This window comes from Flavobacterium sp. NKUCC04_CG (assembly GCF_019345525.1).
Lineage (GTDB): Bacteria > Bacteroidota > Bacteroidia > Flavobacteriales > Flavobacteriaceae > Flavobacterium.
In genome coordinates this window covers 1-57,671 of record NZ_JAHKRA010000022.1, presented here as the reverse complement: position 1 = coordinate 57,671, position 57,671 = coordinate 1, and the positions used below count along the sequence as shown (strand labels likewise).

The 57,671-nt window shown below is 37.1% G+C and carries 57 protein-coding genes and 3 tRNA genes (1 of these 60 running past the window's edge); 36 read left to right on the top strand and 24 right to left on the bottom strand.

Features of this window, described 5'->3' with window-relative positions; genetic code table 11:
- Positions 1–278, bottom strand: partial view of a glycerophosphodiester phosphodiesterase family protein gene (locus KO524_RS13955; RefSeq protein WP_255555272.1) — the 5' portion only. 439 nt of this gene lie to the left of the window's left edge; 278 of the gene's 717 nt are visible here — the first part of the coding sequence; it begins with the start codon at positions 276–278; the stop codon falls past the left edge of the window.
- Between the two features lie 300 nt (positions 279–578).
- Here KO524_RS13955 and KO524_RS13950 point away from each other — a divergent pair, with 300 nt between their 5' ends.
- From KO524_RS13950 to KO524_RS13915, 8 genes are all read left to right on the top strand, one after another.
- Positions 579–3,773 (top strand): TonB-dependent receptor, encoded by a 3,195-nt coding sequence (locus KO524_RS13950; RefSeq protein WP_219294847.1) that lies wholly within the window; start codon positions 579–581, stop codon positions 3,771–3,773.
- A 734-nt stretch (positions 3,774–4,507) separates the two neighbouring features.
- A complete protein-coding gene (locus KO524_RS13945; RefSeq protein ID WP_219294846.1) occupies positions 4,508–5,314 on the top strand; it encodes a hypothetical protein in 807 nt (268 codons plus the stop codon).
- Between the two features lie 51 nt (positions 5,315–5,365).
- Entirely contained in the window at positions 5,366–5,800 is a 435-nt protein-coding gene (locus KO524_RS13940; RefSeq protein WP_219294845.1) for a hypothetical protein, read from the top strand.
- 110 nt (positions 5,801–5,910) lie between these two features.
- Positions 5,911–6,390 (top strand): protease complex subunit PrcB family protein, encoded by a 480-nt coding sequence (locus KO524_RS13935; RefSeq protein WP_219294844.1) that lies wholly within the window; start codon positions 5,911–5,913, stop codon positions 6,388–6,390.
- A gap of 60 nt (positions 6,391–6,450) precedes the next feature.
- On the top strand, positions 6,451–6,963 hold the full coding sequence (locus KO524_RS13930) for a hypothetical protein (RefSeq protein ID WP_219294843.1): 513 nt from the start codon (positions 6,451–6,453) through the stop codon (positions 6,961–6,963).
- A gap of 18 nt (positions 6,964–6,981) precedes the next feature.
- Positions 6,982–7,410 carry a hypothetical protein gene (locus KO524_RS13925; protein WP_219294842.1) on the top strand — a complete coding sequence of 143 codons (429 nt, stop codon included), beginning with the start codon at positions 6,982–6,984 and terminating at the stop codon, positions 7,408–7,410.
- 106 nt (positions 7,411–7,516) lie between these two features.
- Positions 7,517–7,945, top strand: coding sequence for a hypothetical protein (locus KO524_RS13920; RefSeq protein WP_219294841.1), 429 nt, complete (start codon positions 7,517–7,519; stop codon positions 7,943–7,945).
- Positions 7,942–10,965 (top strand): S8 family serine peptidase, encoded by a 3,024-nt coding sequence (locus KO524_RS13915; protein WP_219294840.1) that lies wholly within the window; start codon positions 7,942–7,944, stop codon positions 10,963–10,965. Before KO524_RS13920 ends, KO524_RS13915 begins: the two co-directional genes overlap by 4 nt.
- Positions 10,966–11,130: 165 nt before the next feature.
- Here KO524_RS13915 and rimO read toward each other — a convergent pair whose 3' ends face one another.
- The 4 genes from rimO to KO524_RS13895 form a co-directional block, all read right to left on the bottom strand.
- The gene (gene rimO, locus KO524_RS13910) at positions 11,131–12,444 is read right to left on the bottom strand and encodes a 30S ribosomal protein S12 methylthiotransferase RimO (protein WP_219294839.1); all 1,314 of its coding nucleotides are present in this window, start codon (positions 12,442–12,444) and stop codon (positions 11,131–11,133) included.
- Positions 12,445–12,657: 213 nt separating this feature from the next.
- A complete protein-coding gene (locus tag KO524_RS13905) occupies positions 12,658–13,566 on the bottom strand; it encodes a hypothetical protein (RefSeq protein ID WP_219294838.1) in 909 nt (302 codons plus the stop codon).
- Between the two features lie 112 nt (positions 13,567–13,678).
- Entirely contained in the window at positions 13,679–15,217 is a 1,539-nt protein-coding gene (locus KO524_RS13900; RefSeq protein ID WP_219294837.1) for an OmpP1/FadL family transporter, read from the bottom strand.
- Between the two features lie 86 nt (positions 15,218–15,303).
- On the bottom strand, positions 15,304–16,257 hold the full coding sequence (locus KO524_RS13895; RefSeq protein ID WP_219294836.1) for a hypothetical protein: 954 nt from the start codon (positions 16,255–16,257) through the stop codon (positions 15,304–15,306).
- A 101-nt stretch (positions 16,258–16,358) separates the two neighbouring features.
- On the opposite strand from KO524_RS13895, the gene proS reads away from it, so the two are divergent.
- The 11 genes from proS to KO524_RS13840 all read left to right on the top strand — a co-directional run bounded on the left by proS (position 16,359) and on the right by KO524_RS13840 (position 25,826).
- Complete coding sequence (gene proS / locus KO524_RS13890; RefSeq protein ID WP_219294835.1) at positions 16,359–17,834, top strand: proline--tRNA ligase; 1,476 nt, start codon at positions 16,359–16,361, stop codon at positions 17,832–17,834.
- Between the two features lie 79 nt (positions 17,835–17,913).
- Positions 17,914–17,985, top strand: a tRNA-Glu gene (locus KO524_RS13885).
- A gap of 33 nt (positions 17,986–18,018) precedes the next feature.
- Positions 18,019–18,090: transfer RNA gene (locus KO524_RS13880), tRNA-Glu, on the top strand.
- Between the two features lie 31 nt (positions 18,091–18,121).
- Positions 18,122–18,193: transfer RNA gene (locus tag KO524_RS13875), tRNA-Glu, on the top strand.
- 42 nt (positions 18,194–18,235) lie between these two features.
- Entirely contained in the window at positions 18,236–18,487 is a 252-nt protein-coding gene (rpsT, locus tag KO524_RS13870; protein WP_219294834.1) for a 30S ribosomal protein S20, read from the top strand.
- Positions 18,488–18,610: 123 nt separating this feature from the next.
- Positions 18,611–20,407: a translational GTPase TypA gene (typA, locus tag KO524_RS13865; protein ID WP_219294833.1), complete on the top strand. Its 1,797-nt coding sequence runs from the start codon at positions 18,611–18,613 to the stop codon at positions 20,405–20,407.
- A 107-nt stretch (positions 20,408–20,514) separates the two neighbouring features.
- Positions 20,515–21,669 (top strand): glycosyltransferase family 2 protein, encoded by a 1,155-nt coding sequence (locus KO524_RS13860; RefSeq protein ID WP_219294832.1) that lies wholly within the window; start codon positions 20,515–20,517, stop codon positions 21,667–21,669.
- Positions 21,670–21,758: 89 nt separating this feature from the next.
- Complete coding sequence (locus KO524_RS13855; RefSeq protein ID WP_219294831.1) at positions 21,759–23,057, top strand: dihydrolipoamide acetyltransferase family protein; 1,299 nt, start codon at positions 21,759–21,761, stop codon at positions 23,055–23,057.
- Positions 23,058–23,168: 111 nt separating this feature from the next.
- Complete coding sequence (locus KO524_RS13850; RefSeq protein ID WP_219294830.1) at positions 23,169–23,876, top strand: adenine nucleotide alpha hydrolase; 708 nt, start codon at positions 23,169–23,171, stop codon at positions 23,874–23,876.
- Between the two features lie 69 nt (positions 23,877–23,945).
- A complete protein-coding gene (locus tag KO524_RS13845) occupies positions 23,946–24,641 on the top strand; it encodes a pseudouridine synthase (RefSeq protein ID WP_219294829.1) in 696 nt (231 codons plus the stop codon).
- Between the two features lie 735 nt (positions 24,642–25,376).
- On the top strand, positions 25,377–25,826 hold the full coding sequence (locus KO524_RS13840; protein ID WP_219294828.1) for a thioesterase family protein: 450 nt from the start codon (positions 25,377–25,379) through the stop codon (positions 25,824–25,826).
- Positions 25,827–26,010: 184 nt separating this feature from the next.
- Here KO524_RS13840 and KO524_RS13835 read toward each other — a convergent pair whose 3' ends face one another.
- The 3 genes from KO524_RS13835 to KO524_RS13825 form a co-directional block, all read right to left on the bottom strand.
- Entirely contained in the window at positions 26,011–28,008 is a 1,998-nt protein-coding gene (locus KO524_RS13835; protein ID WP_219294827.1) for a TonB-dependent siderophore receptor, read from the bottom strand.
- A 53-nt stretch (positions 28,009–28,061) separates the two neighbouring features.
- Complete coding sequence (locus tag KO524_RS13830) at positions 28,062–28,913, bottom strand: hypothetical protein (RefSeq protein ID WP_219294826.1); 852 nt, start codon at positions 28,911–28,913, stop codon at positions 28,062–28,064.
- Positions 28,914–28,982: 69 nt separating this feature from the next.
- Positions 28,983–29,357, bottom strand: coding sequence for a hypothetical protein (locus KO524_RS13825; RefSeq protein WP_219294825.1), 375 nt, complete (start codon positions 29,355–29,357; stop codon positions 28,983–28,985).
- 421 nt (positions 29,358–29,778) lie between these two features.
- On the opposite strand from KO524_RS13825, the gene KO524_RS13820 reads away from it, so the two are divergent.
- From KO524_RS13820 to KO524_RS13770, 11 genes are all read left to right on the top strand, one after another.
- The gene (locus KO524_RS13820) at positions 29,779–30,819 is read left to right on the top strand and encodes a DUF4421 family protein (protein WP_219294824.1); all 1,041 of its coding nucleotides are present in this window, start codon (positions 29,779–29,781) and stop codon (positions 30,817–30,819) included.
- Positions 30,820–31,031: 212 nt separating this feature from the next.
- Positions 31,032–31,808, top strand: a complete 777-nt coding sequence (locus KO524_RS13815; RefSeq protein WP_219294823.1) for a 3'-5' exonuclease — start codon at positions 31,032–31,034, stop codon at positions 31,806–31,808.
- An 81-nt stretch (positions 31,809–31,889) separates the two neighbouring features.
- Positions 31,890–32,501, top strand: coding sequence for a fumarylacetoacetate hydrolase family protein (locus KO524_RS13810; protein WP_219294822.1), 612 nt, complete (start codon positions 31,890–31,892; stop codon positions 32,499–32,501).
- A 3-nt stretch (positions 32,502–32,504) separates the two neighbouring features.
- Positions 32,505–32,864, top strand: a complete 360-nt coding sequence (locus KO524_RS13805; RefSeq protein WP_219294821.1) for a hypothetical protein — start codon at positions 32,505–32,507, stop codon at positions 32,862–32,864.
- Positions 32,864–34,111, top strand: coding sequence for a CinA family nicotinamide mononucleotide deamidase-related protein (locus tag KO524_RS13800; protein ID WP_219294820.1), 1,248 nt, complete (start codon positions 32,864–32,866; stop codon positions 34,109–34,111). Before KO524_RS13805 ends, KO524_RS13800 begins: the two co-directional genes overlap by 1 nt.
- A gap of 76 nt (positions 34,112–34,187) precedes the next feature.
- Positions 34,188–34,424: a 50S ribosomal protein L28 gene (gene rpmB / locus KO524_RS13795; protein ID WP_219294819.1), complete on the top strand. Its 237-nt coding sequence runs from the start codon at positions 34,188–34,190 to the stop codon at positions 34,422–34,424.
- A gap of 32 nt (positions 34,425–34,456) precedes the next feature.
- Positions 34,457–34,639 carry a 50S ribosomal protein L33 gene (gene rpmG, locus KO524_RS13790; RefSeq protein WP_219294818.1) on the top strand — a complete coding sequence of 61 codons (183 nt, stop codon included), beginning with the start codon at positions 34,457–34,459 and terminating at the stop codon, positions 34,637–34,639.
- 9 nt (positions 34,640–34,648) lie between these two features.
- Positions 34,649–34,801 carry a DUF4295 domain-containing protein gene (locus KO524_RS13785; RefSeq protein ID WP_219294817.1) on the top strand — a complete coding sequence of 51 codons (153 nt, stop codon included), beginning with the start codon at positions 34,649–34,651 and terminating at the stop codon, positions 34,799–34,801.
- 205 nt (positions 34,802–35,006) lie between these two features.
- Positions 35,007–35,960: a signal recognition particle-docking protein FtsY gene (ftsY, locus tag KO524_RS13780; RefSeq protein ID WP_219294816.1), complete on the top strand. Its 954-nt coding sequence runs from the start codon at positions 35,007–35,009 to the stop codon at positions 35,958–35,960.
- 70 nt (positions 35,961–36,030) lie between these two features.
- Positions 36,031–36,453, top strand: a complete 423-nt coding sequence (locus KO524_RS13775) for a hypothetical protein (protein WP_219294815.1) — start codon at positions 36,031–36,033, stop codon at positions 36,451–36,453.
- Positions 36,453–36,767 carry a DUF721 domain-containing protein gene (locus KO524_RS13770; protein WP_219294814.1) on the top strand — a complete coding sequence of 105 codons (315 nt, stop codon included), beginning with the start codon at positions 36,453–36,455 and terminating at the stop codon, positions 36,765–36,767. The genes KO524_RS13775 and KO524_RS13770 overlap by 1 nt, the downstream gene beginning before the upstream one ends.
- A 47-nt stretch (positions 36,768–36,814) precedes the next feature.
- Here KO524_RS13770 and KO524_RS13765 read toward each other — a convergent pair whose 3' ends face one another.
- The 7 genes from KO524_RS13765 to KO524_RS13735 all read right to left on the bottom strand — a co-directional run bounded on the left by KO524_RS13765 (position 36,815) and on the right by KO524_RS13735 (position 44,501).
- Positions 36,815–37,234: a nucleoside-diphosphate kinase gene (locus KO524_RS13765; RefSeq protein WP_219294813.1), complete on the bottom strand. Its 420-nt coding sequence runs from the start codon at positions 37,232–37,234 to the stop codon at positions 36,815–36,817.
- Between the two features lie 213 nt (positions 37,235–37,447).
- Positions 37,448–38,632 (bottom strand): nicotinate phosphoribosyltransferase, encoded by a 1,185-nt coding sequence (gene pncB / locus KO524_RS13760; RefSeq protein ID WP_219294812.1) that lies wholly within the window; start codon positions 38,630–38,632, stop codon positions 37,448–37,450.
- 61 nt (positions 38,633–38,693) lie between these two features.
- Complete coding sequence (locus KO524_RS13755; RefSeq protein ID WP_219294811.1) at positions 38,694–39,395, bottom strand: hypothetical protein; 702 nt, start codon at positions 39,393–39,395, stop codon at positions 38,694–38,696.
- Positions 39,396–39,397: 2 nt separating this feature from the next.
- Positions 39,398–41,236 carry an ABC transporter ATP-binding protein gene (locus KO524_RS13750; RefSeq protein WP_219294810.1) on the bottom strand — a complete coding sequence of 613 codons (1,839 nt, stop codon included), beginning with the start codon at positions 41,234–41,236 and terminating at the stop codon, positions 39,398–39,400.
- A gap of 28 nt (positions 41,237–41,264) precedes the next feature.
- Positions 41,265–42,992, bottom strand: coding sequence for a phospho-sugar mutase (locus KO524_RS13745; protein ID WP_219294809.1), 1,728 nt, complete (start codon positions 42,990–42,992; stop codon positions 41,265–41,267).
- An 18-nt stretch (positions 42,993–43,010) separates the two neighbouring features.
- Positions 43,011–43,967: a glycosyltransferase family 2 protein gene (locus tag KO524_RS13740; protein ID WP_219294808.1), complete on the bottom strand. Its 957-nt coding sequence runs from the start codon at positions 43,965–43,967 to the stop codon at positions 43,011–43,013.
- A 3-nt stretch (positions 43,968–43,970) separates the two neighbouring features.
- On the bottom strand, positions 43,971–44,501 hold the full coding sequence (locus KO524_RS13735) for a DUF4199 domain-containing protein (RefSeq protein ID WP_219294807.1): 531 nt from the start codon (positions 44,499–44,501) through the stop codon (positions 43,971–43,973).
- Between the two features lie 242 nt (positions 44,502–44,743).
- On the opposite strand from KO524_RS13735, the gene KO524_RS13730 reads away from it, so the two are divergent.
- Positions 44,744–44,995, top strand: a complete 252-nt coding sequence (locus KO524_RS13730; RefSeq protein WP_219294806.1) for a type B 50S ribosomal protein L31 — start codon at positions 44,744–44,746, stop codon at positions 44,993–44,995.
- A 241-nt stretch (positions 44,996–45,236) separates the two neighbouring features.
- Positions 45,237–46,400: a GlmU family protein gene (locus KO524_RS13725; protein WP_219294805.1), complete on the top strand. Its 1,164-nt coding sequence runs from the start codon at positions 45,237–45,239 to the stop codon at positions 46,398–46,400.
- A gap of 145 nt (positions 46,401–46,545) precedes the next feature.
- Here the strand turns inward: KO524_RS13725 and KO524_RS13720 are convergent, their stop codons facing one another.
- Positions 46,546–48,276, bottom strand: a complete 1,731-nt coding sequence (locus tag KO524_RS13720) for a hypothetical protein (protein ID WP_255555271.1) — start codon at positions 48,274–48,276, stop codon at positions 46,546–46,548.
- Positions 48,277–48,494: 218 nt separating this feature from the next.
- Positions 48,495–48,938 (bottom strand): DUF4268 domain-containing protein, encoded by a 444-nt coding sequence (locus KO524_RS13715; protein WP_219294803.1) that lies wholly within the window; start codon positions 48,936–48,938, stop codon positions 48,495–48,497.
- A gap of 60 nt (positions 48,939–48,998) precedes the next feature.
- On the opposite strand from KO524_RS13715, the gene KO524_RS13710 reads away from it, so the two are divergent.
- Both KO524_RS13710 and KO524_RS13705 read left to right on the top strand, forming a co-directional pair.
- Entirely contained in the window at positions 48,999–49,640 is a 642-nt protein-coding gene (locus tag KO524_RS13710; protein WP_219294802.1) for a CoA pyrophosphatase, read from the top strand.
- A 40-nt stretch (positions 49,641–49,680) separates the two neighbouring features.
- On the top strand, positions 49,681–50,493 hold the full coding sequence (locus KO524_RS13705; RefSeq protein ID WP_219294801.1) for a 1-acyl-sn-glycerol-3-phosphate acyltransferase: 813 nt from the start codon (positions 49,681–49,683) through the stop codon (positions 50,491–50,493).
- A gap of 87 nt (positions 50,494–50,580) precedes the next feature.
- On the opposite strand, the gene tpiA is transcribed toward KO524_RS13705, so the two are convergent.
- The 5 genes from tpiA to KO524_RS13680 form a co-directional block, all read right to left on the bottom strand.
- Positions 50,581–51,333, bottom strand: a complete 753-nt coding sequence (gene tpiA, locus KO524_RS13700) for a triose-phosphate isomerase (protein WP_219294800.1) — start codon at positions 51,331–51,333, stop codon at positions 50,581–50,583.
- Position 51,334: 1 nt separating this feature from the next.
- Positions 51,335–51,835: a TlpA disulfide reductase family protein gene (locus KO524_RS13695; RefSeq protein WP_219294799.1), complete on the bottom strand. Its 501-nt coding sequence runs from the start codon at positions 51,833–51,835 to the stop codon at positions 51,335–51,337.
- Positions 51,836–51,846: 11 nt separating this feature from the next.
- On the bottom strand, positions 51,847–52,926 hold the full coding sequence (locus KO524_RS13690; protein ID WP_219294798.1) for an ABC transporter permease: 1,080 nt from the start codon (positions 52,924–52,926) through the stop codon (positions 51,847–51,849).
- A 9-nt stretch (positions 52,927–52,935) separates the two neighbouring features.
- Positions 52,936–54,036, bottom strand: a complete 1,101-nt coding sequence (locus KO524_RS13685; RefSeq protein WP_219294797.1) for a BT_3928 family protein — start codon at positions 54,034–54,036, stop codon at positions 52,936–52,938.
- 73 nt (positions 54,037–54,109) lie between these two features.
- Positions 54,110–54,658, bottom strand: coding sequence for a DUF1599 domain-containing protein (locus KO524_RS13680; protein WP_219294796.1), 549 nt, complete (start codon positions 54,656–54,658; stop codon positions 54,110–54,112).
- 114 nt (positions 54,659–54,772) lie between these two features.
- On the opposite strand from KO524_RS13680, the gene folP reads away from it, so the two are divergent.
- Both folP and KO524_RS13670 read left to right on the top strand, forming a co-directional pair.
- Positions 54,773–55,594: a dihydropteroate synthase gene (folP, locus tag KO524_RS13675; RefSeq protein WP_219294795.1), complete on the top strand. Its 822-nt coding sequence runs from the start codon at positions 54,773–54,775 to the stop codon at positions 55,592–55,594.
- A gap of 79 nt (positions 55,595–55,673) precedes the next feature.
- Positions 55,674–56,285: a hypothetical protein gene (locus KO524_RS13670; RefSeq protein ID WP_219294794.1), complete on the top strand. Its 612-nt coding sequence runs from the start codon at positions 55,674–55,676 to the stop codon at positions 56,283–56,285.
- Here KO524_RS13670 and rlmH read toward each other — a convergent pair.
- Positions 56,279–56,752 carry a 23S rRNA (pseudouridine(1915)-N(3))-methyltransferase RlmH gene (rlmH, locus tag KO524_RS13665; protein WP_219294849.1) on the bottom strand — a complete coding sequence of 158 codons (474 nt, stop codon included), beginning with the start codon at positions 56,750–56,752 and terminating at the stop codon, positions 56,279–56,281. The two genes, KO524_RS13670 and rlmH, sit on opposite strands and share 7 nt — an antisense overlap.
- 356 nt (positions 56,753–57,108) lie before the next feature.
- A complete protein-coding gene (locus tag KO524_RS13660) occupies positions 57,109–57,282 on the bottom strand; it encodes a hypothetical protein (RefSeq protein ID WP_219294793.1) in 174 nt (57 codons plus the stop codon).
- Between the last annotated feature and the right edge of the window lie 389 nt (positions 57,283–57,671).

Genomic DNA, 57,671 nt, shown 5'->3' with positions numbered 1-57,671 from the left:
GTAGGGATTTTGTATTTCCCTTCTACTTTGAATTTCATTAATTCGTCATAAGTAAAATCCTCGATTTTGCCTGTTCCATTGGTAACTCGGTCTAAGGTTTCGTCGTGAAACACCATCAGTTCACCACTTTTTATTTTATAGACATCGATTTCAATCATATCGACTTGAAGTTCTATAGCTTTATCGATAGACTCCAAGGTGTTTTCTGCCACATGACCTTTCGCGCCACGATGGCCGATAACGAGAATTTTTTGAGCCTGCATAGTTGATGTAATCATAGTAAAAAGCAATAGGCTAGTAAAAATAAGTTTTATTCGCATAACAAGATAAAATTTAGTGATTATAAAGAGCAAAGGAAGCGAATGTATGTGTTTTAGAGCTTAAGTTCTTGTTAGACTTTCGTTAAGTATCTGCAATTGTTTTTGGTGTTATCTAGTTGCGTTTATGTTGTAATTTACACGTTTATAGGGGTTAAGTAAAAATGGAGTACTAAATATTATTTAAACGTTTCATCATTTTAAAAGCATCTTGTGGTAATGTTGCGACAGTAGTTTTGTCAAAACTTTAACAACTACAAAATGAAAACAAAATTACAACTCCTAGTTCTTGGATGGTGTTTATTGGGGTCTTTAGCGGTATTTGCTCAGACAACTCAGGCCTCTATCTACGGAATCGTGTTGGATCAAAATGCCATTCAACAAGGGATAGAGGTGGTGTTGAAAAATGAATCAACGGGATTTACTACTCGGACAAAAACCAACAACAATGGAGAATATCTTTTTAAGGAGCTTCCTTTAGGAGGCCCATATGTGATAACGGTATTAAATAAAGAAGGCAATGAGGTTAAGAAATCGGGTTATACCTTAAATCAGGGAGATTCGTCTTTTGTGGATATCGATCTTAACCCGAATGAAACCGAATTAGACGCTATAGTAATAGAGGGGACGAGTTTAAAAAACAAAAGAGAATTTTTGGGTGCTGCTACGGCAATTTCGGAGCGTTCTATTCAGAGATTACCTGTTAATGGTAGGAATTTTGCTACTTTAACCGATTTATCTCCTTTGTCAAAAGGCGGTTCTATAGGAGGGCAATTGGGTTCATCAACGAATTTTACGATTGATGGTATGTCTGCAAAGAATCCGACTTCGGCCGGATCAACTACGAGTAGAAGTGGAGCGCCTTATTCGATATCGATGGAAGCCGTTAGAGAGTTTAAAGTAATTACCAATCAATATGATGTTACTTTGGGTAGAAGTGGTGGAGGAACGGTAAGTGCTGTAACCAAATCGGGTACTAATCAATTTTCTGCGTCGGCTTTTACCTATGCTAGAGCCGATTGGTTGTCTAGTCCGTATGATATTCGCGGAAATAAAAGAACGGCGGATTATTCCACTTATCAATATGGACTGTCCTTAAGCGGACCAATTATCAAAGATAAGTTACATTACTTTTTTGCTTGGGATCATCAATTGGATTCGCGTTCCTTGGTTATTGCAGATATTCAATCGCCGGCAGATGAAGACCGATTTAATATTACCAAAAGCACTTTAGACCAATTTGTGTCTATTGCTCGAAATAAATATGGCGTTTCGAATAAACCTCAATATGGAACCTTTGATAAAAAGCGTAACTCTGATGCGGCTTTTTTAAGGTTGGATTGGCAGATTAATGAAAACAACTTATTGACGGTAAGGAATAACTTTACCTATGATAACAACCCATTGGGACTAGCAGATAATACGACGATTAATCTTTATGAGTCTTATGGTAATGATAAAAATAAAGACAACAGTTTCTTAGCTACCTTAAGAAGTACTTTAAATCCGAAAATGACCAACGAATTAAAAGTACAACACTTGTATGTTTACCAAGAGAGTAGTCCTGGTGATGATTTACCGTCCAACAACATACCAAGAGCTATAGTTGAAAATATTGTATCTAATATTGATGGGTCGAATCGCTCGACAAATATTCAAATTGGGGGACATCGTTTTGCTCAAGAGGGGTTTAGGAATAATGTGTTTCAGATTGTAGATAATCTATATTACAATACGGACAAGATAAAATATACTTTTGGGGTGGATTTGATGAATACGGGTTCCAAGTCGGTTTATGGTAGTGAAGTAAATGGACGTTTCCACTTTAGAGAAGATACGACAACAGGTAAAACAGCTATGGAGAACTTTGAGTCGTTTATTCCATACCGTTATTATAGAGAGGTTCCCTTAAAGGATGATTTAACGGTAAATGGAAACATTTTGAATGTGGGTGTCTATGGGCAAATGCAATTTAAAGTGGGTAAGGGTATGGATATGACGGCTGGACTGCGTATGGATTATGCGCATTATCCAACGGCCGAATTCAACCAACTGGTGTACGACGAATTGGGCTTGCGTACCGATAACAAATTTAAGTCGTTTATCGTTCAACCGCGTTTGCAATTCAATTGGGATATCAATGAAAACAAAACGGATTTTATCCGAATTGGTGCGGGAATTTTTGGATCGGACATCAACAACTATGCTTTGATTAATAATTTGACTTTTGACGGTAATCACTTGGCTACAGTTGACGTAAGGGGAGCCGATGTGCCAACGCCTGATTTTTTAGGATACCGTTCGGGTGATGTTTCGGCACCGAGTTTAGAGAAAAACCAATTGGTCACCATTAACATGACGGGTAAAGATGCGAAAGTTCCGGTAGTGTATAAAGCGAATTTATCCTACACGCATTTTTTCAACAGTCAGTTTCGAATAGGTATTGCGGGATACGCCACCTTAACTAGAAATAACTATACCTATTTAGACCGAAATATGGTGAATGATCCTTTTTTTACTTTAAAAAACGAAGATAACAGAGGGGTATTTGTACCGTTAAATAGCATGCCGGCCAACGGTGCTGGTGATTGGCAAAAAGGGCGTATCAGCGATAAGTTGGGGCGTGTATTGGAATTGACAAGCGACGGGAAAATCAATCAATTTGCCTTTGTGGTCGATGCCAATTACAATTATTTTAAAGACGGTGAAATCTCGGCTAGTTATACTTGGAACAGCACCAAAGACAACACTTCTTATAATGGAAACGTGGCAAACACAGCTACTTTGGTACAAACGGTTAAGGACGATCCTAGAGACTTGTCGAACATGACCTATTCCGACAATCACTTTAGACATAAAGTAGTGGTTTATGGAACCTTGCCAACCTTCTATGGAGTACAAGTTGGTTTCCGTTTTTCTGGTATTGCAGGTACGCGATACAGCCTACTTTCGGGCGGAAATACCAATGCTGATTTTGTTTCGGGATCAAATGACTTAGCTTTTATCTTTGACCGTAATGATCCGAATGTACCTCAAAATGTACGTGACGGTTTACAAGCGATTATGGATAATCCGGAAGTGAGCCAAAGTATGAAGGATTATATCAATAAATACAGTGGTAAAATGGCTGAGCGTAACGGTGGAATTAATAAGTTCTACAGCATAATCGATTTGCGAATCAGTAAAAAAATAAAATTATACGGCAAGCATAATTTCGAAATTTCAGCTGACATCTTTAATTTTGCGAACTTATTGAATAAAGAATGGGGAACCAATGAAACATTGGGAAGCCAAGCGTTATATGCATTGGGGATTCCTGCGGCTAATGGGCAAGCAGCTAAGCCTGCTTTTGATGCGGCCAAACAAGAATTCAACTACCGTGTTAATACTAAGGGAACTCCGGTACCTACTGGAAACCCATACCAAATACAAGTGGGAATGCGATACAGTTTTTAATCGTAATAAGATAACAAGAGCAAGAGGCTGTCCCAAAAGGACAGCCTCTTTTTGTTTTATCAAAACGCCTTGTTGTAGGGGAGGCTTAATTGGGTTTAATCATTTCGTCCTAGGTTGATAAAAACCTGTCGCATCGAAGGCACAAAAGCGCGGCTGTTTTTTTGTTAAAAATGTATTTTTTCTTTTTTTTATCAAATATTTTTTTAATTTTTAACTCATAAAAAGCTGAATTGATGTTCTTTATGTGTTTTTTAGAGTAAAATTGGAGAACGAGATTTTAGCGGTTAGTAATTGTAATTAAAAACTAAATCTGATGAAGCCAAGATCAAAAATACCAGACTTTTAAACGGCTGCTTATATAACGTAGCTTAGCGGATTGTTATTTAACAATCCTAGGGAAGTAATTAAGGAGGCGCTTCCCTACAATATCGAAACAAAACTTCAACTTTTCGGTAATAAATAAACTTCACGTATAACTCTAAGTACAGTTGAGATTTTGTTGTATAAATGCCTTTAATAATCAAGGTGTATTTGCAAAAACTTCTAGCATTTTTATGCTTTGCAAAATCGGATCTCAAGGGAGTGGAGGGGGTGTCATAACCACGGATAAAAAAACTATTCCTTTTCGAATTATAAAAAATCATAACCAGTTAGTCGCTGCTAAAAAGGGGTTTGTTGCAACAACCGCTATTTAGTATAGCGACGGTATGGCAACGAATTTAAAACAACAGAAAATGAGAAAATTAATTGTATTGGCAGGACTATTCCTGGTGGGAGTGGCATGCAACAGTGATGATAGTAAAACAGAAAAACCTTATGAGCCGCGAGAAGTGGAGATGGAAACGATTGCTCAGGGAGATTATTTTGGTACTTCAGGAGAAAGGGAATTTCGTGTAATACGAGAGCAAAGCGAATGGAGTGATTTACTGGATAACAGCCATATTCGTTCATATATCTCCAATCCTTTACACTTTGTACTAGATTTTACACAATTTGAAATTGTGGTGGTTTCAGATATAGAAAAACTACCTGGAGGAAGTAGTATTGATATGGTACATATTATAGAGCACGAACATAATGTAATTGTAAAGGTCGATGGTTTAATAAGAGGAAATGAAGCTTTGCGGAAAAACCAACCTTTTCATATCGTTAAAATCCCCAAGCTCTCAAAACCGATTGTTTTTGAATCGGTGGAATCGAATCTGACAGATTTGAAGTTTAAAGAAATTTGGAACCTGCGAGAGTTTTCACCGGGATTGGCTCCTTACCATTATTACGAAGTGGGGGACATCAGATGGATTTTTACTGAAAACAATCAGGTATATACAGAAGTGAACCATCAGTCGTCGGATTATCATTATAAAATCCCGATGAATGAGACCGGCAATTACACTTATACTATTCAGGGAGATAGCCTCTTTTTAAATAGTCAACTTTATCAATACAAAGTAATGGGAGATACTTTAATCGTCCATTGGGATGTGCCAGCAGATGGAGTTGAATTGATTTTTTTGCGAGAAAGAGCTTTAGTGAACTTCTAAATCTAAAATTTTTTATAGAAAATAAAAGACAAACTCATAAAATGAAACGAAATGAAAAAACTAATTGTATTGGCAGGACTATTCCTGGTGGGAGTGGCCTGTAGTAGTAACGACAACATACCGATAACCGTTGACGATAATCCAATAAACCAGCAGCCGGTTGAAAGAAGGTGTGGTTGTGAGAATAGAGATGTAGTAACTTCAGAAGGAGTTTTAATTAGGACGGTTCATTATCCTAACATTGAGAATAGACTACCAGAACATACCTATTCGATTATAATTCGGATTGGAAGCACAATGATAATAAAATACTTTGTATGTAAAGATGACGCAATTGAAAAGAAATTCCCATCCATAGAGTTTGGTGATGAAATTCCGGTGCGGTTCTCGGGGCAATTTATAGATTTGTGTGATGATGAGGTTGTCACGAGTCCTGCTGTACATATATATTATTTTATTAAACTCGATAATATAGAAGCGATATGAAAAAGAATGTATCAATGATGATACTGATGTTCTTTCCGCTATTGTCTTTGATGCGATTTAAAGTTTAACCTAAAAACGAAACATAGTAAAAAAAATTAAAAACATATAAAATGAAAAAACTCATAGTATTTGCATGGCTATTCCTGGTGGGAGTTGCCTGCAGCAGTGATGATAACAAAATCGAAAAACCTTTTGAGCCGCGACAACTCGAAATGGAAACCATTTTACAAGGAAATGATTGTCGTCATTATGATATAAGTACTGAAAGAACATTTATTGTATGGGAAGATAGGGATTCTTGGGAACTATTTAAAATAGATTTCAACCGTTTTATTCCTGATTTTGAAGCCACTATTTTAAATGAGTGGGTTGTAGATTTTAATTCAGAAATGGTTATCGTGGTTCTTGATCAGCAAAGATTATATGGAGGGTATAGTATAGATGTTGTCCATGTAGAAGAAGACGTGCTTAACGTTGTGGTTAATATAGATCAAGTGTTAAAAGGAGGGATAAATGCCGTTTTAACACGTCCGTATCACATCGTTAAAATCCCAAAACTCGGAAAACCCGTTGTTTTTGAGGAGTTGTAAAATTTAAAACCACTAAAAAAATGTTTATAGAAAATAAATTACAAATTAAAATTATAGAAAATGAAAAAACTCATAGTATTGGTATGGCTATTCCTGGTGGGAGTGGCATGCAGCAGTGATGATAACAAAATAGAAAATTATTTTGAGCCGCGAGAATTGGAGATGGAGACCATTTTGATAGGTACTGATACCGATGATTTAAGGCTTATTAGAAGGGAAAATCGAGTAATCAATGATTTACATTCATGGCAAGTATTTGTAAATGAATTTACTAATGGAGGTCTTTATGTTGATAACGAGATGAATTACAATCCTTTTGTAGATGTTTTGGAAAATGCAATAATAGATTTTGAAACCGAAACCGTACTAGCCGTTGTTGATAATATAGGAGGAGGGAATACTACTATAGATATAGTAGTAGTAACGGAACACGACGACCAAGTTGTCGTAAATATTGATCGCCTGTATTATGGAATTGCAACGGTTATTTCACAGGCTTATCATATAGTGAAAGTTCCAAAAATTAACAAACCCACCGTTTTTATGGAGTTATTTGATATACATTTTAGATAAAATTTAATTTTAAAAATTATGAAAAAACTAATTGTATTGGCAGGACTATTCCTGGTGGGAGTTGCCTGCAGCAGTAACGACAACATACAGATAGCCGTTGACGATAATCCAATAAACCAGCAGCCAGTTGAAAGAAGGTGTGGTTGTGAGAATAGAGGTGAAGTTAGTAGTGAAGCTATTATAATAAGAGTTGCGTTGGATAGTTTGAATACGGTGCCGGAGCATACATATTCGATTATAATTCGGAGGGGAGGTACAATGGTAGTAACATACTTTGTATGTAATGATGATTTGATTGAAAAGAAATTTCCATCCTTAGAGTTTGGTGATGAAATTCCGGTGCGGTTCTCGGGGCAATATATTGATTTGTGTGATGATGAATACTTTGTTTATCCTACTATGTATGTTTATTATTTCATTAAACTCGATAATATAGAAGCGATATGAAAAAGAATGTATCAATGATACTGATGTTCTTTCTGCTATTGTCTTTGATGCGATTTAAAGTTTAACCTAAAACGAAACATAGTAAAAAAAATTAAAAACATATAAAATGAAAAAACTCATAGTATTCGCATGGCTATTCCTGGTGGGAGTTGCCTGCAGCAGTAACGACAACATACCGATAATCTTTGACGATAATCCAATAAACCAGCAGCCGGTTGAAAGAAGGTGTGGTTGTGAGAATAGAGGTGAAATAAGCACTGATGGAATCTTAATTAGAACGGTACAATATCCTGATAATCCGAATAGAGCGCCAGATCATACCTATTTGATTATACTTGGGATAGACAGTGTACCGAGATACTTTGTCTGTAATGATGATTTGATCGATAAGAAATTTCCATTTTTAGACGAGGGTACTGAAATTCCTGTACGGTTTTCGGGGCAATATATTAATTTGTGCGAAGATCAAGGCTTTTTTTACCCCGCTATTTATGCTTATTTTTTTATTAAACTCGATAATATAGAAGCGATATGAAAAAGAATGTATCAATGATACTTATACTGTTTTGGTCTTTGTATTTTTTTGGGCAAGAAAAGGTCAGTTATGAATCTAAAATAGGGCTTATTGAATTCGAAGTTTCCAAGGATAAGTATTATTTTGAATTTTCTAACGGAAAAAAGATAAAAAATCTGATCGAGGATTCGGTTCTAATATCTGAAAGTCAAGCTGTGGGAAGTATTTCTAATTTGGAGACCAATGCCTTTCTTTTTAATAAGATTAGCCCTGTATTGATTTACGAAGGAGATTCTGAACTGATAGCTAGAGACGAAATTATTGTAAAAACAAAAATGCCGGAGCAAATAGTTGATTTATTTAAGCAACGGAACCTGAGCGTAATTTTTGAAAAAAATCCATGGGAAGCGGATTTGTACTTAGTGAAATGCCCTGTGATGCCAGTACAACAATTTTTTAATCTAGTTTCTAATCTCAATAAAACAGCAGTTGTGGAATATGCCGAGCCCAATTTTATCGTTTTTTTAGAACGAACGACGAATGATCCATTATTTGATCAGCAATGGGGTTTGAAAAATACTGGACAGTTTGGTGGAATTGCAGGAAACGATATTAATGTTCAACCTGCGTGGAGTCTATCAACCGGGCAAGGCATTAAAGTAGCCGTCTTAGATGATGGGGTTGATATTAGTCATCGTGATTTGGCTCAGAATATATTGCCGGGTTATGATGTATTTGGAATTACTGATGGCGTATCAAATGCCAATGATTCACACGGTACTAGTTGTGCGGGAATAATTGCTGGAGTAACTCATAATGAAATAGGAATTGCAGGAATTGCTTATGATGCGAAGATAATACCTATACGTATAGCTTACGCATTGCCAAATGATGATTGGTACACGGAAATTTTAAAGATGGTAGATGGTATCAACGTTGCTAGAATTCGAGGTGCGGATGTATTGAGTAATTCTTGGGCGCAGAGGATACCAAGTGTAGCACTTGAAGAAGCTATAACCAATGCTTTAAATTTAGGGCGCGATGGTAAGGGCTGTGTTGTGGTTTTTGCTACCGGTAATAATAACGGGAGTGTAAGGTATCCCGCAAACAGTAATACTCGAATCTTGGTTGTAGGGGCGATGAGCCCTTGCGGAGAAAGAAAAAGTCCAAACTCTTGTGATAATGACATCGACTGGGGAAGTAATTTTGGGGATGCTTTAGATGTGGTTGCTCCGGGTGTGCTCATTCCTACAACGATAAATAATAATAGTTACTCATTAGATTTTAGGGGTACTTCGGCGGCAGCTCCCCATGTCGCCGGAGTCGCTGCTTTGGTTTTATCCGTAGCTCCCGAATTAACTGGGCAACAACTGCGAGACATCATAGAGAGTACGGCCAAAAAAGTGAGCCCGGATTTCCATACCTATCATTATACGCCCACAGCCGGTCGAAACAACGGCGACTGGAACAACGAAATGGGTTATGGATTGGTAGATGCGTATCAGGCGGTTTTAAAAGCGCAACAATATTTAAAACCCGATTTTCATATCCGCAATTCCCTAGTAGATACAGGTCTGGAACCCGATTCGTTTTCCATGAATGAAGATTTATACCAAAGTCCCGATATCTGGGTGCGCCTAAGAGACGACGGGCAATCAGAACACCAAAATCCGGAATACCGCCGCAGAAACAGGAATTATGTTTATGTGCGGGTTAAGAATATCGGCGACAAAACCTCTACGGTCAAAGATTCCCTGCGTTTGCATTGGGCAAAAGCATCAACAGCTTTAACATTTCCGCGTTCTTGGGATGGTAGTTTTCAGATAAACAACATCCCTATGGGAGGGGTGATAGGAACTGCGCCTATACCGATTTTAGAACCGGGAGCCACAGCCGTAGTAAAATTTCCGTGGAGTGTACCCGATCCGAATGATTACAAATCGATTACACCAAACAATAACGATCCGTGGCATTTTTGCCTGTTGGGTAGAGTGCTTTCTGAAGACGACCCGATGACTTTTGTCGAAAAAGCAGACTTGATAACCAATGTGCGCAACAACAATAATATTGCTTGGAAAAACCTTAGTATAGTTGAGGTTGAAGACAACAAGCCGTATGGAGTATATGTATTAGTAGGGAATCCCAACGACCGCATTGAAAATTATCTTTTAGAATTTAAGGCGCCCGGAACAACGGAAAACGAATTGCTTAAAAAAGCCGAAATTAGAGCGACCTTAAGCCCGGAATTATATGGAGCTTGGGTACGTGGAGGAATGCAGGGACCCGGAGTTAAACGAGATAAACAAGAAAACACGTTGCTCCTTGTAGAACCGAACGCCCGTTTGGAAAACCTTAAGTTAGCTCCCCAAGAATACGGTACAGTCCATCTGAGTTTTAATTTTTTGACCAAAGAATTGCACGCCAACCACGAATTCGCTTCTGCACCACCTGCAGAAGAGGAATACCTATTTAATGTGGCCCAAAAGTATATGCAAGACGAACTTCTTTTGGGAGGGGAAAGCTATCTCATTCGCAAAAAACGACCTAATCCGTTTTATGCCGATGCAGGCTTGGATCGTGAAGTACATCAGGGAGAAACGGTTCATCTGCAGGCAAGCGATATTGGAGAACCCGCCACCTACAATTGGTATAATACCGATGGAGAATGGGTTTATAGCGGTAAAAATTACAGTTTGAGTTTGGAACAAAACCAAAAAATACAATTGGAAGTGATTGCCGCCGATGGCTTTAAAGATTACGATGAGGTAGAACTCAAGTTAAAACCAAATTATTTAGAGCGTATAGTGCCCAATCCCGCTTCGGAATCGGTACATATTTATTACCACATTACACAAGCTCAACAGGCATATATCAGTATAGTACCTATGTATGCTGTGGTCGGAAACGAGGTGAATTATCCGATAGCCATAGGAGATGCTTCCGTTAACATCGATTTGACATCGTTTGAAAGCGGCTTGTATAAAGTCAGTTTATATGTGAATCAGCGTTTGGTCGATTCAAAAAACTTATTGGTTGAATAAACGGGCTTTGATGTTTAATAAGTCGCTAGTTTGCCTTTGCAAAAAAAAACAGTCGCGGTCTTTTTTAGAAATTAGAAAGCCTAGGGGCTAAGAACAAAGGAGAAATATAAAAAGGCTGTCTCTAGAGACAGCCTTTTGTTTTTTGTACGAATTACTAGTTGATGACTACAGCGCAGGTGTGCCGTATAAATCGAACTCCGTAGCTTCGTCTATGTATATGTTTACAAACTCACCTACTTTGACATAGTGTTTGGTTGCATCGATTAAAACTTCGTTATCTACATCAGGGCTATCAAACTCCGAACGACCTACAAAGTGGTTACCCTCTTTACGATCGATGATGCATTTAAAGGTTTTTCCGATTTTTTCTTGATTTAATTCCCAAGAAATCTGCGATTGAATTTCCATGATTTCATTAGCGCGATTTTGTTTTACATCTGCAGGAACATCATCTTCTAAGTTATAAGCATGAGTGTTTTCTTCATGGGAATAGGCAAAACAGCCCAAACGCTCAAAACGCATCTCTTGAACCCAATCCTTAAGGATTTGGAAATCTTCTTCGGTTTCACCCGGATATCCTACAATCAACGTAGTTCGAATCGTCATTCCAGGAACAGCAGTTCTAAAGTCTTTTAATAATTGAGTCGTTTTTGCTTGAGTCGTTCCACGACGCATCGATTTCAAGATATTGTCTGAAATGTGTTGCAAGGGAATATCCAAGTAATTACAAATTTTAGGTTCTCTTTTCATCAAATCTAAAACGTCCATTGGAAACCCAGTTGGGAAGGCATAATGAAGACGAATCCATTCAATACCCTCAACCTTAATTAAGTTTTCGAGTAATTCCGCTAGATTTCTCTTTTTGTATAAATCCAATCCGTAGTAAGTCAGATCTTGAGCGATAAGAATTAATTCTTTAACACCGTCTCTGGCCAAACCTTCGGCTTCTTTTACTAATTTTTCAATGGATTGCGAAACGTGTTTACCACGCATAATCGGAATCGCACAAAAACTACAAGGACGATCACAGCCCTCAGCAATTTTTAAATAGGCATAATTCTTAGGAGTCGTAGTCATACGCTCTCCCAATAATTCATGTTTGTAATCTGCGCCCAGTGCTTTTAGTAACAACGGTAAATCCGTGGTACCAAAATACTGATCCACATTGGGAATTTCGGCTTCTAAGTCCGGTTTATAACGTTCAGAAAGACAGCCAGTAACAAAAATCTTGTCCACAAGTCCTTTTTCTTTCTTTTCAACGTATTCCAAAATGGTGTTTACCGATTCCGCCTTGGCGTTATTGATAAAACCACAGGTGTTGATTACGATAATGTTTCCCTCATCTTGAGTGGCTTCGTGTGTGACTTCTTTACCACTCGCTCTCAACTGTCCCATCAACACTTCACTGTCGTAAACGTTTTTGGAACACCCTAAGGTGATGACATTAATCTTATTTTTCTTTAAAGTTTTGGTTCTCATGGATTTAAAAATTGGTGTGCAAAAATACGATTTTTTTAGCTAGAAACGAGCTGCTTTGACTAAATTATAAAATTCCATTTTTAAAGCGGACAAATCAGGTCGCAATTACAGGGTTTGCTATATGTAAAAAGGATTGATAAATGGTTGTTTATAAAAAAAATCAGCCTAAATCCACTGTGATAAAGGCTGATTTTTCAATGTTTTGTATAATACTTAAATTCTAAAAATACCTCCAAAAGCAATCACGCGCTCTAAAAAGAAAAAGTCTTGAGAAGCTTTGTCGCTTCTGCTATCTGTAGTTCTTATATTGTTCATGTTGATATAACCTCCTTTTAATTCTGCTTGTACAAAGAAGTATTTTAAGAAAGTGATGTTCAGTCCTGCTTTAGCAGACAATCCAAATCCAGCGACGTTAAATTCGTCGTAGCGTTCTTTGTTTAATAATTGTGTATTGGTCTTTGGGAAGATAATTCCACCTCCAACACCCTCGGTAATGTTGATTTGAATTTTGTCGGTATTGTTTATTCTAAATAGTTTAGAGATATCATCTACACGGCTGATTTCTGTATTGATGTAATTTAATCCATCGGTATGCTCAAAAGTAAGAAAGTCTTCTGTTAATTGAATTTCGTTATTCGCTAGATGGCTTGGGTGTTCATCATAACCGCCTTTGTTGGGGTAATAGCCCGTATAATCAACCACCTGATTTTGTCTCATCACATATTTCATATGGTCTAATCCAATGGATACATTGTATTTGTCTGTAATAAAATACCCAATTCTCAAATTAGTCTGTGGAATAGTCATTCGCGCAGGATTGATATAGTCGATGTGCCAACCTTTGGGTTTGTCGTCTGCCGCTACATTTTCTAAGGTAAAATCGTAATCATTTCCTCTGAAATGAATGTCCGACTTACTAAAACTGCCTCGGTTTCCTCCCCAGAAAATATAAAATTTTCCTTTGTTATGTGCTGTGTATCGTGCTGGAGATACTTCAAATGAATCTAGAGCGTCAACAGCTTTTGAGTTATTGATGTTTTGCATCGGCACCGTTTCTTGTGCAGAGCTACTCAGTGTCCATAAAGACAGGGAAATAGCAACTAATTTGAAAAAATACTTCATAATAATTGTATTTATTGAATAGTAAATAAATGATCGGCAAAGATACAAAAAAAAATCCCTTAAGCTCCAATTTGAGTTAAGGGATTTTTTAAATGCCTATATGCTTAAATCATTAAAAGTTAAGGCTGTATGTTAGTCCGATATTGTTGTCTGTGGTTTTAATACGCGCCATGTCGTTCATGCCGGAGCTCATCAAACTCGTAGAATACGGTCTGCTGGTGTGTACATAGGCCAAATCCAAGCGTGAGCCTCCGAAATCATAACCGATTCCTCCAGAAAAACTGTTTAAATCGCCGATAACTTTAGTGTCTTTATAAGGGCTTTCTTCAAAGCGATATCCTCCTCGAATACTGAATTGTTTGATGCGGTATTCGGCACCTACTCGGTATTCGTTGGTTGAAGACAGGTTGTTTTTTAAGTCGGCATTGTTGTATGCGAAGGCATCTTCGGGTTTAAATTTGGTTTTGCTATAGTCCTTACGGGTATAATCAAAACTGATTAATCCCTGTTGTCCAAAGATATAAGCGATACTTCCCGTGTAAATAGATGGGGTCTGTACCTTGTGTTCTTTATAAATATTGATGGTATTTGGATCGACTACATAATTAGCGGTTTCTAATTTATTGTTTTCATTGGTAATAAGTGTTTCTGTACGCAAGAATTGAGCGAGCTCGTCGTTTAAGCGATACCATGTTGGAGATTCGTAAGCCAGTCCCAAACGAAGATTGTCGGTGACCTTGGCTAAAGCTCCAATATTAAAAGAGAATCCGTTTCCGTAAGTATATAGTTCGTTTTGGAAAACGATTCGTTGAACACCTTCATTGCTCGAATTGATACTTCGCTCTTCGACAGTGGTTAATTTGGTGTAATCTGTAAAGTGTAAATTCAGATTGGTACCTACGTAAAAACGCTCGCCGATTTGGGTAGAAAAGTTGGCGCTCAATTTTCCATTAAAACCTGAACTCGAAATAAGACTGTTTTGAATCAGTTGACCTGCTCCTACGTTAGAAACATAAGTACCGTCTTTGTCTTGTTCAAATAAACGTCCATGAAATCCTAAAAGTGCTTGTTGGTATCCAATGCCGTACTCACCTAAATATTGGTATAAACCCGGAATGGTTTCGCCTTTTTCAAGTTGTAAATATTCTATGGGAATAGGGTTGCCGTTATTGCTGTAATTGGCGTGGTCAACAAAGTAATTGGCTATGCTGTTGTTATTGATGCCTCTTGTATGGATGTTGTTGTTGAAATTGGCGGTGTTTTCATAGTTTACGCCAATAACAAATTTTTTCATAAGGCCTTCGGCATTGGAGTTGTTAAAAACAAATGCAGCGCCCATCTGCCCAAAGTCTAGACCGTTGTAACGGTCAGACGACTCGGAGCCCATATAAGAGGATCGGTTCTTTTTATTGGTAGAATACAACGAAAAAGCCGCAGTATTATAATTAAAAAGAGCACTTCCTGCAGGGTTTATTTTGGTGGATGATAAATCACCACCCACAGCGCCAAAGGCACCGCTCATCGCTTTAAAGCGAGCGGTACCGTTGAAGTCGTTTTGAGTGTATCTAAGCGCGTCAGCGGCTGTGTTTTCTTGCGCTTGAAGCGCAGAAACAAGGCACAAGGCAGAAACTAAACTAAGGTATTTTTTCATAAATCTATTTTATGGTTTGTCTAAGAAAATTTGATATTACTGTTAGTAATATACAACGATTGGTTTTAAACTTACATTATTTTTTATTAACGTCTTCCACTGGAAGATGTACGACTGCTACTTCCAGACGAACTTCTAGAAGGTGATGAATAACTTGAGTTGGATCTAGAAGGCGTACTGTAGTTGCTTCTTGAAGTACTGTTTATACTTCTTTGTGAGTTGACTCTGTCGCTGTTGTTGTACGTTCTTGTAGAGCTGTTGTTAAAGCTGTTTCTGGAGCTCGATTGTATCGTTCTGTTGCTGTTGTTGGTAGCTCTATTAGTGCTGTTGATTCTATTAGTGCTGTTTATATCGCGTCTGTTAGCGCTGTTGATGGTTCTGTTAGTGCTGTTGATGGTTCTGTTAGAGCTTTGTTGTAGCGAACGGCCTCTTTGGTAGCTATCCCTTCCGCTATAATTAACGCTTCTTCCGCTGGTACGGTAACCGTTTGATTGAGAAACATATCTCGGACGGTAGTTGTTGTAGTAGTAGGGTCTATAGTGTGATCCGTAATAAGGATAACCTCCCCATCCGTAACCGCCGTACCAAGGATTGTAATAGCTACCGCCCCATCCCCAATTAAAGCCAATTCCAACATTCCAACCGCTTCCCCAATAAGAAGGGTAATAGGAATTGTAAAATCCGCCGCCGTAATAAGGGCTGTAATAACCGTTGTTGTAAACATTAACTTGTACGCCGTCTGTTTCGTCACCCCAGCCGCCGTAACCAACAGCATCGGTGTTTTGTGTGTTGTATTCGTTAATGTCGGTAAAAACAGTAACATTGTTATCGAGGCTGTTAAGGTAATTGGTGTAATAACCTTCTTGTGAAGATGCTGTAGTGTAAGTGTTGGACTGTGCTGTTCTGTTAGAATTGTAAACACCATCCGTGTCGGCATAGGACGCGTTTTGGTAAGATCCACAAGAAACCAATACACTGCTTATTAATCCAATAATTCCATAAAAGGACAATTTTCGTGGTATTAAATGGGTAGTTTTCATATCGTGTCGTTTTTTTATTGTTGGGCAAACAAAATTAGTTAGTTTTGTGTGATTAATATAGTTAATTAAAGTTAAACAATATTTGTGCCAATATATTAAAAATGAGTAAGAACATCACAAAGAGAGCAGAAGATTATTCCAAATGGTATAATGAACTGGTAGTCAAAGCAGACTTAGCAGAGAATTCAGGCGTAAGAGGTTGTATGGTAATCAAGCCATACGGCTATGCGATTTGGGAAAAAATGCAAGCGGAGTTAGATAAGAAGTTTAAAGAAACGGGGCACCAAAATGCGTATTTCCCGCTGTTTATTCCGAAATCTTATTTTAGTAAAGAGGCCAGTCACGTCGATGGTTTTGCCAAAGAGTGTGCTGTGGTAACACATTATCGTTTGAGAACAGCTGCTGATGGAAAAACCATTGAAGTCGATCCGGATGCTAAATTGGAAGAAGAATTAATTGTACGTCCAACTTCGGAAACCATTATATGGGATACTTATAGAAAGTGGATTGAATCGTATAGAGATTTGCCAATCTTGATTAATCAATGGGCTAATGTTGTTCGATGGGAGATGAGAACCCGATTGTTTTTGAGAACTTCAGAGTTTTTATGGCAGGAAGGACATACGGCTCATGCCACTCAGTCAGAAGCGGTACAAGAAGCGGAATTGATGTTGGATATCTATGCTGATTTTGCGGAAAATTTTATGGCTATGCCCGTGGTTAGAGGAGTAAAATCTGAAAACGAACGATTTGCAGGAGCTATAGAGACTTATTGTATTGAAGCCTTAATGCAAGACGGTAAAGCTTTGCAAGCGGGGACTTCCCATTTCTTAGGTCAGAATTTTGCCAAAGCATTTGACGTAAAATTCACCAGTCAAGAAGGGAAACAAGAATATGTATGGGCTACTTCATGGGGGGTTTCGACTCGATTGATGGGGGCTTTGGTAATGACACATTCTGATGATAACGGATTGGTGTTGCCACCGAACTTAGCGCCTATACAGGTGGTTATTATTCCGATTCACAAAACAGAAGAGCAATTGGAAGCGATTAAGGCGGCTGTAAAAGTTTTGACGGACCAGTTTAAGAAATTAAACATTTCATTTAAGTATGACGACCGTACGACGTTTAAACCGGGGTGGAAGTTCAACGAATACGAATTAAAAGGAGTTCCTGTTAGAATTGCAGTTGGACCTAAGGATTTGGAGAATGGAACTTTTGAAATCGCTCGTAGAGATCTTTTGACCAAAGAAGTTGTAGGTAAAGACCAAGTAGTGAGCTATGTTCAGGATTTGTTGGAAGAAATTCAAAGTGGTTTATTTCAAAAAGCATTGGAGTACCGAGATGCTCATATTACTGAGGTGAATTCTTTTGAAGAATTTAAAGAGGTTTTAGAGGGTAAAACAGGCTTCGTATCAGCGCATTGGGATGGGACTGTAGAAACCGAAGAAAAGATCAAGGATTTGACCAAGGCAACGATCCGTTGTGTGCCTTTGGATCAGGTGAAGGAAGATGGAGTATGTATCTTGACAGGCCAGCCATCACAGGGAAGAGTGCTGTTTGCAAAGTCGTACTAAAAAAAAATAAAATAAATTGTTTTTCTCTTGCAGGATTGAAAAAATGTTGTAGTTTTGCATCCGCATTAGAGAAACAAATGGTCCGTTCGTCTAGGGGTTAGGACGCCAGGTTTTCATCCTGGTAACAGGGGTTCGATTCCCCTACGGACTACAAGTTTTATAAACACAGTTCATACTTTAATGCGGTCCGTTCGTCTAGGGGTTAGGACGCCAGGTTTTCATCCTGGTAACAGGGGTTCGATTCCCCTACGGACTACGAATTTTTAGGATTCAAATATTGCGCATAAGGTCCGTTCGTCTAGGGGTTAGGACGCCAGGTTTTCATCCTGGTAACAGGGGTTCGATTCCCCTACGGACTACAATAGAAAAGATAATTAGGGTTAATTAATTTAGAAAAGAAAATGGCAAATCATAAGTCAGCTTTAAAAAGAATTAGAAGCAACGAAAAAAGAAGAGTTTTAAATAGATATCAACATAAAACTACTCGTAATGCTATTAAAGCATTGCGTTTGGTAGAAGACAAAAACGAGGCTACTGAGAAGTTGAACGTTGTGGTTTCTATGATTGATAAATTAGCTAAGAAAAATATTATTCATAGCAATAAAGCTTCAAACTTGAAATCAAAATTAACAAAACACGTTGCTGCACTATAATAGGCAATGTTTTTGAAGAAGTAATATAATTTAAGCTCTCCTACCCGAGGGCTTTTGTTGTTACAAATATAGAAATCCCTTAGGGTCGATTTCAAAATAAAAATTAAAGTTAAACACATCCATATGACACCTATTAGAAATATAGCTATTATTGCTCACGTTGACCACGGTAAAACTACTATGGTTGACAAGATTATGTATTATTGCCAACTGTTTCGTGAAAACGAAAATACCGGCGATTTAATCTTAGACAATAATGATATTGAAAGAGAAAGAGGAATTACCATTACTTCTAAAAACGTTTCAGTAACTTATAAAGGTACAAAAATCAACATTATCGATACTCCTGGTCACGCCGATTTCGGTGGTGAGGTAGAACGTGTATTGAATATGGCTGATGGAGTACTTTTGATCGTGGATGCTTTTGAAGGTCCTATGCCTCAAACGCGTTTCGTGTTGCAAAAAGCTATCGACTTAGGTCTAAAACCTTGTGTAGTAATTAATAAAGTTGACAAAGAAAACTGTACTCCTGAAGAAGTTCATGAAAAAGTTTTTGATTTGATGTTTGAATTGGGTGCTGAAGAATGGCAAATGGATTTCCCTGCTGTTTACGGTTCTGCTAAAAACAACTGGATGTCAACAGATTGGCAAAAGCCAACCACTACTTTAGAGCCTTTATTGGACATGGTATTGGAGCATATTCCTGCTGCTGAAGTTAAAGAAGGAACACCACAAATGTTAATTACTTCTTTGGATTATTCTAGTTTTACTGGACGTATCGCTATCGGTCGTTTATTAAGAGGTGAATTGAAAGAAGGGATGAATATCTCTTTAATCAAACGCGATGGAAAAATCCAAAAACAAAAAATCAAAGAACTTCACACTTTTGAAGGTCTTGGTAGAAGAAAAGTAGATTCTGTTATGGCAGGTGATATTTGTGCTATCGTTGGTTTAGAAGGTTTTGAAATTGGTGACGTTGTTGCAGATTTCGAAAATCCAGAAGGATTACCTGCTATTACTATAGATGAGCCTACCATGAGTATGATGTTTACAATTAACGATTCTCCTTTCTTTGGTAAAGAGGGTAAATTTGTTACTTCTAGACACATCAAAGATCGTTTGGCTAAAGAATTAGAGAAAAACTTAGCGCTTCGCGTTCATCCTACGGATAGTGCCGATAAATTCATGGTCTTTGGTCGTGGTGTATTGCACTTGTCAGTTTTGATTGAAACGATGAGACGTGAAGGATACGAACTTCAAATCGGACAACCACAAGTTATCTTAAAAGATATTGACGGAGTTAAATGTGAGCCAGTTGAAGAATTGACTATCGATATTCCAGAAAATTTATCTGGACGTGCTGTAGAATTTGTGACTTTGAGAAAAGGAGAAATGTTGAGCATGGAACCAAGAGGTGAACGTATGATTGTTAAGTTCTTAATCCCATCACGTGGTATTATCGGACTTAGAAACCAAATCTTAACAGCTACAGCTGGTGAGGCAATTATGGCTCATAGATTCTTGGAGTATCAACCGTTCAAAGGAGCGATTGCTGGACGTATCAACGGATCGTTAATCTCTATGGAAAACGGAAAAGCGATTCCTTATTCTATCGATAAATTACAAGATCGTGGTAAGTTTTTCGTTGATCCTAACGAGGATATCTATGAAGGACAAGTTATCGGTGAAAACTCTAGAGGAGATGATATGACTGTTAACGTAACTAAAACTAAAAAATTATCTAACGTCCGTTCTTCTGGAGCAGATGATAAAGCTAGAATTGTTCCAGCTATCAAGTTCTCTTTAGAAGAAGCTTTAGAGTACATCCAAAAAGACGAGTATGTTGAGGTTACGCCTAAATCACTTCGTTTAAGAAAGATCTACTTAAAAGAAACCGATCGTAAAAGATTCAAAAGCTAATTAAAGTTAGTTTTAAATTATATTAAAAGCCTGATTCTCCAAAAGAATCAGGCTTTTTTATTGGAATAAGTTGTTTCTAATTTGATAAAAACAAATTATATTTGCGCATGCAGTTATCCGTAATCATTTTAAATTACAATGTCGCGTATTTTTTAGAACTATGTATCCGAAGCGTACAGAAAGCATTGATTGATATGGATGCAGAGATTATTGTAGTGGACAATAATTCTTCAGATAATAGTTCGTTAATGATGCAGCAGCATTTTCCTGATTTGCACTATATAGCTAATTCGGAGAATTATGGATTTCCCAAAGGAAATAATATGGGAGTGGCTGTCGCTCAAGGCGAGTATCTGTGTATATTAAATCCGGATACCGTTGTTGCAGAAGATACTTTTACGAGTTTGTATAACTTCGCACAACAGCAAACCGACAGCGGTATTATCGGTTGCCGTTTAATTGATGGAGCAGGGGCTTTTTTGCCAGAATCCAAACGCGGCGTTCCTACACCGTGGGTGGCTTTTACCAAGGTCAGTGGTTTAGGACAATGCTTTTCGAGGTCGTCGTGGTTTAATCGGTATTATGCCCAGCATTTAAACGAAAATCAAACCGGTCCTACCGATATACTAGTAGGTGCATTTATGTGGTTGAAACGGGATTTATATCTTGAAGTAGGAGGCTTTGATGAAGACTGCTTTATGTATTCCGACGATATAGATTTATCCTATCTCGTATTAAAAACTGGAAAAGTAAATTTTTATTTCGCGCAAACCACTGTAATACATTATAAAGGAGAGAGTACTTTAAAAGATGAAACCTTTAGAAATCGATTTCGCGATGCGATGCAGTTTTTTTATAAAAAACACTTTAAAAAATCCTTGTTTTTTGATGGGATGATGACGTTGGGAACCCTGTATTTTTCGTTTGTTAAGCAAAGAGAGACAGGAGGAAAGAGTATGGATCCCCAAGTCTATTTTTTAGTATCCGAAAATCGGGAATTGCAAGCGAGTGTTCAAGCTAAAATCAATAAGGAAATACATCTGTTTTCGAGTTTAGCTGCGTTAAAAAAGGAATTAAAAAGGCAAAATGATATTTATACAGAAATCGTCTTTGACGGTGATTTTGTTTCTAATAAAGAGTTAATATGCTTTATGAAAGAAGAATCTTCTCGATTTATAACATTTAAGATAAAGCCTTCACAATCTGATTTTTTAATTGGGAGTAATAATCGGAATGATCGAGGTCAAATAATTCCATTATAAGTCTTAGATTTTTAAAATAAGGTATAAATAGTCGAAATTATTATTAAATTTGTAATTTAAATAGCAAAACACAACTTGAGTTTAGAGATATGGCAAAGTTCGAATTGAAATTACCCAAAATGGGGGAAAGCGTTGCAGAGGCAACGATAACAAATTGGTTGAAAAATGTAGGAGATACCATTGAGGTAGATGAGACCGTTTTAGAAATTGCAACGGATAAAGTAGATAGTGAAGTTCCATCTGAAGTAGCGGGAACCTTAGTAGAAATTTTATTTCAAGTAGATGATGTTGTTCAAGTGGGACAAACCATAGCGATTATCGAAACAGCTGGTGGTGATGCAGCTCCTGTATCGGCAACTCCTGCACAAGCGACTCCTGTTGCTGCTGTTCAAAATTCAGTAGCTGTAGCTCAAGAAACTACGGCGGCTGCTTATGCAAGTTCAGAAAAGTTTTTCTCTCCTTTAGTAAAGAATATCGCTAAGGAAGAAGGAATTTCTTTGGTAGAGTTGGAAGCCATTCAAGGTACTGGTAAAGACGCTAGAGTTACGAAAAGTGATATTTTAGATTACGTTAAAAATAGAGGAACACAGGTTGCGGCTCCAGCGGTAAAAGCGGCAGAAGCTCCTAGAGCAATTGCAGCTACTCCAGCAGCTAAGGCTGTGCCGGTATCGGTAAATGGTGGAGATGAAGTTGTTGAAATGGATAGAATGCGTAAATTGATTGCCGGTTATATGGTGCAGTCGGTTCAAACATCTGCCCACGTACAGTCTTTTATAGAGGTAGATGTAACCAATATCGTTAATTGGAGAAATAAAGTTAAAAATAGTTTCGAAAAGAGAGAAGGAGAAAAGTTGACTTTTACGCCGATCTTTATGGAAGCTGTTGCTAAAGCATTAAAAGAATTCCCGGGTATGAATATTTCTGTTGAAGGTGATTACATCATCAAAAAGAAAAACATCAACTTGGGTATGGCTGCAGCACTACCTAATGGAAACTTAATTGTACCGGTTATCAAAAATGCCGATCAATTGAATTTGGTGGGAATGGCTAAGGCGGTTAACGATTTAGGAAATCGCGCTAAGATGGGTAAATTAAAACCGGATGATACTCAAGGAGGAACTTACACAGTTACTAATGTTGGAACTTTCGGAAGTGTTTTTGGTACGCCTATCTTAAACCAACCACAAGTGGGAATTTTAGCTCTTGGTGCTATTAGAAAAGTGCCAGCAGTTATTGAAACACCAGAAGGAGATTTTATCGGAATCCGTCAAAAAATGTTCTTATCTCACAGTTACGATCACCGTGTGGTTGATGGTGCTTTAGGAGGTAGTTTTGTAAAACGAGTAGCTGATATCTTAGAGGCTTGGGACATCAATAGAGAAGTGTAATTTTACAGTTTATATAAAAAAGCGGTTCGAAAGAATCGCTTTTTGTTTTTTAGGATTTTCTCAAGCATATCGGTAGAATAAATAGCGATAAATCAAACATACCAACTACAGATGAAAAAAGCCATTCTCCATTGGAGTACCGGAAAAGATGCGGCCTATGTACTTTATCAAGTGGAGCAAGCGGGAACTTATGATATTGTGTGTTTATCGACTACAGTACAGCAGGAGCTTAATCGTGTTTCCATGCACGGTATTCGACGCGAACTGCTTTTGCGTCAAGTAGCGGCCTTAAAAAGGGAGTTACAGCTCGACCTAGTAGAAATACCCAATCCCTTGTCTGCAATGGAATACAAATCTATAATGGGCAAACGTGCTTTGCTTTATAAAAAGGAGGGAATCCAACATCATGTTTATGGCGATATCCTCTTGACCGATTTAAAAGAATATCGCGAACAACAACTAAATGAGTTGGCTTTAACTGCTGTTTTTCCCTTGTGGCAAAAACCTACTGCTTCCCTGTTGATCGACATGGTTGAAGCGGGATTTAAAGCCGTGGTGGTTTGTGTAAATGAACAGCATCTCGATAAAAGTTTTTTGGGAAGAACTATAAATCAACAATTTTTAAAAGATTTGCCGACAGCAGTCGATCCCTGCGGTGAAAATGGTGAATTTCATACTTTTGTTTACGACGGCCCAATCTTTAAAAAAACCGTAGATTTTAAAGTAGGTGAAAGTGTTTATAAAACCTACGATGCACCAACATCAACGGAAGGAGAAACGGCCAAAAAATATGGTTTTTGGTTTTTAGATTTGTTGTAATCCAAGCTTAATCGATACTGATAATACAAAAAAAAAACAGAATTATAATTAGATTTTAGTGCGTTCGCTATGTTAGAAATATTATATCAAGATGACTATTTAGTAGCCATAAATAAACCGAGGAACCTCTTGGTTCACAAATCATTTATAGCACGTGATATCAAAGAATACGCAATTCAAGAATTGAGAAATCAAATCGATAAACACGTGTATCCCATACACCGTTTGGATCGAAAAACCACCGGTGTTTTACTGTTTGCTTTGGATAAGGATACCTTAACAAAGATGAACGACGATTTTGCACAACGCAAAGTTGTAAAAAAATATCTGGCTATTTTAAGGGGGTATGCACCAGCGGAGATGACTATCGATTATGCCTTAACTAATGATAGGGGAAACCAACAAGATGCGTTGACTTCGTTTAAGTGTTTACAGCAATCGGAAATTGATTTGCCTTTCGCCAAACATAATACATCGCGCTATTCTTTAGTGGAAGCCACTCCCGAAACGGGAAGAACTCACCAATTGCGCAAACATTTTAGTCATATTTTTCATCCGATATTGGGTAGCCGACCTCATGGCTGTAACAAACAAAATAAACTTTGGCTCGAAACTTATGGACTGATGGGAATGATGTTGCATGCAGTTGAATTGGAATTTACGCATCCAGTTACTTTAGAGCGCATTCATCTTAAAGCGAAAGTGGATGAGGAGTTTAAGGCGTATAATGCGATTTTGAATTTTGATATTAGCCCTTATTTTTAAAGATAGGGTTGTGATTTCTGTACGCAAATAGGACGTGGTATTGCTTAAAATAAACATACGAATAATCCGATTACATCACACAATATTTTCCCAACAATCCCGTATGGATGCCATGATTGTAGATGCCGTAATTATATCGCAGAATGTTTTTCCCAACAATCCCGTATGGATGCCATGATTGTAGATGACGTAATTATATCACACAATATTTTCCCCAACAATTCCGTAGGGATGTCATGATTGTAGATGACGTAATTATATCACACAATATTTCCCCCAACAATCCCGTATGGATGCCATGATTGTAGATGACGTAATTATATCACACAATATTTCCCCAACAATCCCGTAGGGATGCCATGATTATAGATGTCGTAATTATATCACACAATGTTTTTCCCAACAATCCCGTAGGGATGTCATGATTGTAGTAGATGTCGTAATTATATCACACAATATTTTCCCCAACAATCCCGTAGGGATGCCATGATTGTAGATGTCGTAATTATATCACACAATATTTCCCCCAACAATCCCGTATGGATGCCATGATTGAAGATGTCGTAATTATATCGCAGAATGTTTTTCCCAACAATCCCGTAGGGATGTCATGATTGTAGATGACGTAATTATATATTGTAAAATTTCGTTTTTTTTGAAAAAAACCAAAATTCTTATATTCAAAAAAAATCTGTAAATTGTAGTAGTGATAAAAACGCAATTAAAACAGTTGTTATGAATACAGAAAATCAATTGGTCAATTTTAATTTTTTCCAACCGTTAGAAATTCGTTGGAACGACATGGATGCTTTGGGGCATGTAAATAATGTATATTATATTGAATATTTTCAAATAGGACGGGGATATTATATGAATGCGATGAGTCCGAGTTGGAATTGGATGAAGAACATGTTTGTAATCGCTCATATTGAATGCGATTTTCAGAAAGAACTCCGGTTAGACGCTAAAAATCCTCAGATTGGATTGCGAATATCGCGCTTGGGAAACAAGAGTTTTGATATCGCCTATGTTGTTATTAGTGAAGGACCTGACGGGCATCCAGTGGTTCATGCTACTGGTAGTAGTACGCAGGTGATTATCGATATAGAGTCCCATCAATCCATAGCGATACCCGCTTGGTTACGCGAAGATATTTTTAGATTAGAAACGGGACTGGAATCGTAGCGGCACTTGCTGTATGTACCTTGATTTTGCAACTAATTTCCCTTTCTTTCTTGCTGGGATAATAAAGTGAGATTTATTGATGAAATTCGGCAGAGTTCAGGGAATTATGGTTGTAATAAAAATATAAAAAGAGGTTGCTTTCGACGAAAGCTAACCTCTTTTTTTTAGTCTGATATGTAGTTGATTAGAGTGCAAAGTTTAAATTTATAAAAACATTGCGTCCCTGACGAGGAATGTGGTTCCAATCGGCAAAGCTGCTGTAGTAGGTATCTAAGATGTTTTCCACACCCATTTGTACATTAAGGGTTTGTTTTGTCCATTCCCAAAGATAACCTGCATGGAGATTAACTATCGCATAAGCTGCAGTGCGCTCTTCGCCGTAGGCAGTAGCAAAATTGCTTTTAAGGGCATTGCCTTCTAGCGTAAGTGTCGTGTTAAAGCGGTTATTTCGGTATTGTAAACTACTGGAATATTTGAGAGGGCTAATAAATGGTAAGGTGTTGTTGTCGGCATCTTTTCCATAATAATAACTGATGTTTCCCGTCCAATTCCAGTGATTGTTAAATGAATACGACAACATCCATTGGGCGGTTATGATTTGTGCATAATCTACTGAAGTATATCGCTTAACACCATCGGCACCGATGGTCATTGGTATATACTCGTTAACTGGTTTTCCAATGATATAGTCTTTAAGATGAAAAAAAGACCCCGATAATTTTGATTTCCACCCTCGGTTTTCGTAAGTAACGAAGGCATTGAGTTCTAGTGATTTTTCGTTTTTTAAGTCGGGATTACCGATATAATCAAAACGGTCGGAACTGTTAAACAGGTAAAATCCATAAGCTTCGGATACGGAAGGTGCGCGCAAACCGTATGCAACTCCGCTTCCAAACTCCCAATTTTTCCACTCATTGACATAATTAAGCGCTAAGTTACCCAAAAACCGATTTTTACGTTGCTCCATATTAGGGTAAAATATTTGCATACTTTCTAAGGCAACATCGTTTTTAATTTCGCTGGTTTGATTGCCAATGCTACCCGAAATATGTAAACTTTGGCGGGAATCGATTTGATAACTGTCTTTGACAAAGAGACCGGTGTAAAAGGTATGTACATCGGGCCAAGTGTACATAAACATGGGAAGTTCGTTGGGGTTTTTGGGATACATGGTCATTTCTGCCAACGAAGTGTTTTGATAGGCATTGAGTTGTGCTATCCAAGTATGCTTGGCTGTAGTGCCACTAATTTTGGAATACAAACCGTAAGTGGTGCTCCAACCGGGCATATCCATGGATATAGGAACATTGGGGCGTTTGGTGTCGTCCATGCGATGGGTGATGGTGTTGTAGTATAATTTGGTTTCCCAGTGTGTAATAAACCCTTGGTCAAAATGATTGTCGAACTTTACTGAGGTAATTAAAGCTTCTGCTAAGGAAACATCCATAGGCAAAGCTGGATAACCCACATCGGTAGCCTTATCGTAAATTACAGCTGCCTCTATGCGTTGATGGGCGTTTAGTGCATAACCTAAGTTTGTCGCTAGATTGAGTTTTTTATAGGAAGAGTACAACACTTCTTCGTTGCCACCGGCGTAATAGTTATCGGCATTTCGATATAGTGCAGAGCCATCGACATACCATCGTGGAGCACTGTGATGGAATGCACCGCCAATGATTTTCTGTTGGTTGTTGCTGTCGTAGCCAGTTTGGAGATTGCCGTTCCATTGCGGGAGCTCTGAAAAAGTTCCCTTGCGACTAACTAAATCCATACCACCGCCGATTGTGGGACCATGTTGACTGCCTTGCTGACCAGAGCTCAGGCGTACTTCGGATAAATTATTAATTTCAACATAGGAAGTGATGGGGTCCATTTTGTCGGTACAAGCATTAAATATATGCATCCCGTCGATAGTGAGTGAAGTGCGTTCTGTAGGCATGGTGTTGATAAGTGGTTCCCAGGCATAAGCTCCTCTTTTGATTAGGGAAACATTTTGAAATTGTTCCAAATACGTATCTAATGTAGCCAGAGGTTTAAAGGTCTGTGGTTTCTTCGGTTGGAATATCACTATTTCCGACATCGCTTGGCGACCTAGCGTATCGCTTGGTTTGTGTTGGCTAAAACCATTTAGGCAAAACAAAATCGACGCACTGACATATAGGTGGTGTTTAAGGTGTTTCATCTATAAGAGGTACAGAGTCTTAGTATTTGTGGACTAAGACTCTTGATTTTAAGTTAGAACTCCAATTCGAAAAACAAACTGCTTGACCCGTTGGTCTCGGTAATGGCTTCTCCTTTGATTAGGTTGTTCGAAGCATCGAATAACTGAAGGTTAATTTTCCAAAAGCCGGTCATGGTTAGGGATAATTTTCCGTGATACAATTTATCGGCAAGCGACTGAGTCAAATCGGTATTGTTTGGAGAGCTATGATTTTGCATGCTCGGCATTCTTGGGTCAATTCCTACTTTGTATTTGTTAACCAAAGTAAATCGATCCATCGATTCCATCTTAAAAACAACCGCACTGATATCGTTGATTCCTATTTTGGGAGTAGTCGGATTTAGTAAAGCAATGATATAGTGGTTTTCATCGCTGCCTTCAAAGGATTGTATCGTTTGATGTTTGGATGCGATAACCTCTATTTGGTTTGAGACCGTAAGTTTTTGATTTTGATGTTCAAATTGAATGGTCAGGTCCCAAAAATCTCCATGGTCATCGCCTGCCATTTGGAAGAATAGATTCCCCTCAAATAAATCGGCGTAGTTTTGGTATGCTTTTAGGTCTAAAACCGGTGCACCGTGCGTCATGTTTCCCATGTGCATAGTGGTTTTCCAATTGGCGGAGGTGATGTTTTTGTTGTCGGAATTGGATTTTGGTTTTAGTTTAACTACTACTGGATTCGATCCTACTTGTAGTTTTTTTTGTTGACTGTATAGTTCTACGGTATATAAATCGGTAGATAAGTCTTGAATTTTATTCCATCCGATTAACGGATCGGTTTCGGGAATAGTTGGGCTTGAGTCGTCAGAACTGCATGCTGTAATTAAAAAAAGACTGATAAATAATAGGCTTATTGATTTTTTCATGATGATTTTGTATTGAGGTTTGATAAATGAATTTCTGCTATCGAAAGTGGCCACTTTCGCTCTATAAAACTAGAGGTAAAGTGGGGGACGGAATACATAGTGTATCAGATTGAAAAAATACAATGAATGCTGTGGTGTGAAGTTGTGTTGTTGGAAAATGGAATAACTGTTAGCAGGCCATTCCAATTCGATTTTAGAAGCAAACAGTAACCATTGGAAAGGAAATGCCATGGTTTTTGTTAGTTGGTTAAGGGGAGTATCGTCCTGAGCTGTTTTTGCTAACTCTTTTTTTAAATAGCAGCTGCCGTTACAATGGCTTTCGGACTTATATCGGTTTTCACACAGTTCGTTTTTGATATAGTCGTAATTGATGATAAACCCAGCTACAGGAAGCATGGGTTTACAAGTGAATACCATCAATATGACAACTAAAAAGGTTTTCATCAAACAACTATATTACAGAATTTAAAGTAACTCAATCCTTACTGCGTTAAAAAGCGGTCCTATAGCGCGGTTTTAAAATAGTAGGCGACTAAAAAATAAAGGGCATAGTGCGAAAGCGGTTTTATATAAAAACAGCTACATCCAAATATAGTTAAAAAAAATAGTTGTTTATATATTAAATGGTAAAAAAATTATTGAATTAATTGAAATTATAAAAAAAGACATTTTATATAGTGTTAAGGTTATTAATTAAATGCTTAATAGATAATTGATTTTTTTTAAAAAGTAGGTGTTGTTCGTTAATCGCTGTAGTAATCCTTAATTTTGAGGTTTTTATACGATTTGCTGTAGCTTAACGTTATTTGTAGAGTTACGGTTTGCAAGAATGAGGAGTATATAATTTAATTTTTTGAGATAAGCTTTGAAGAGAGTAAAAAGTAGCGTTGCAGTCACAAGTCTTCTAGAACGATTGCTTTGCAAGTCCCTTCAAAATTGGAGTAAGAGGAGTTGTCTAAGTATTGTGGTTTTTTGTAGTACGGGTGTTTTTGCTCAGGTAGATACCACTTATGTAAAGTCGTTTGAATTTCAATACGCTGCACGTGCCTATGTGGCTCGAAGTACTTTTTCGTTGATATTTGATGCTAAAGACGGTACGGAAACGACTTTTTCTCCAAATAACCCTGTTAATTTGGGTTTGGGGTTTTCTTGGAAAAATTCGTCTTTGAGTTTTGGTTATGGTTTTTCGTCACTTAGAGAAAAAGAAAAAGGCAAGACAAAAACCTTGGATCTGCAATACCATCACTATGGAGAGCGGTGGATTTTGGATTTGTATCTATTGAGGAACAAGGGGTTTTATGAAGAGGAAAAGGAGCTTGTATTGCTGTATCCAGACTTGCAGATTTCGATGTATGGTGCTTTTTCTCAATATGTGTTTTCTGGGAATAAGTTTTCTTTTGGTGCGGCCTTTGATCAAAATAAAAAACAAATTCGGTCGGCGGGAAGTTGGTTACTTGGTGGTAGTATTTTTTACACTAAGGTCAAGAACATTCCGCTTATAGATGATAAAACCTATGGTGGTGATAAATGGAATTTTCAAATAGGACCGAATGGGGGATATGCTTATTCGTGGGTGTTTGCACCCAATTTTTATTTGGCGGGATCCTTGTCAATGGGTTTAAATGCGGGGGTTGAAAAAGAATACGACATAGATAAGCGCAAATTTATATTAAACCCTTTGTTGTTTGGTAGGGTCTCGTTCGGATATAACGGTCCGGATTGGACGGTAAATATTTCGGCTTTAAACAATAAAGTGTACATCAAATTTGGTGACGACTATCAGACCAGTTTAGATACCAGTCATTTTAAATTGACCTTCGTTAAGCGCTTTGATTTACAGAAAGAAATTTCTTTTTTAAAAAGGGATTTGCCCTTTTCGACTTCTAAGAAGGCATTGCCGAAGTGAGTGATTAGCTGCCTGATTTTGGTTGAGCAAAGTTGTTTATACGAGATTCTTGATAAAACCAAATTTAGAATAGTTGGCGTTAATTTATTTAAAGGACGGGAAAAGCCCCTAATTTTATGTGGATTTTTAATAATCTTAACAACATAAAAAACGCGGGAACAAACGCAGTTCGGATCAAATTCTATATATTTGTAAGAACACAAATAAAGACAATGGAACTTAAATTACACAGACCGATTTGTTTTTTCGATTTAGAAACGACAGGAGTGGATGTAGCGAAAGACAGAATAGTTGAGATTTCAATACTCAAAGTGTTTCCCAATGGAAACAAAGAAAGCAGAACCTGGTTGGTTAATCCGGAACGACCGATTCCAGCAGAAACTTCAGCCATACATGGTATTACTGATGAGAGAGTGGCTAACGAACCTACTTTTAAGCAATTGGCTACTCAGGTTTACAACATGATTAAGGATTCAGATTTAGCCGGTTTTAATTCGGATCGTTTTGATATTCCTCTTTTGGCGGAAGAATTATTGCGTGCTGAGGTTGACTTTGACATGAAAAACCGAGTTTCTGTTGATGTACAGACTATTTTTCACAAAAAAGAAGAGCGTACATTAAGTGCTGCATACCGTTTCTACTGCAATCAATCTTTAGAAAATGCGCACTCTGCTGAAGCAGATACCAATGCGACCTACGAGATTTTAAAAGCCCAATTGGACCGTTATCAAGATTTGGAAAACGATATGAAAACGCTTTCGGAATACACTACGCGAAAAAAATCAGTTGATTTTGCGGGTTTTATCGCATTAAATGCAGAAGGACAAGAAGTGTTTTCTTTTGGTAAACACAAAGGCGCTTTAGTTGATGATATACTCGAAAGAGAGCCGGGTTATTTTGGATGGATTCAAAATGCGGATTTTCCCTTATATACCAAAAAAGTATTAACGGCAATTAAGCTGCGAAAATTGAACAATAAATTTCAATAGCCTCGATAGAAGCGGCATCCTTTTACGCAACGATAGTGGCGTAAAAGATAAAGCGGATAGCGAGATAAAGCTCCAAAAAAAATGAAGATAATTTGCATTGGTAGAAATTATTACGAACACATTTCTGAATTAAATAATGACACCCCACCAGAACCGATTTTATTTTTAAAGCCCGATACTGCTTTGGTTGGTAAGGAACAACCTTTTGTTATTCCGGATTTTTCTAAAGAGATTCATTATGAAGCGGAGATTGTGGTGAAAATATGTAAAGTAGGGAAATATATTGATGAAAAATTCGCGCCTAGATATTACGACCTGATCAGTTTGGGGATTGATTTTACGGCTCGCGATTTGCAAACGGAATTAAAAGCTAAAGGACTGCCTTGGGAAAAGGCTAAAGCCTTTGATAATTCTGCCGTTGTAGGTGCTTTTTTGCCTAAAGAGACTTGGGAAACCGTTGATGATATCGATTTTGCTATGGATATTAATCAACAGCGAGTACAAACGGGGAACAGCAGTCAAATGCTTTGGAAGATTGATCAAATCATCGCTTATGCGTCACGTTTTTTTACTTTAAAAACGGGCGATTTGATTTTTACAGGAACCCCTGCAGGAGTGGGAAAAGTTCATCCAGAAGATTTGTTGGAGGGCTATATAGGCACTAAAAAAGTATTTACGATCCAAGTAAAATAAATTATGGCATTATACTACAATTTGGGTTCCTTGTATGAGAAGTATCACAACGATACACAGTTGGTGCAGGAATATTTGACTGTTTTTTGTAAAGAAGCGTCGAAGATGTTAAAGAAAATGAAGTTGGAAATTGATGATAAAAAACATGATGAGGTTCGGAAACTGGTTTTAAAAATCCAACCGAGTTTAGAGTTTTTAGGTATTGATGAGGCTTTTGAGGAGGGAAATAGTATCTTGGAATGGGTGAATCGAACGGGTAAGAAAAAGGAGGTAAAAGAGATTTATAAGGTGTTTAAATTGCATGTGAAAAATGCGACTAAGGAGCTTAAAAAAGACTTTTCTATTCAGAAAAAGCAAGGTTAATGAAGGCTACAATTATCACTATTGGAGACGAGATTTTAATCGGTCAAATCGTCGATACCAACTCGGCTTTTATCGCTAAAGAATTAGATGGTTTAGGGTTTCAAATGGTTGAGATACTGACGGTTTCTGATGAGAAGACTGCCATTGATACGGCTTTGTTGCGACAACTCGATCGCGTTGATTTGGTGGTGGTAACGGGTGGATTAGGACCGACAAAAGACGATGTAACCAAAAAGGTTTTTTGCAATTTTTTTGACGATGTTTTGGTTGAAAATCAAAGCGTTTTAACGCATGTTACCGCCTTGATGGAGCGCTATTATAAAAGACCGATTTCCGAAGTGAATAAGCAACAAGCTTGGGTGCCTTCACAGGCAACAGTATTGTTAAATAGAGTAGGTACGGCACCGGGAATGTTAATGAAAAAAGGAGATACCTATTTTGTGTCTTTACCTGGAGTGCCTTTTGAAATGAAAACCATCGTTTTGGAAGAATTGATACCTTGGATAAAAAAACAATTTTCAGGCTATCACATTGTACATCGAAATATAATTACCATTGGAATAGGGGAGAGTTTGTTGGCGGAATACTTGGAAAATTGGGAATCGAGCTTGCCAAACGGCGTTTCTTTGGCTTATTTGCCAAGTCCAGGACGTGTTCGATTGCGATTATCGACCTCTGGAAGTGATTTAGAACGGTTGCAAAGCATTTTGCAACAACAAATAAATCAGCTCCCAGATGCCGTTATTGCTTATGTTAGCAGTTATGAAGACGAATCTTTAGAAATTACTGTGGCAAAACTATTTGAAAAGTCAAAAAAAACCATTTCTTTTGCAGAAAGTTGTACGGGCGGAAGATTGGCACAATTGTTTTCATCGATTCCCGGCTCATCTGCATTTTTTAAAGGGGGTATAGTTACGTATGCAACCGAGTCGAAAATTGATTTTCTTGGTGTTTCTGCTGAAACAATTGCTAAAAATTCCGTTGTTAGTGAAGAAGTAGCAGTAGAGATGGCCCAAAAGGCCCGCCAAAAATTCAAATCGGATTATGCGATTGCAACTACAGGAAATGCGGGTCCCAGCAAAGGGGATTCTAATGCCGAAATCGGTACAGTTTTTATAGGGATTTCCACGCCGGAAAAGACTTTTGCAACAGAGTTCTTCTTTGGTCAACCACGAGAAAAGGTCGTTGATGCAACCGTTTTAAAAGGCTTGGAGCTGATTTATAAGGAAATATTAAAAAATGTGTAAAAACATTTTGTTTAATACGTTTCTTTTTTGTTACTTTGCACCCTGATTTTGAATAATGAAATAAAAGATATAAATAATGTCAAGAGTTTGTGAAATTACTGGAAAGAGAGCAATGGTAGGAAACAATGTTTCCCACGCGATGAACAAAACTAAGAGAAAGTTTTCTGTTAACTTAGTTAAGAAACGTTTCTATATTGCTGAAGAAGACAGATGGGTTACATTAAAAATCTCTACATCTGCGTTAAAAACAATTAATAAAAATGGTATCACTGCTGTATTGAAAGATGCAAGAGCAAAAGGATTAATTAAATAATTAATTTAGACTACCTAAAAAAATAGATCACAATGGCAAAGAAAGGTAACAGAATTCAAGTAATTTTAGAATGTACTGAGCACAAAGGAACTGGTCTTCCAGGAACTTCTAGATACATCACGACAAAAAACAAAAAAAATACTCCAGACAGATTAGAGATTAAGAAATTTAATCCTATCTTGAAGAAAGTAACTATTCACAAAGAAATTAAATAATTAGTAGTCATGGCAAAGAAAACCGTAGCAACTTTAAGAACCTCTTCAAAAAGGTTAACTAAAGCTATCAAAATGGTTAGATCTCCAAAAACAGGAGCGTATACTTTTACAGAAAGTGTTATGGCTCCAGAATTTGTAGATGAATTCTTGAAAAAGAAATAATCAACCGATAGAATCGACCTATACAGAAAGCTGCTTTTTTTAAAGCGGCTTTTTTGTGTTTATTATTAAGCCTATTCGCACGCATTCGCGTATCAGCGTATCCGCTTATCTGCAAATAAATATATTTGCTTACAAACATATTCACTCTTTTAAAAAGGATATACTTTAATTCTTTATCTTTGTATTTCAAACATCTAATACCATTATGAGTTTTTTTAAAAGGTTGTTTTCCTCGGAGAAAAAAGAAACATTAGACAAGGGACTGGAGACTTCTAAAACGACTTTCTTCTCTAAATTGACTAAGGCGATAGCTGGTAAATCAAAAGTAGATGACGAAGTTTTAGACAATCTGGAAGAAATATTAGTCTCTTCAGATGTAGGCGTTAATACGACGCTTAAAATTATTGAGCGCATTGAAGGCCGTGTGTCTAAAGATAAATATGTAGGTACAGACGAGTTAAATCAAATCTTAAGAGATGAGATTGCATCGTTGTTATCGGAAACCAAATCGGGTGAAGCCACGGAATTTGTTATACCGACAGATAAGAAACCTTATGTAATAATGGTAGTTGGTGTTAATGGTGTTGGCAAAACGACTACTATAGGGAAATTGGCTTATCAATTGAATAAAGCGGGTTACAAAGTTGTGTTGGGGGCAGCAGATACTTTTAGAGCTGCAGCTATTGATCAATTGCAAATTTGGGCCGACCGTGTTGGTGTTCCTATCGTAAAACAACAAATGGGAAGTGATCCTGCTTCTGTTGCTTTTGATACCTTACAATCGGCTGTAACTCAAAATGCCGATGTCGTGATTATTGATACCGCTGGACGTTTGCATAACAAAGTTAACTTGATGAATGAATTGTCCAAAGTAAAACGCGTCATGCAGAAAGTTGTGGCCGATGCGCCTCATGATGTTATGTTGGTTTTGGATGGTTCTACAGGTCAAAACGCTTTTGAACAAGCCAAGCAATTTACCGCTGCTACTGAAGTGACGAGTTTAGCTGTCACTAAATTGGACGGTACGGCAAAAGGTGGTGTGGTTATAGGAATCTCTGATCAATTTCAAATTCCAGTAAAATATATCGGAGTAGGAGAAGGTATCGAAGATTTACAAGTGTTTAATAAATATGAATTTGTAGATTCATTTTTTAAGTAAACCGCATCAAAAATTAAGTGATTATAACAGCAAGTTTATATAAATCTTGGAAAGGAATACTATTACCAATATGAAAAGAATACTACTCAACCTGCTTCCTGTTTTGTTTTTGTTAGCCAGTTGCTCTAAAACAATTTCAGAATCGGATATAAAAGAACTAAACGGATATTGGGAGATTGAAAAGGCAGAAATGCCTGATGGAGAAGTCAAAGAATATACGGTAAATACGATTGTTGATTTTTTTGAGATTGAAAATAACAAGGGGACTCGTCAAAAGGTAATGCCGCAAATCGATGGAGAATATTTAACTAATGAAGTTTATGAAAATGTTGAAATTGTTGAAGTCGATGGTAAAACCATGATGAAATATCATACGGAATTCGCAGATTGGCAAGAACAGTTGATCAAGGTTTCTAAAGATGAATTGATTGTACAAAACGAACACGACATTAAATATTATTATAAACGACCAATTCCCTTTTCAAAAAAATAATGGCAAAGCGATTTAATGCAGATAAAAGATTAAGAGAAGAGAATTCGATTCAAGACGTTTTAAAGGTCATCATTAGGGGGAATAACCTCGAGGCTGGAATTGACAATATCGACGTAAGGGCCGCTTGGGTGAATCTTTTGGGGCCGGGTATTGCTAGTTATACGACAGATGTTTTTTTAAAACGGGAAACTTTGTACGTGGCGCTAACTTCGCCAGTTGTCAGGGAAGAATTGTCTTACGGTAAAGAAAAAATTATCCGTATGATCAATGAGGAATTAAAGAAAGAAGTCGTAAAAGATTTGATATTGAGATAAAAAAAAACTTCTGAGAAATCAGAAGTTTTTTTTTGCTTAGTGTTGGATTAGAATTGCTCTCTTCCTGCAAAATGGAAAGCGCCTTCGATAGCAGCATTCTCATCACTGTCAGAACCGTGAACAGCATTCTCACCAATTGATTTAGCATATTTTTTACGGATAGTTCCCTCAGCTGCATCAGCAGGATTCGTTGCTCCGATAAGTGTTCTAAAGTCTTCAACTGCGTTGTCTTTTTCTAAAATTGCCGCAACTATAGGACCTCTTGACATGAATTCAACTAATTCGCCATAGAAAGGTCTTTCGCTGTGAACTTCATAGAATTTTTGAGCATCTGCAACGGTAAGTTGAGTCAATTTTAATGCTACAATTTTAAAACCACCTTCTGTGATCATGTTTAAGATTCCGCCGATATTTCCTGCAGCTACTGCATCAGGCTTAATCATTGTAAATGTTCTGTTAGTTGCCATTTTTTTTAATTTTAATTGGGTACAAAAATAGTATTTTAACCGATTACTTTTACAGTTTGTGTAAAAAAGCCGTAAAAAAATAACAACTTTTTAAACGGTTAAATACGCGATAATTTCTCTTTTAAAGAACATACTTAGAAGGTACGACTTCCTTATAAGTGATATAGCCCAACTCGATTTTTAGAAATCCTAAATCAAACAGTTGGGCAATTTTTATTTGATATCAAGTAAGCGTTTTGCCAAATCAATCATCTCGGGATTTCCTGTATATTTTTTGCGTTCGTCCGATAGTTTTACCACATCAATCCAATGGGCACCTTCGGGAAAAGCTTGTTTCATTTTGATTACAATATTCATGGCCGGTAAACCGACATCATTGGTGAAGTCTGTGCCAATTCCGAAAGAGATACCGATCTTGCCTTTGCAGTATTGGGCAATTCGCTCTACTTTTTCCGGGTTTAAACCGTCGGAAAAAATAATGAATTTTGACATCGGATTAATACCAAGGCTCTGATAGTGTTTGACTGTAAGGTCGGCAAATTCTAAAGGGTCGCCACTATCATGACGCACACCGTCAAACAATTTGGCGAATTTTTTGTCGAATTGTTCGAAGAAAACAGCGGTGGTATAGGTGTCGGTTAACGCAATACCCAAATCCCCTCTATAAGTATCTACCCAATGTTCTAATCCCATTGAATTGGCCATTTTAAAACCGTATTTGGCCGCGTGAAACATAAACCATTCATGAGCATGGGTGCCTATGGGTTTGGTGTTGTATTTCATCGCTAGATGTACATTGCTGGTTCCTATAAAGGTACCTTCGCCATATTTCTTTAAAGTTGCCACAACCAAATCGTGTACTTCGTATGAATGTCTTCTCCGGGTTCCAAATTCAGCAATCGTAATACCGAGTTTACGGTAATTCTCTATTTTTTCTTTGGCATTCGCAATAACAAGCTCATCCAATTCGCGTTTTTCTGGAGACATCTTATAAAACAATTCACAGATGATGGACATCAAGGGAACCTCCCATAAAATGGTTCGATACCAATATCCAGACAACGTGACTTCTAATTGAGTGCCCTCTTGAACAATATGTACTTCATTCGGATCATAACGGTAGCCTTGCAGGAAATCCAAATATGTTGGATCCAAATAAGGGCAAGTTTTTTGAAGGTAGTTTTTTTCGGTTACCGTTAGTTTTAAATCCGCCATTTCGGCTACAGCACTTTTTAGACGATCGGCAAAACCAATCGGAAATTGATGTTCGCCGCGGTTGATGAAAACATAAGAAGCCTTCGCGTACGGAAATTTCTTGATGCTTGCATGTTGCATCGTAAACTTGTAAAAATCATTGTCTAAAATAGAGTGAATGATCCTATCTGAAGATGAGTTCATAGAAGTATTATTGATGATGATAAGATACGATTTTTTTTGTAATATTCTTTAGGAAAGCTCCTTAAATTAATATGTCGCTCTCCAAATCTGATTTTTCAATCTCAAAACCAAAGTCCAATCGGTTCATCAATTCTAAAACCAATTTTTTATACCAATTTTCAGATTTGGGATGTATGTATATTTTTTCAATCAATTCATGAATGTCAATATGGATTTTGATACCGTCGTTGACCGAAAGATTTAAGGGAGTTACGTCTGAAATAACACGGATTTCTTTTTCGTATTGAAAGCTTTTTCGCTTAAATAGAAACGGGAAAAAGAAATCGTCAAAAGGTATGTGTTCCTTTTTATAATCGATATAGTTAACTTCACCGATATACTGTTGGATTCGATCTTCTGATTCCAGGGCTTTTTGCAAGCGACCCAAAGTGGATTGAATCGCTAAACCTTCGTTGTTTTTAGTAAAGATTTGCCACATGGCAAAAGACTCGTATTCGTTGATATGCCAGCTACTGATGACCACATTTTTGCGATGTGATTTATAAAAATCTATAAATTCAGGTTTGTCGATAGCAATTTTTTTGATTTCCTCATAAGTGGGTTCGCTAAAGGTTCCCTCGTATTGATCTTCAAATTTATCCGACCGAGACATAAACATTTTTTTTGCCAGTAACAAATCTAAAAATTTAGACAAGTCGATGTATTTCCAGATAATAGTATCTGGGTCTGCGGGCAAAATGATGTTGCTGTTCGGTGTGTACATAGCTATTGCAGTTTTTCTAAACTTTGTAAAGATACTAATTTGGCGTAGGTTCCATTTTGACTTAGTAGTGTATCATGAGTCCCTTGTTCCACAATACGTCCTTTTTGCATAACAACAATCAAATCTGCTTTTTGAATGGTGGAAAGACGGTGAGCAATAACGATGGATGTTCTGTTTTTCATCATGTTTTCAATCGCATCCTGAACCAATTTTTCGCTTTCGGTGTCCAAGGCAGAAGTAGCCTCGTCTAAAATCATGATCGGTGGATTTTTCAATACAGCACGGGCAATGGATAAACGTTGTTTTTGTCCTCCCGAAAGTTTGTTCCCAGAATCGCCGATATTCGTGTCTATACCCAAAGGTAGGTCCTTCACAAATTCATAGGCATTCGCTATTTTTAAAGCATCTACTATCTCTTCATCTGTGGCGTTTTCTTTACCAATTTTTAAGTTGTTTTTAATGGTGTCGTTAAATAAGATACTGTCTTGAGTAACCAATCCAGTTAAAGCCCTTAACGAATGTAAATCTAGATCCCTAAGCTCGATACCATCTATAGTAATACTACCGCTATTGATATCCCAAAAGCGAGTCAATAGATTGGCAATCGTACTTTTTCCACTTCCAGATTGCCCAACCAAAGCCACGGTTTGACCTTTGTTTATTTTTAAAGAGAAATCTTTTAAAACGGTTTCTTTCTCGTATTGAAAAGAGATGTTATTGATGTTGATATCGCTTTCAAAACTGTTTTTAACGATGGCGTCTTTTTTATTTTCAATCTGATTGGTTTCTTCCAATATCTCTAAGATACGCTCTGCTGCAGCATCACCTCTTTTTAAGCTGTATAAACCTTTAGAAATTGCTTTAGCGGGAGTAAGTATATTATAAGCCATCGCTATATAACCGATAAACATGGAACCAGACAAGGTTTTATCGACCAAAACCATGGTGCCTCCAAAGACCAATAATACCGCTATAGTGACGATGCCTAAAAACTCACTTAAAGGCGACGATAGATTTTGGCGGTTTAAAATTTTATTATTGAGGTGGTAAAAACTCAAGGTAGAGTCTTGAAATTTATCGTTAAATCGCTTTTCGGAATTAAATCCTTTGATCACTTTTAACCCAGCTAGGGATTCTTCAATAAGTGATAAGAAAAAACCTTGTTCTTCAGATGCTTTTTGAGAACTCTTTTTTAAGGTTTTACCCAATTTGGATATAATAATTCCGGAAATAGGTATAAATATAAAAACGAAAAGTGTTAGTTTAGTACTGATTGCAAACATGGCGATAATCGTAAACAAAATAGTCAGTGGTTCACGAATAATGATTTCGAGTATGGATAAAAAGGAATATTGAATTTCCAATACATCGGAAGTCATTCTAGAAATCACATCTCCTTTTCGTTTTTCGGAGAAAAAAGAAAGGGGTAATTCTACTGTTTTTTTATACATCGCATTACGAATGTCTTTTAAAACACCGTTTCGCAAATAAGTGATAAAATACATCGCCCAGTAATTACAAAGGTTTTTTAGTAAAAACATACTAATAATCACAGCAACCATCACCATCAAAGTGGTTTGTGGTCCGTATTCTTCAGACGAAGTCGTTACAAAATAACCCATGCTGTCGAGTGCATAGGATTTAAGACTGCTAAGCCCTGTATAAACCGGTTTTTCAAGTACTTTTTTGCTTTCATCAAAAAGAACATCCATCATGGGGATCAATGCGATAAAGGATAAGGCACTGAATAAGGCATATAAAATATTAAAGAAAATATTTAAATAAGCATACTGTTTATAAGGTTTCGCAAAGCGAAAAATCTTTCTAAAATATTCGTTCATTCTCGGGGGATCTCTGTATTTATATTACTTAAGACAACTGCATATCTGCAATAATATCTTCTATTTTCTGTGTTAAAAAAGCGTCTGCTTGAGCAATCTCATCGGTATGATGAACTGGAATGTGAACGCTAAAGTAAAATTTGATTTTAGGTTCAGTTCCACTTGGTCTTGCACAAATTTTACTACCGTCTTCTAGATAATAAATCAACACATTGGATTGAGGTATTGCTAAATTCTCTTCTTCGTCAGTAAATAGGTTTTTTGCTTTTCCACTTTGGTAATCCTCAATAAAAATCACACGCTCGCCATTGATTTCCTTAAGTGGGTTTAAGCGTAAATCACGCATCATTTGTTTGATTTCTTCAGCGCCGTCTATGCCTTTTTTGGTAATTGAAATTAAGTGTTCTTTAAAATACCCAAAATCAACATATAAATTTTGTAATTCTTGATATAGGGAACTGCCTGCTGCTTTGGCAATCGCAGCAATCTCACATACCAATAGGGTAGAGGCTACAGCGTCTTTATCTCGTACTGCATCACCGACCATATAGCCAAAACTCTCTTCACCACCGCCAATGAATTTTTGTTCTGGAAAATCGCGAATCATTTTCGCAATCCATTTAAATCCGGTTAGTCCTACTTTGCATTCTACTTGATAAGCCGAGGCCAGTTCCAACATCATTGGAGTAGATACTATAGTTGATCCGATAAATTCATTACCGGTTAATTTATTGTTTTGTTTCCATTGCTCCAACAAAAATGCAGTCATAATCACCATGGTTTGATTGCCGTTGAGCAAAATCATTTTACCGTTGTTATCGCGTACAGCAACACCAAGTCTGTCTGAATCGGGATCTGTTCCGATCACGATATCGGCTTGAATTTCGTCGGCTAGTTGCAATGCCATAGCTAAAGCTTCGGGTTCTTCTGGATTGGGTGATTTTACGGTGGGGAAGTCGCCGTTGGGTATGGCTTGTTCCTTGACAATGTGAAGATCGGTGTACCCTGCCTGTAGTAAAACAGTCGGAGTAATCGTAATCGAAGTACCGTGCAATGAGGTAAAAACTACTTTTAAATCTATTTTTGCCTTCTCTGGTGTATGGAAACTCGCGTTTTCGATACTTGATTTGATGAAGGCTTGATCTACTTCGCGATCGATGTATTCAATCAACGACTCCGTTGGAGTAAATTGAATAGCATCATAAGTAAGACTCTCGATTTCAGCAATGATTTCGCCGTCCTGAGGCGGTACCAATTGACCTCCATCTTCCCAATATACTTTATAACCGTTGTATTCCGGTGGATTGTGTGAAGCGGTTAAAACAATACCTGCCTTACATCCCAAATATTTTACAGCAAACGACAGCTCTGGAGTAGGGCGTAATTCTGAAAACAGATAAACGTGAATACCATTAGCGCTAAATACATCGGCTACCACCTTAGCCAAAGATTGGCTGTTATGGCGACAATCAAAAGCTATGGCTACCTTTATCGGTTCATTGGGAAATGATTTTTTTAAATAGTTGGATAAGCCCTGAGTGTTTTTACCCAAGGTATAACGATTGATTCTATTGGTTCCTACTCCCATAATACCGCGCATTCCGCCAGTACCGAATTCGAGATTTTTATAAAAACTCTCTTGTAAGTCCTTAGGCGATGCGGTTATCATTGCTTTGACCTGACGCTGAGTATCCTCATCAAAAACAGGTGTTAACCACGCATTTGCCTGGTCTAGTAAGGTTTGTTCTAACTTCATAATCACATATTTTATCAATTACAGCTGCGTTGTAGCTGCAATTTTATATCTTTTTTCTTTGTTTTTAGTTCGCAATATAATCTCGCCTAAAAATCCAGCCAAGAAAAACTGAGTTCCAATAATCATGGTGGTCAAGGCAATATAAAACCAAGGGTCTTGAGTTACCAATATAGCCGCCTCATTATGATAGAGTTTTAGGAGTTTTTTAATCCCTATATATAAGGCCGAGGCAAAACCAATAAAAAACATCATAACTCCTAAAGCACCGAATAAATGCATCGGGCGCTTACCAAATTTAGAGATAAACCAAATGGTAATCAAATCTAAAAAACCGTTGATAAAACGATCCATACCAAATTTTGTGGTACCGTATTTTCGAGCCTGATGAATCACGATTTTCTCACCGATACGATCATAACCGGCATTTTTGGCCAGTACGGGTATATAGCGATGCATCTCTCCTGAAACCTCTATGTTTTTGACAACGGCATTTTTATAAGCTTTTAGCCCACAATTAAAATCGTTCAATTGCACACCAGAGGTTTTCCGAGCCGACCAATTAAATAGTTTTGAAGGTAAGTTTTTGGACAATACCGCATCATAACGTTTCTTTTTCCAACCCGATACCAAATCGTAATTCTCTTGCGTAATCATTTGATAGAGACCGGGAATTTCCTCTGGGCTATCTTGTAAATCGGCATCCATAGTAATGACTACTTCACCGATTGCCTGAGCAAACCCAGCGTGTAAAGCTTGAGACTTTCCATAATTCTTTAAAAAACGGATGCCTTGTACCTCCGGATGCATTTCCGACAATTGACTAATGATGTTCCACGAATCGTCCTTACTACCGTCATCTATAAATAGAACCTCGTAGCTATAGCCGTTTTGGTCCATAACTTTCTTAATCCAAGAATGAAGTTCAGGCAGCGATTCCGCCTCATTTAACAGGGGAATTATTAGAGAGATATCCATAGATTAGCGGGTAGGTTCATTTTGATTTCTAAATACCAAAGCAATAAGCATTCCTCCAACGGAATACAAAAGCGTTTTCCAGGCAAATGACTTAACCAAATTGCCTAAATTGAAATTATCAGCTTCTCGAATCTGCTCTATAGTTTTATTTAGGGTCTCCGTTTCTACACCAAGACTAGTCATGTTTTTTTGAGTAAATGCGATGGTCAATTCTTTAATGGTCTCCTTTGCTGATGGGTCAACTAAATTAAACAGTAAATAAGTAATGACAATATGTGCTAATAATCCCATCACTATCGTTATAAAATAGGAGGTAAATGCATCTTTAAAAGTAATATATCCGTTGAGTTTCTTCTTAGCCCAAAATAAGGCTACAACACCTATACCTAAGGAAACAAAAATGCTGGCAAACCCAAAGGGGATACTGACAAATAGGTTTTGATTGAAAAAGAACATAAGGAGCGTAGTAACGATATAATAGGCGGATAAAATTGCACCAAATTGTAGTCCATTTTTCTTGATAACGTCGTTCATGAGATCGGTTTGTATATATATAAGGTACAAATATAGGAATTTTGCTCACGACAAATTTTAAAAAAAGAGAAACTACCTATAAAAAAATGACCGGAAAGTTTGATAATTGAAATTTAGTTGTAAATTTGCAAACTGATAATAAAAAGAATTACAAATAAAAAAGCTGTGGAACCTTTATACCTTTCTATGAAAGTAGAAAGCTTCAAAAGTCAAAATGGCCAATTAATAAAAAGATTTACATCATGAAAAAAGGTATTCACCCAGAGAATTACAGATTAGTAGCATTTAAGGATATGTCAAATGAAGACGTATTCATCACCAAATCAACCGTTGATACAAAAGAAACTCTTGAAGTTGATGGCGTTGTTTACCCAGTATTCAAAATGGAGATTTCTAGAACATCTCACCCTTTTTACACAGGTAAATCTAAACTTATCGATACTGCAGGACGTATTGATAAATTCAAAACGAAATACGCAAAATTCTCTAAATAATTCTAGAGATTTTCACATACTAAAGCCTTCCTTCGGGGAGGCTTTTTTTTTGGCAATCCCTTCGGGCCAGGCTGTTCGTTTTATCTTTTGTTACGCTTGGCTCCACAAAAGGATATCACTTCCATCCTTATTGCAAAGTGGCTTATAAAATAAAATCCTTGGTCAAATTATAAAAAAGAAGTAATCCTACTTTTTTTAATCAGGAATGCTTTAACTTTGAGTTTATAAATGAATTATTGAGATGAACTATATACTTTTTGACGGATCTGTTCGCGAGGCTTTATTGCCATTTACTTTTACGCGACCTGTAGCCGATATTCGCGTTGGTATTTTGACCATACGTGAAAAGTGGGAAAAACAATTGGGGTATACCACTACTACGGTTACAGAAGAATACTTGAGTGATAAATTTCCCATGGTGGAAATGGATAACAATGTGATGATCAATGCTTCGTTCTTGCCGAACCCTATTTTGATTGAAATGGTGCAGGCTTTAGAACCGCTTCAAGCTATTTTTTATCAAGAGGAAATAGTAGCTTTTTACACGCAAGATTCTCAAGAGGAAATTGATTTTGATCAATATGAAGCTATAAACTATACGGGAGATTTGATGCAAATCGCGAATAAGTGGGACATTTTTATGAAAAATGACCAAGCAATTCGCGAAGATTTTGAATTTCTAACCGAAGATCGAATTTCAGAGCCGATACCGTCGAGCGTCAATGCCATAGGACATCAAGATATCTTTATTGAAGAAGGAGCTAAATTGGAGTTTGTGACTCTAAATGCTACTACGGGGCCTATATACATAGGTAAAGATTCTGAAATTATGGAAGGATCTATTATTCGCGGACCATTTGCCTTATGCGAGGAAGCACAGGTTAAAATGGGTACCAAAATTTACGGTGCTACCACTGTGGGACCGCATTGTAGAGTGGGCGGTGAAGTGAGTAACTCCGTCCTGTTTGCTTATTCCAACAAAGGGCACGATGGTTTTTTAGGCAATGCTGTCATTGGTGAATGGTGTAATTTAGGTGCAGATACCAACAATTCCAATTTGAAAAATAATTATGGGACGGTAAAATTGTGGAATTATGAACAGGATGATTACGAAGACACCGGACTGCAATTTTGTGGTTTGATGATGGGCGATCACAGTAAATGTGGTATCAATACCATGTTTAATACAGGAACAGTCGTTGGAGTTTCCGCCAGTGTTTTTGGTGCAGGCTTTCCAAAGACATTTATTCCGAGTTTCACTTGGGGTGGTTGTGAAAACAGTACCGTTTACCAGTTGGAAAAAACATTGGAAACCATGAAAGTGGTTATGGACAGACGCCATGTTGAATTAACTATAGAGGATATACAGATTATCAAACACATTTTCAAAGAAACCGAAATGTAGATTTTGGAAATAAAATATTTAAAAGGGCTGCTTTTTGTTATAAAGCGGCCCTTTTTGTATTATAGCTTGTTTTTGGAATTTTGTGAAACGATAAAAAATTTACCGCGACAACATGCTGTAGTTAGGATTGAATTAATTACAACATTTAACGATACGAAACTGTAGTAGGTTTGCCGTAATTAAAACTCTGCAAACTAAAATTGTGATTTCGAAGTACGTTGGTTTTGATTACACTACCGTCTCGATCGGGCATGCTTGGATAGTATGCCAACGACAGTTGGATGCTGCTAAATACCAAATAATCATTATTAATTACTACTCCGAGTCCTATTTTAGAATAGACCTTATCGTTTAAAAAACGGTTGTTTTCATCACCCAACATACCGAGTTCTACATTGAAATAGGGGTTAAAACGAAATCCATTCCAATTTGTTGGAGCATAAGATTGTATTTGATATGACAACATGGCTCGTTTGGTACCGCGTAACTTTTCTGCATTAAAACCTTCTATACCTGTGCTAGAGTCAATGCGTAACTCATCGCCCACGTGTTGTTCACGGTTATAACCGATAATCAATTGGGGTTGTACAAAATGTCTAAATCGCCAATTACCCATGTGCATCAGCTTGGTAAAATAGGTCAATTCTATCTTAAAGGCACTTTGTTCCGGATTCTTTCCATAAAAATAACTACCCCATTCTATATTGGTGGAGAGATAGCCGTAACGGGTATACCGTCCGAGTGCAAATTGAGCGCCAAAATAGGAACGCCTTTTTCCATTTTGCTCCTGCATTCCCCCGGTGATAGCGAATAATTTACCTACTTGAACGTCTTCAATAATGTCGTAGTTATATAAAAATTTATCTTGTACATAATTGACAGAACTGATTCCAATAGAAGCAAGGTATAACTTTTGATTGGAATAAAAACTCAGAGTATCATAGTCAAATGTTGGTCTTTCGGTATATTTCTGTCTAAAGTACCGTACAGAAGATATTAAATTGGTTATCTCATTTTCAGGTCCCAATTTCTTGGATATCGGTAGAGAATATCCAGCCCAAAAATCCTTGATATTGTACTTAAAATTCTGCATGCTATACTTTTTATTCGCGTCGGGTAAGGAGTCCCTATAAAATCGTTGATAGAATTGTGCCCCTCCAGCCCATTTGGCGTAAGGCGAATAAAAGGGACGTTCTATGTTCCAGCTTTTGATATAGTTTTCATCTAAATCACTGTCGTAATAAAGGTTTGTAGATACAAAGGTGTTGTAAATATTATTGACGCGATATTGGGTGTTATAGGCTTTTTTATTTTCGTTGAAACGCATTTTATATTGATTGGAAAATTCGTGTCCGAAACCTCCAAAATTACGATCAACTATTTGTAGTCGACCTGTTGAACTCGATAGGGAACCCGTTGGATATATACTCCAAGAATCCAATACACGTATGGAAACATCGACAGAATCGGGGCTATTCGGAATCGGGATAGGACGGATTAATACCCGTCTTACATAGCGTTGTGTACGGATTATACGTTCGGATTCTTTGATGACTAACGAGTCAAAACGTTGGTTTTTCTTAAACATTAACAAGTTTCGAATGGTGAAACTTTTGGTTTTAAGATGCAGACGGTTTCCCAATGTTTCTACTTTTTTCGTAGGAACTCTTGCCGTATCGGATTCCGATAAACCAAAAGGATCTAAAGTAGTGATGTTGATATTACGAATAATTTTTCCTTGCCCCAATTCTAAGTTACGATCAATCTCTATTTCAGGAGCATTGGTCTTACTATGGCCTTTGGGTTTTCTAAATACCATTTTTTGAATAAATCTGGTAAATTTTCTCTTTTTAGAAAAATCTTCAATCTTCTCCATCTTTTCTATAGCCTTAGTCGAATCCTTTTTTACAGGTGAGACTTGTGAGTAAGCTTTTGTGAAAAGTAGGCAAGTAAGAAAGAAAATAAGGAAAAGTTTTCTAGGCATTTTTTGTATTTAAAAAAAGAAAGATATAAAAAAATAACTTTCTTTTTTTAAATATTTTCAACAGCTGCTAAAGTACGCCCAAATTGACGCCAACGCGATTTGTAGTTAAGTTAGGTGTTTAGCTCTAAATCTTTGATATATTCTTCGTATTCGTAAAAAAACAATTCAAAGGCATTCATATGTTCATAAAAAAAGTCGAAAATAGCGTCCCAGCTTTTTTTGTTATTTATACTCACTTGGTCTAATTGTACCCATATTCTACTGATTAATTTTCCGTTTTCTAAGTAAAACTCGCGTTCGAATATAGCTTCAGGAAGGTGCTCTTCTAATAGGATGGTTTTTAAAGACTCTATTTTTTCAAAATAAATCGTTCTCTTTTCGGGATCTCTAGGTTCAATGTCTAAAAGAACTTGTGCTTTTTTGGAGTCTGCAAAAAACTTGAAAGAAAAATCTTTGATTTTTGTATGATGCAATAACCATTTTCTCGGGTACTTTTCGGCAAAAGCAATCCAGAATTCTTTTCTTAATTGTTGGGCTTCTTCTTTGGTAAACATGGTTTAGAATCTGTTTTTTTTAAGTATATTTATAGTAGATTTTTTTGAAATCAACGAATTATGGATTACGATAAATTTATAAAAAACGTTCCCGCTATTAAAGCACAGCCTTTATTTGCACTAAAGGCTCATATAAAGATGGCTCCTCTAGAACGCATAAAATATTTGGAAACGGAAGATTATAAAAGGTATAACCCAAAAAAATCAGCGGTACTGATTTTGTTATACCCCAAAGATAATAAAACCAATCTATTATTGATTGAAAGAGCGGAATATCCCGGAATTCATTCATCACAAATTGCCTTTCCAGGAGGTAAAAAAGATTTGACAGATGATAATCTTACTCAGACAGCTTTAAGAGAAACCAGAGAGGAGGTGGGGATTACGGAAGATAAAATTCAAATCATTAAGCCGTTATCGGAAATTTATATACCTCCGAGTAATTTTATAGTTTCTCCATTTCTGGGATTTGCAACAACTGATTTAAAGTTTGTTTTGCAACCTACAGAAGTGGCACAAGTAATTGAGATGCCTCTGGAAGATTTATTAGATGATCGAATTATAGAGATGGTCAAGATGAATACCAGTTATGCTGTTAATATTGATGTACCGGCATTCCTAATCGATAATCATATCGTTTGGGGAGCAACAGCTATGATGTTAAGTGAGTTAAAAGAAACCTTAAGAAAGGTGCTCTTTTAATCCAAAATCCCTAATTTAGCGCCTGATTTTAAATAAACTCATGAAACTATTCAAACGGAATCCATTTGGGCACATTCTTTTTATAAAGAAAATATTAATTAGAATCTTCGGATTTCTAACCCATCGACGTTTTAGGGGCTTTAATGACTTAAAGATTGAGGGATCTGAGATTATCAAAGGACTACCAGAGACTAACGTATTGTTTATTTCGAATCATCAAACCTATTTTGCAGATGTCGTCGCGATGTTTCACGTTTTTAACGCGAGTTTAAAAGGACGGGTCGATTCGATTAAAAATATATTTTATATCTGGAATCCTAAGTTGAATATCTATTATGTAGGCGCTAAAGAGACGCTAAGCTCTGGAATTCTGCCGCGGATACTATCCTATATGGGTGCGATTACCGTAGAGCGCACTTGGCGTGCAAAGGGAGTTGATATTGAAGATAAAAAAGCGGTGAATCCAAATGATATCGAGAATATTAAAACAGCTTTAGACGATGGCTGGGTGATTACTTTTCCACAGGGAACCACCTCCTCTTTTAAACCGGTACGCAAGGGAACCGCTCATATTATTAAGCAACATCGCCCGATAGTTGTTCCTATAGTCATTGATGGTTTTAGACGTTCATTCGACAAAAAAGGATTGTATCTTAAAAAGAAAGGGATTCTTCAATCCATGGTTATCAAACAACCTTTGGAAATTGATTACGACAACGATACTATTGAACAAATTGTTGAGAAAATAGAATTTGCTATTGAGCAACATCCGTCTTTTCTAAAAGTTTTACCTGCTGAAGTTTTGGAAGAAGAAGAAAAACTAAATCAGAAACGACGTTGGTCCGCGGAATAGCTCTTTGTGATCTGGATTAGACCATTTCATTTAATCAAAAAAAGTTCGTCTTAGACGAACTTTTTTGATTTTATTTATCAGTTACTATTAGATTGCGTTTACAATAAGCGCAAAATCTTCAGCGACTAAGGCAGCGCCACCAATAAGGCCTCCGTCAACATCGGTTTGAGAAAACAGTTCTTTAGCATTTTCTGGTTTAACACTTCCACCATATAAAATGGAAATATTTTCCGAAACGGTTTCGTCGTATTTTCTTGAAATTTGATTGCGGATATAGGCATGCATTTCTTGAACTTCCTCAGGTGAGGCTGTTTCTCCTGTGCCTATTGCCCAAACCGGCTCATAAGCAAGGATTATATTCTGCCACTCTTCCTTTTTTAAGTGAAATAACCCATCGGTCAATTGGTTGTAAATAACATTAAAATGTTGTTTTGTCTGACGGTCTTTCAGTTCCTCTCCAATACAGAAAATCACACGCATTTCGTGTTTTATTGCCGTATTGACTTTGTCAGCCAATTGTGCATTGGTTTCCTTAAAGTAGAGTCGTCTTTCAGAATGACCAAGTATAACGGTGTTCACACCGATACTCGTTAACATACTAGCCGATATTTCACCGGTAAAAGCGCCGCCTTCAGCTTGATGCATATTTTGGGCAGCAACGCCAATATTGGTATATTCTAGATGCTGAGCAGCCGAAGATAGATTGGTAAACGCCGGCGCAACAATAATTTCTACTTCTTTGTCGGTTGGGAGTTTCTCAATCAATTCATTCAATAAATCTTCTGTTTCTAATGCGTTTTTATGCATTTTCCAGTTTCCAGCAACGATGGAATGTCTCATGTTATTTTAATTTTTTTAATACTGTAATTAATTCGTGTGCATCGGCTTCAATAGCTTTAAACAAAGCTATTTTTCCGGTCTTATCAACCACGATATATCGCGGAATCCAATCTAGTGTAATCGATTTTCCAAAATTTCCTTTCATTCCGTCGGTGATGAAATAATGGTCTCCCTGTAGGTTGTATTTTTCAATGGATTCTTTCCATGTTTGTTGGGTTTTATCAGCTGATAAAAACACATAATCAACATCGGGAAATTGTTTTTGCAATTCGGTTAAACTGGGGAAGCCTTTAATGCAATCGGGACACCAAGATGCCCATACGTCAATAACAACAGTGCTGCCTTCATGTCTTTTTAGAATCTCATCAAAGGTGATTTTCTTGCCATCTAAACCGATAAGCTCCTCGCTCAAAGCTTGCTTGGAGAATTCATGCTGTTCTGCTTTAGGGCTGCATGCAACCAAAGCCGTTACGGCTACGAACAATAAGAGTAACTTTTTCATAGGTGAGTAATTTATTGTTTTAGTTTGACTTTAGGGTCTAAATAGGCATATATCAAATCTACTAAAATCGTAATGAATACGAAAGTAATTGCAATGATTAATACCGAACCCATGATGACGGGTAGGTCTAAAGTATTTAATGCCTCTACGATTTCTTTTCCGAGACCATTCCATCCAAATATATATTCTACAAAAACAGCCCCAGCGAGCATAGAAGCAAACCAACCAGATATGGCAGTTATCACAGGATTAAGGGCGTTTTTTAAAGCGTGTTTGTAAACGATATTCCAAGTGGACAGGCCTTTGGCCTTTGCCGTTCTTATATAATCCTGATTTAAAACCTCTAATAGGGCGTTACGCATCAATTGTATCACTACAGCCAAGGGACGAATTCCTAAAACAATAGCGGGTAATAGGCTGTTTTTAAGTTGGAGTGTTTTACCATTTCCAAAATCATCTACTTCATATAAATTTCCAGTCATGTTTAAATGAGTCCAGTCGTGCAATAGAAAACCAAAAATCCATGCAAAGAGTATCGCGCTAAAAAAGGAAGGAATACTCATTCCGAAAGTACTGAAAATGGCAATGCTCTTGTCTAGCCAACTGTCTTTGTGTAAAGCGGAGAAAATCCCCAATACAATCCCTAAAAACAACGCTATTCCGATAGCAAATATAGCGAGGAAAACTGTGTTTGGTAAAGTTTCGGCAATAATGGTACTAACTTCCTTACCGTTTTTTTGAAAGCTCTCTCTCAAATATGGTTTTTTTAAAACCAGTTGAGTGTGCTTAAAACTTACTAAAGACCACTCTTTATATTTACCTGGGGTACAATACGTATAATCCCCTGTTTGAGTGCTGTGTATAGACAGGGGAGATAAATCGTTAAGATAAAGCAAATACTGCTTGGACAAAGTTTGATCAAATCCATATTTTTTCTTTACTATAGCCAGTTGTTCTGAGTTTTCATTTTGGTCTAGCATCATCCTAGCCGGGTCTCCCGGCAGTATATTAAACAAAAAGAAAACTAAAGTTACTACTCCAAATAGCGTAAAAAAGGCATAGAATAGTTTGTTGAAAAAATAAGATATCAAAGTTTAATATTATTTTAAATTGACTTTGGACGCATCCTTCCAATGTTTCTTTTCTACTATAGTTCCATTTTCTAATACAACGATGCTTGGATTGGCTCGTTCAATAGTTTTTAAGGTAGTTCCGTCGCAAGTATAATAGTCAAATGGCAATTGATATTTCTGTACTAATGCATTAATTTCATCCGTACTTGATGCGGTCATACCAATTACTTTATATCCTTTAGCCGTAGCTGTTTTGGCAAAATCGCTCAGAATGGCTAAACCATCTTCATCTGCACGAGACAGGTTGTAAGTTACAATCATGATCAATTTGGGTTCAGCCATCATAGCCTCCAAATAACTTTCACCATCTTTTTCCATAGTGAAATCATGAATAGGTGGTTGGAAACCTTGACTGATCATCTTGTCTTCTCTACTGATAAATTCTGCATCTGCAGGTAAGTTACCTAATTCTTTGTCTGTAAAACGTTTTTCTTCCCCATTAACACGGTATAGAAACGACATTTCATAAACGGATTTCGCTGCTCCTTCTGGAATTTCCATGCCTTTCATGATATTGGTGCCTACTTTATAAACTCTAAAGTCTTTTAAAGGTAAGTGATTTAAAACCCAATAACCCATAAAGGAACATAAAAGCAAAGTGATAAGGAGAACGATACCGGATATTTTACAACTAAAGACAGGTCGAATATATTTTTGGTTTAAGATGATAATCAAAATTAAAACCAACAATACTACATCTTTAGTGAATGAGCTCCAAGGAGTTAGTGGAATCGCATCTCCAAAACAACCACAGTCTGTAACTTTGTTGAAATAGGCAGAGTAGAAAGTTAAAAAAGTAAAAAACAATATCATTAAAAACAAAAGGGTCAAAGTGAGTTTTTTCTTGAAACCCAACAACAGAGCTACACCCAACAGCACTTCTGCAATAACTAAAATTATTGCTAAGGCCAAGGCATGAGGCTCAAAGAAAGGAAGATTAAGAACGCTTTCGGAAAAATATTCCTCTAATTTAAAAGAAAAACCTACGGGGTCATTCAGTTTAACCAAACCTGAAATGATAAATAAGATGCCGACTATAAGTCTCGAAAGTTGTGCGATTATTTTCATAAATAGTTATTTTGTGTTTTTTATGTTTAAATGAACTTCAATTAAATTTTTATGTCGATGTGCGTGAGTATACTTATTCTTTTTCAGGAAATCCCATTAAAATTAAAGCAAAAACAGCGTAGTTTATCATGTCTTGATAATTGGCATCAATACCTTCAGAAACCAAGGTTTTTCCTTGATTATCCTCGATTTGTTTTACGCGAAGTAATTTTTGTAAGATAATATCGGTTAAGGAACTCACTCTCATATCGCGCCAGGCTTCCCCATAATCGTGATTTTTGTTTTCCATCAAAGCTTTGGTTAAGGCAATTTGTTGGTCATATAGCTGTAGTGCTTCATCAAAACTTAGGTCGGGTTGATTTACCACCCCTTTTTCCAATTGAATTAAAGCCATAATGCAATAATTAATAATTCCTATGAATTCAGAGGTTTCATCTTCATTTATACGTCTTTCACTATTGTTTTGTAAACTTCTAATGCGCTGTGCTTTAATGAAAATTTGATCCGTTAAAGAGGGCAGACGTAGGATTCTCCAAGCACATCCATAATCCTTCATTTTTTTTTGATAAAGATTGCGACACACGGTAATTACTTGGTCAAATTGATTAGAAGTCGTATTCATTTAGAGTATATTTGTATGATAATTGTGTCAAAAATAGGAATAAACTCTGCTATTTAAAATTTAAAAAGCGATTTTGATTCCTTAGAATGGTAAAAATACAATATAGAAATAAAAATGACTATTAATTGCTTAGGAAACTTAGTAGATATTTCAACTCCCAAAGTCATGGGGATTTTAAATACAACGCCCAATTCTTTTTTTGATGGTGGTAAATACCGAACGGATCTTGATTTTCTAAATCAGGCTGAAAAAATGTTGATGGATGGTGCTACTTTTATAGATATTGGGGCTTATTCTTCAAAACCCAATGCAGAGTGGGTATCAGAAGAACAAGAAACCCAACGGTTATTGCCGGTAATTAACTTGATATTAAAAGAGTTTCCTCAAACCATTATTTCTGTAGATACCTTTAGGAGTAAGGTTGCGGAAAGTGCCGTGGATAATGGAGCGGCTCTTATTAATGATATTTCTGCAGGGTATTTGGATTCTAAGATGTTGGAAGTTATAGGGCGGTTAAATGTTCCTTATATCATGATGCACATGAGAGGAACCCCAAATACGATGGTTACATTAACAGACTATAAAGACATTGTAGCAGAAATGAACTTTTATTTTTCTGAACGTGTGGCTTCGGCTAGGCGGTTTGGAATTAAAGATATCATCCTAGATCCTGGTTATGGTTTTGCTAAAACTACAGAACAAAATTTTGAGGTATTAAAAAATCAGCAACTATTTAGTTTGTTAGGATTGCCGCTTTTAGTGGGGGTTTCTCGAAAATCGATGATTTACAAATTGCTGGAAATTGGTCCTGAAGATGCCTTAAACGGTACTTCTGTACTCCATGCTGTGGCATTGACTAAAAAGACGAATATATTAAGAGTACATGATGTTAAAGAAGCTGTTCAAACGATTCAATTGATGCAGTTTTTAAAATAAAACCGGTTCACAGTGTTAGTGTATTGCTCTCCTGTGTAAATCGTAGTCAGATAAAATTTAATAAAACAATAATATTTCGATGATGAAAAAAATAGCTTTAGTTGCCGTTGTGCTTTTGGGACTGGTTGCTTGTTCGAAAAAAGAATTAAATTTAACGCGTCACAATGTTACAGTAGTCAGTGAAATAACCGATCACTCTCCGGTATATTTTACTAAGGAAAAAGAAAGCAATGCTGTTTTGGTCAATAGAACCAATGCGGTAGGAGGTACCAATTGGGTTTTCTCGGTTGAGAGAGATTTGAATGCTAAGATGGTTTTGGAGGAAGTACAGAAATTAAAGGATAAAAAATACGCTGATAAGGCGCATAGCGATGATAAGGAAGTGTTCTTTTCCTATGCAGATACCTTGCATAAAAATTTGGCGTTTTTTCCATTTCAATATATTGACTATCAATTTAAGCGACCGGATACAACTAAAAACATGTTGTATTTTAACGGCTCAAACGATTTGTTTTTGGAGGATGAGCAAGTGCAGTGGGATGAATTAGGACAGCGCACTGCATCTTTACCTATAGTACATTTGTGTTTTAGTGCGACCTTAACTTTTGAGGAGTACTTGCAAAATAGAATTAGGATAGAACAAAATGATTCACTGAATCAAAAATTGGATTCTATTGAGCGAATTTATTGATGGTGGTAGGGTTCGTTGCGTAATATCGTAAAACCTCTATAGAGTTGTTCAATAAAAAATAGACGAATCATTTGATGTGAAAAAGTCATAGAGGATAGGGATATTTTTCCCTTGGCTTGTTGGTATACTTCTTCAGAAAAACCATAAGGTCCACCTATAACATATACTAGAGTTTTGATTCCAGAGTTCATTTTCTTTTGCAATTCGATAGAAAAGTCGACGCTGCTAAATGATTTGCCGTTTTCATCGAGCAAAATTAAATGATCAGTAGCGGCTAATTTAGATAAAATTAGTGCTCCTTCTTTTTGCTTTTGGCTGCTTTCGGAAAGATTTTTTACGTTTTTGATATCTGGAATCACTTCCAATTCAAATTTGACATAAAAATTTAAGCGTTTGTTATAATCCTCTATCAGTGTCTGAAGTGCCGACTGATCAGTTTTGCCTATAGTGATGAGTTTGATATTCACTTTTTTTTGCAAAAGTAATTTTTTTGGCTGTTATCTCGATATAACTGCTGTTGTTTTTTTAGAATTCGTTCATCTGCCCATCCGCGCATCCGCCTTCATCATATAGGTATGGTTTTGATGAGCCTATTCGCTGATTCGTCCATTCGCTTATTCGCGAGTGCTCTTAATTTATATACCTCAATTTTAAACCCACAGCTCTCCCGAGCGAATTTGCCCATTTGCCTATTCGCGTATCTGCATTCATGAATAAATAACCAGAGACAGCAATTTTAAACCCACAGCATTTTAAAGCGAATTCGCCTATCCGCCCATTCGCGTATCTGCATTCCTTATATATAGGTATGGTTTTTATGAGCCTATTCGCTGATTCGTCCATTCGTCCATTCGTCCATTCGTCCATTCGTCCATTCGTCCATTCGTCCATTCGTCCATTCGTCCATTCGCGAATAAATTACAAAAAAGAGCAATTTTACAGCCACAGCCCTCCCAAGCGAATTCACCCATCTGCCCATCCGCGTATCCCCCTTCATTATATAGGTATGGTTTTTATGAGCCTATTCGTCCATTCGTCCATTCGCGAATAAATTACAAAAAAGAGCAATTTTATAACCACAACGCTCCAAAGCGTATAAATGTATCCGCCCATCCGCGTATCCGCCTTCAAGAATAGTTAACAGAACACAGCAATTTTAAACCTACAGCACTTTAAGGCGAATTCGCCTATCCGCCTATCCGCGTATCCGCTTTTTTAAGTATCAGCGCTAAAGGTAAAGTAGCGGTAATTAGTCTGTTAAGAAAAGAGCATAAAAAATACCAAAAATAAACTTCCAAAAGATTAGGAAAGCTAGAAAAAAGGGCTACTTTTGCACCCGCATTACCGCAGAAGTTCTTTGAGAAACGGAGTTAAAAAAAAGAAACA

Coding starts and splice junctions, on each gene's coding strand:
- KO524_RS13950 (WP_219294847.1), top strand. CDS start 579: ATGAAAACAAAATTACAACTCCTAGTTCTTGGATGGTGTTTATTGGGG.
- KO524_RS13945 (WP_219294846.1), top strand. CDS start 4,508: ATGAGAAAATTAATTGTATTGGCAGGACTATTCCTGGTGGGAGTGGCA.
- KO524_RS13940 (WP_219294845.1), top strand. CDS start 5,366: ATGAAAAAACTAATTGTATTGGCAGGACTATTCCTGGTGGGAGTGGCC.
- KO524_RS13935 (WP_219294844.1), top strand. CDS start 5,911: ATGAAAAAACTCATAGTATTTGCATGGCTATTCCTGGTGGGAGTTGCC.
- KO524_RS13930 (WP_219294843.1), top strand. CDS start 6,451: ATGAAAAAACTCATAGTATTGGTATGGCTATTCCTGGTGGGAGTGGCA.
- KO524_RS13925 (WP_219294842.1), top strand. CDS start 6,982: ATGAAAAAACTAATTGTATTGGCAGGACTATTCCTGGTGGGAGTTGCC.
- KO524_RS13920 (WP_219294841.1), top strand. CDS start 7,517: ATGAAAAAACTCATAGTATTCGCATGGCTATTCCTGGTGGGAGTTGCC.
- KO524_RS13915 (WP_219294840.1), top strand. CDS start 7,942: ATGAAAAAGAATGTATCAATGATACTTATACTGTTTTGGTCTTTGTAT.
- rimO (WP_219294839.1), bottom strand. CDS start 12,444: ATGAGAACCAAAACTTTAAAGAAAAATAAGATTAATGTCATCACCTTA.
- KO524_RS13905 (WP_219294838.1), bottom strand. CDS start 13,566: ATGAAGTATTTTTTCAAATTAGTTGCTATTTCCCTGTCTTTATGGACA.
- KO524_RS13900 (WP_219294837.1), bottom strand. CDS start 15,217: ATGAAAAAATACCTTAGTTTAGTTTCTGCCTTGTGCCTTGTTTCTGCG.
- KO524_RS13895 (WP_219294836.1), bottom strand. CDS start 16,257: ATGAAAACTACCCATTTAATACCACGAAAATTGTCCTTTTATGGAATT.
- proS (WP_219294835.1), top strand. CDS start 16,359: ATGAGTAAGAACATCACAAAGAGAGCAGAAGATTATTCCAAATGGTAT.
- rpsT (WP_219294834.1), top strand. CDS start 18,236: ATGGCAAATCATAAGTCAGCTTTAAAAAGAATTAGAAGCAACGAAAAA.
- typA (WP_219294833.1), top strand. CDS start 18,611: ATGACACCTATTAGAAATATAGCTATTATTGCTCACGTTGACCACGGT.
- KO524_RS13860 (WP_219294832.1), top strand. CDS start 20,515: ATGCAGTTATCCGTAATCATTTTAAATTACAATGTCGCGTATTTTTTA.
- KO524_RS13855 (WP_219294831.1), top strand. CDS start 21,759: ATGGCAAAGTTCGAATTGAAATTACCCAAAATGGGGGAAAGCGTTGCA.
- KO524_RS13850 (WP_219294830.1), top strand. CDS start 23,169: ATGAAAAAAGCCATTCTCCATTGGAGTACCGGAAAAGATGCGGCCTAT.
- KO524_RS13845 (WP_219294829.1), top strand. CDS start 23,946: ATGTTAGAAATATTATATCAAGATGACTATTTAGTAGCCATAAATAAA.
- KO524_RS13840 (WP_219294828.1), top strand. CDS start 25,377: ATGAATACAGAAAATCAATTGGTCAATTTTAATTTTTTCCAACCGTTA.
- KO524_RS13835 (WP_219294827.1), bottom strand. CDS start 28,008: ATGAAACACCTTAAACACCACCTATATGTCAGTGCGTCGATTTTGTTT.
- KO524_RS13830 (WP_219294826.1), bottom strand. CDS start 28,913: ATGAAAAAATCAATAAGCCTATTATTTATCAGTCTTTTTTTAATTACA.
- KO524_RS13825 (WP_219294825.1), bottom strand. CDS start 29,357: ATGAAAACCTTTTTAGTTGTCATATTGATGGTATTCACTTGTAAACCC.
- KO524_RS13815 (WP_219294823.1), top strand. CDS start 31,032: ATGGAACTTAAATTACACAGACCGATTTGTTTTTTCGATTTAGAAACG.
- KO524_RS13810 (WP_219294822.1), top strand. CDS start 31,890: ATGAAGATAATTTGCATTGGTAGAAATTATTACGAACACATTTCTGAA.
- KO524_RS13805 (WP_219294821.1), top strand. CDS start 32,505: ATGGCATTATACTACAATTTGGGTTCCTTGTATGAGAAGTATCACAAC.
- KO524_RS13800 (WP_219294820.1), top strand. CDS start 32,864: ATGAAGGCTACAATTATCACTATTGGAGACGAGATTTTAATCGGTCAA.
- rpmB (WP_219294819.1), top strand. CDS start 34,188: ATGTCAAGAGTTTGTGAAATTACTGGAAAGAGAGCAATGGTAGGAAAC.
- rpmG (WP_219294818.1), top strand. CDS start 34,457: ATGGCAAAGAAAGGTAACAGAATTCAAGTAATTTTAGAATGTACTGAG.
- KO524_RS13785 (WP_219294817.1), top strand. CDS start 34,649: ATGGCAAAGAAAACCGTAGCAACTTTAAGAACCTCTTCAAAAAGGTTA.
- ftsY (WP_219294816.1), top strand. CDS start 35,007: ATGAGTTTTTTTAAAAGGTTGTTTTCCTCGGAGAAAAAAGAAACATTA.
- KO524_RS13775 (WP_219294815.1), top strand. CDS start 36,031: ATGAAAAGAATACTACTCAACCTGCTTCCTGTTTTGTTTTTGTTAGCC.
- KO524_RS13770 (WP_219294814.1), top strand. CDS start 36,453: ATGGCAAAGCGATTTAATGCAGATAAAAGATTAAGAGAAGAGAATTCG.
- KO524_RS13765 (WP_219294813.1), bottom strand. CDS start 37,234: ATGGCAACTAACAGAACATTTACAATGATTAAGCCTGATGCAGTAGCT.
- pncB (WP_219294812.1), bottom strand. CDS start 38,632: ATGAACTCATCTTCAGATAGGATCATTCACTCTATTTTAGACAATGAT.
- KO524_RS13755 (WP_219294811.1), bottom strand. CDS start 39,395: ATGTACACACCGAACAGCAACATCATTTTGCCCGCAGACCCAGATACT.
- KO524_RS13750 (WP_219294810.1), bottom strand. CDS start 41,236: ATGAACGAATATTTTAGAAAGATTTTTCGCTTTGCGAAACCTTATAAA.
- KO524_RS13745 (WP_219294809.1), bottom strand. CDS start 42,992: ATGAAGTTAGAACAAACCTTACTAGACCAGGCAAATGCGTGGTTAACA.
- KO524_RS13740 (WP_219294808.1), bottom strand. CDS start 43,967: ATGGATATCTCTCTAATAATTCCCCTGTTAAATGAGGCGGAATCGCTG.
- KO524_RS13735 (WP_219294807.1), bottom strand. CDS start 44,501: ATGAACGACGTTATCAAGAAAAATGGACTACAATTTGGTGCAATTTTA.
- KO524_RS13730 (WP_219294806.1), top strand. CDS start 44,744: ATGAAAAAAGGTATTCACCCAGAGAATTACAGATTAGTAGCATTTAAG.
- KO524_RS13725 (WP_219294805.1), top strand. CDS start 45,237: ATGAACTATATACTTTTTGACGGATCTGTTCGCGAGGCTTTATTGCCA.
- KO524_RS13720 (WP_255555271.1), bottom strand. CDS start 48,276: ATGGAGAAGATTGAAGATTTTTCTAAAAAGAGAAAATTTACCAGATTT.
- KO524_RS13715 (WP_219294803.1), bottom strand. CDS start 48,938: ATGTTTACCAAAGAAGAAGCCCAACAATTAAGAAAAGAATTCTGGATT.
- KO524_RS13710 (WP_219294802.1), top strand. CDS start 48,999: ATGGATTACGATAAATTTATAAAAAACGTTCCCGCTATTAAAGCACAG.
- KO524_RS13705 (WP_219294801.1), top strand. CDS start 49,681: ATGAAACTATTCAAACGGAATCCATTTGGGCACATTCTTTTTATAAAG.
- tpiA (WP_219294800.1), bottom strand. CDS start 51,333: ATGAGACATTCCATCGTTGCTGGAAACTGGAAAATGCATAAAAACGCA.
- KO524_RS13695 (WP_219294799.1), bottom strand. CDS start 51,835: ATGAAAAAGTTACTCTTATTGTTCGTAGCCGTAACGGCTTTGGTTGCA.
- KO524_RS13685 (WP_219294797.1), bottom strand. CDS start 54,036: ATGAAAATAATCGCACAACTTTCGAGACTTATAGTCGGCATCTTATTT.
- KO524_RS13680 (WP_219294796.1), bottom strand. CDS start 54,658: ATGAATACGACTTCTAATCAATTTGACCAAGTAATTACCGTGTGTCGC.
- folP (WP_219294795.1), top strand. CDS start 54,773: ATGACTATTAATTGCTTAGGAAACTTAGTAGATATTTCAACTCCCAAA.
- KO524_RS13670 (WP_219294794.1), top strand. CDS start 55,674: ATGATGAAAAAAATAGCTTTAGTTGCCGTTGTGCTTTTGGGACTGGTT.
- KO524_RS13660 (WP_219294793.1), bottom strand. CDS start 57,282: ATGAAGGGGGATACGCGGATGGGCAGATGGGTGAATTCGCTTGGGAGG.